At 64.0% G+C, this 54,598-nt stretch carries 58 protein-coding genes and 2 pseudogenes (1 of these 60 cut by a window edge); 32 read left to right on the forward strand and 28 right to left on the reverse strand.

Annotation, left to right across the window (positions count from 1 at the left end):
• Positions 1-132: 132 nt before the first annotated feature.
• Positions 133-420, forward strand: a pseudogene (locus tag ASE85_RS07955) (NADH oxidase); the annotation flags it as partial.
• A gap of 244 nt (positions 421-664) precedes the next feature.
• On the opposite strand, the gene infC reads toward ASE85_RS07955, so the two are convergent.
• The 3 genes from infC to thrS form a co-directional block, all read right to left on the reverse strand.
• On the reverse strand, positions 665-1,198 hold the full coding sequence (infC, locus tag ASE85_RS07960; protein ID WP_056686292.1) for a translation initiation factor IF-3: 534 nt from the start codon (positions 1,196-1,198) through the stop codon (positions 665-667).
• 154 nt (positions 1,199-1,352) lie between these two features.
• Complete coding sequence (locus tag ASE85_RS07965) at positions 1,353-1,631, reverse strand: hypothetical protein (RefSeq protein ID WP_056686295.1); 279 nt, start codon at positions 1,629-1,631, stop codon at positions 1,353-1,355.
• Entirely contained in the window at positions 1,621-3,609 is a 1,989-nt protein-coding gene (gene thrS, locus ASE85_RS07970) for a threonine--tRNA ligase (RefSeq protein ID WP_056686297.1), read from the reverse strand. Before thrS ends, ASE85_RS07965 begins: the two co-directional genes overlap by 11 nt.
• Before the next feature lie 176 nt (positions 3,610-3,785).
• Here thrS and ASE85_RS07975 point away from each other — a divergent pair, with 176 nt between their 5' ends.
• Both ASE85_RS07975 and ASE85_RS22925 read left to right on the forward strand, forming a co-directional pair.
• Positions 3,786-4,220, forward strand: coding sequence for an ExbD/TolR family protein (locus ASE85_RS07975; RefSeq protein WP_056686299.1), 435 nt, complete (start codon positions 3,786-3,788; stop codon positions 4,218-4,220).
• Positions 4,221-4,289: 69 nt separating this feature from the next.
• Entirely contained in the window at positions 4,290-4,466 is a 177-nt protein-coding gene (locus ASE85_RS22925; protein ID WP_156358258.1) for a hypothetical protein, read from the forward strand.
• Between the two features lies 1 nt (position 4,467).
• Here the strand turns inward: ASE85_RS22925 and ASE85_RS07980 are convergent, their stop codons facing one another.
• Genes ASE85_RS07980 through ASE85_RS08010 form a run of 7 tightly spaced genes read right to left on the reverse strand, consistent with a single transcriptional unit; the run spans position 4,468 to position 9,981 of the window.
• On the reverse strand, positions 4,468-4,833 hold the full coding sequence (locus ASE85_RS07980) for a DsrE family protein (RefSeq protein ID WP_056686302.1): 366 nt from the start codon (positions 4,831-4,833) through the stop codon (positions 4,468-4,470).
• Complete coding sequence (locus tag ASE85_RS07985; RefSeq protein WP_056686497.1) at positions 4,821-5,588, reverse strand: HesA/MoeB/ThiF family protein; 768 nt, start codon at positions 5,586-5,588, stop codon at positions 4,821-4,823. Before ASE85_RS07985 ends, ASE85_RS07980 begins: the two co-directional genes overlap by 13 nt.
• Positions 5,585-5,992 carry a hypothetical protein gene (locus ASE85_RS07990; RefSeq protein ID WP_056686305.1) on the reverse strand — a complete coding sequence of 136 codons (408 nt, stop codon included), beginning with the start codon at positions 5,990-5,992 and terminating at the stop codon, positions 5,585-5,587. Before ASE85_RS07990 ends, ASE85_RS07985 begins: the two co-directional genes overlap by 4 nt.
• 4 nt (positions 5,993-5,996) lie before the next feature.
• On the reverse strand, positions 5,997-6,452 hold the full coding sequence (gene dut, locus ASE85_RS07995) for a dUTP diphosphatase (RefSeq protein ID WP_056686308.1): 456 nt from the start codon (positions 6,450-6,452) through the stop codon (positions 5,997-5,999).
• Positions 6,427-7,701 (reverse strand): bifunctional phosphopantothenoylcysteine decarboxylase/phosphopantothenate synthase, encoded by a 1,275-nt coding sequence (locus ASE85_RS08000; RefSeq protein WP_056686500.1) that lies wholly within the window; start codon positions 7,699-7,701, stop codon positions 6,427-6,429. The genes dut and ASE85_RS08000 overlap by 26 nt, the downstream gene beginning before the upstream one ends.
• The gene (ubiB, locus tag ASE85_RS08005) at positions 7,701-9,242 is read right to left on the reverse strand and encodes a 2-polyprenylphenol 6-hydroxylase (protein WP_056686312.1); all 1,542 of its coding nucleotides are present in this window, start codon (positions 9,240-9,242) and stop codon (positions 7,701-7,703) included. Before ubiB ends, ASE85_RS08000 begins: the two co-directional genes overlap by 1 nt.
• 7 nt (positions 9,243-9,249) lie before the next feature.
• Positions 9,250-9,981: a class I SAM-dependent methyltransferase gene (locus ASE85_RS08010; protein WP_056686316.1), complete on the reverse strand. Its 732-nt coding sequence runs from the start codon at positions 9,979-9,981 to the stop codon at positions 9,250-9,252.
• Positions 9,982-10,103: 122 nt separating this feature from the next.
• Here ASE85_RS08010 and mutM point away from each other — a divergent pair, with 122 nt between their 5' ends.
• The 4 genes from mutM to ASE85_RS08030 all read left to right on the forward strand — a co-directional run bounded on the left by mutM (position 10,104) and on the right by ASE85_RS08030 (position 13,792).
• The gene (mutM, locus tag ASE85_RS08015) at positions 10,104-10,931 is read left to right on the forward strand and encodes a bifunctional DNA-formamidopyrimidine glycosylase/DNA-(apurinic or apyrimidinic site) lyase (protein WP_056686319.1); all 828 of its coding nucleotides are present in this window, start codon (positions 10,104-10,106) and stop codon (positions 10,929-10,931) included.
• A 116-nt stretch (positions 10,932-11,047) separates the two neighbouring features.
• A complete protein-coding gene (rpsT, locus tag ASE85_RS08020) occupies positions 11,048-11,311 on the forward strand; it encodes a 30S ribosomal protein S20 (protein WP_056686323.1) in 264 nt (87 codons plus the stop codon).
• 423 nt (positions 11,312-11,734) lie between these two features.
• A complete protein-coding gene (gene dnaA / locus ASE85_RS08025; RefSeq protein WP_056686327.1) occupies positions 11,735-13,147 on the forward strand; it encodes a chromosomal replication initiator protein DnaA in 1,413 nt (470 codons plus the stop codon).
• Positions 13,148-13,171: 24 nt separating this feature from the next.
• Positions 13,172-13,792 carry a peptidylprolyl isomerase gene (locus ASE85_RS08030; protein ID WP_056686330.1) on the forward strand — a complete coding sequence of 207 codons (621 nt, stop codon included), beginning with the start codon at positions 13,172-13,174 and terminating at the stop codon, positions 13,790-13,792.
• Here ASE85_RS08030 and ASE85_RS08035 read toward each other — a convergent pair.
• Positions 13,770-15,011 carry a dicarboxylate/amino acid:cation symporter gene (locus tag ASE85_RS08035; RefSeq protein WP_056686334.1) on the reverse strand — a complete coding sequence of 414 codons (1,242 nt, stop codon included), beginning with the start codon at positions 15,009-15,011 and terminating at the stop codon, positions 13,770-13,772. The two genes, ASE85_RS08030 and ASE85_RS08035, sit on opposite strands and share 23 nt — an antisense overlap.
• Before the next feature lie 176 nt (positions 15,012-15,187).
• Here ASE85_RS08035 and ASE85_RS08040 point away from each other — a divergent pair, with 176 nt between their 5' ends.
• Positions 15,188-16,510, forward strand: a complete 1,323-nt coding sequence (locus ASE85_RS08040; RefSeq protein ID WP_056686337.1) for a family 1 glycosylhydrolase — start codon at positions 15,188-15,190, stop codon at positions 16,508-16,510.
• 76 nt (positions 16,511-16,586) lie between these two features.
• Here the strand turns inward: ASE85_RS08040 and ASE85_RS08045 are convergent, their stop codons facing one another.
• On the reverse strand, positions 16,587-17,240 hold the full coding sequence (locus tag ASE85_RS08045) for a DUF4136 domain-containing protein (RefSeq protein WP_056686343.1): 654 nt from the start codon (positions 17,238-17,240) through the stop codon (positions 16,587-16,589).
• Positions 17,241-17,530: 290 nt separating this feature from the next.
• On the opposite strand from ASE85_RS08045, the gene ASE85_RS08050 reads away from it, so the two are divergent.
• Positions 17,531-18,130, forward strand: a complete 600-nt coding sequence (locus ASE85_RS08050) for an energy transducer TonB (protein WP_056686345.1) — start codon at positions 17,531-17,533, stop codon at positions 18,128-18,130.
• Between the two features lie 53 nt (positions 18,131-18,183).
• On the opposite strand, the gene trpS is transcribed toward ASE85_RS08050, so the two are convergent.
• The 3 genes from trpS to secB form a co-directional block, all read right to left on the reverse strand.
• Positions 18,184-19,188, reverse strand: a complete 1,005-nt coding sequence (gene trpS, locus ASE85_RS08055; RefSeq protein ID WP_056686348.1) for a tryptophan--tRNA ligase — start codon at positions 19,186-19,188, stop codon at positions 18,184-18,186.
• An 18-nt stretch (positions 19,189-19,206) separates the two neighbouring features.
• Entirely contained in the window at positions 19,207-20,781 is a 1,575-nt protein-coding gene (gene murJ, locus ASE85_RS08060; protein ID WP_056686351.1) for a murein biosynthesis integral membrane protein MurJ, read from the reverse strand.
• Positions 20,782-20,900: 119 nt separating this feature from the next.
• A complete protein-coding gene (gene secB / locus ASE85_RS08065; protein ID WP_056686352.1) occupies positions 20,901-21,401 on the reverse strand; it encodes a protein-export chaperone SecB in 501 nt (166 codons plus the stop codon).
• 203 nt (positions 21,402-21,604) lie between these two features.
• On the opposite strand from secB, the gene ASE85_RS08070 reads away from it, so the two are divergent.
• The 4 genes from ASE85_RS08070 (at position 21,605) to ASE85_RS08085 (ending at position 25,866) form a co-directional block, all read left to right on the forward strand.
• Positions 21,605-22,261, forward strand: coding sequence for a Tim44/TimA family putative adaptor protein (locus tag ASE85_RS08070; RefSeq protein ID WP_056686355.1), 657 nt, complete (start codon positions 21,605-21,607; stop codon positions 22,259-22,261).
• On the forward strand, positions 22,258-23,520 hold the full coding sequence (locus ASE85_RS08075) for a murein transglycosylase A (RefSeq protein WP_056686360.1): 1,263 nt from the start codon (positions 22,258-22,260) through the stop codon (positions 23,518-23,520). The genes ASE85_RS08070 and ASE85_RS08075 overlap by 4 nt, the downstream gene beginning before the upstream one ends.
• Positions 23,521-23,523: 3 nt before the next feature.
• Positions 23,524-24,087, forward strand: coding sequence for a Smr/MutS family protein (locus tag ASE85_RS08080; RefSeq protein WP_056686365.1), 564 nt, complete (start codon positions 23,524-23,526; stop codon positions 24,085-24,087).
• Positions 24,088-24,183: 96 nt separating this feature from the next.
• Positions 24,184-25,866 carry a putative bifunctional diguanylate cyclase/phosphodiesterase gene (locus tag ASE85_RS08085; RefSeq protein ID WP_056686368.1) on the forward strand — a complete coding sequence of 561 codons (1,683 nt, stop codon included), beginning with the start codon at positions 24,184-24,186 and terminating at the stop codon, positions 25,864-25,866.
• 52 nt (positions 25,867-25,918) lie between these two features.
• Here the strand turns inward: ASE85_RS08085 and dapE are convergent, their stop codons facing one another.
• Positions 25,919-27,058, reverse strand: a complete 1,140-nt coding sequence (dapE, locus tag ASE85_RS08090; protein ID WP_056686371.1) for a succinyl-diaminopimelate desuccinylase — start codon at positions 27,056-27,058, stop codon at positions 25,919-25,921.
• 67 nt (positions 27,059-27,125) lie between these two features.
• Here dapE and ASE85_RS08095 point away from each other — a divergent pair, with 67 nt between their 5' ends.
• From ASE85_RS08095 to ASE85_RS08105, 3 genes are all read left to right on the forward strand, one after another.
• Positions 27,126-27,569: a cupin domain-containing protein gene (locus ASE85_RS08095; RefSeq protein WP_056686374.1), complete on the forward strand. Its 444-nt coding sequence runs from the start codon at positions 27,126-27,128 to the stop codon at positions 27,567-27,569.
• Positions 27,570-27,571: 2 nt separating this feature from the next.
• Positions 27,572-28,612: a S66 peptidase family protein gene (locus tag ASE85_RS08100; protein WP_056686379.1), complete on the forward strand. Its 1,041-nt coding sequence runs from the start codon at positions 27,572-27,574 to the stop codon at positions 28,610-28,612.
• A 162-nt stretch (positions 28,613-28,774) separates the two neighbouring features.
• A complete protein-coding gene (locus tag ASE85_RS08105) occupies positions 28,775-29,449 on the forward strand; it encodes a formylglycine-generating enzyme family protein (protein ID WP_235523410.1) in 675 nt (224 codons plus the stop codon).
• A gap of 64 nt (positions 29,450-29,513) precedes the next feature.
• Here the strand turns inward: ASE85_RS08105 and ASE85_RS08110 are convergent, their stop codons facing one another.
• Complete coding sequence (locus tag ASE85_RS08110; RefSeq protein WP_056686383.1) at positions 29,514-30,794, reverse strand: dipeptidase; 1,281 nt, start codon at positions 30,792-30,794, stop codon at positions 29,514-29,516.
• A 33-nt stretch (positions 30,795-30,827) separates the two neighbouring features.
• Complete coding sequence (locus ASE85_RS08115) at positions 30,828-31,184, reverse strand: hypothetical protein (RefSeq protein ID WP_056686385.1); 357 nt, start codon at positions 31,182-31,184, stop codon at positions 30,828-30,830.
• A 75-nt stretch (positions 31,185-31,259) separates the two neighbouring features.
• Here ASE85_RS08115 and aat point away from each other — a divergent pair, with 75 nt between their 5' ends.
• A complete protein-coding gene (gene aat / locus ASE85_RS08120; protein ID WP_056686387.1) occupies positions 31,260-32,000 on the forward strand; it encodes a leucyl/phenylalanyl-tRNA--protein transferase in 741 nt (246 codons plus the stop codon).
• Between the two features lie 35 nt (positions 32,001-32,035).
• On the opposite strand, the pseudogene ASE85_RS24300 reads toward aat, so the two are convergent.
• Positions 32,036-32,455, reverse strand: a pseudogene (locus tag ASE85_RS24300) (DUF2155 domain-containing protein); the annotation flags it as partial.
• Entirely contained in the window at positions 32,452-32,850 is a 399-nt protein-coding gene (locus ASE85_RS08130; protein ID WP_056686394.1) for an NADH:ubiquinone oxidoreductase subunit NDUFA12, read from the reverse strand. The pseudogene ASE85_RS24300 and the gene ASE85_RS08130, both read right to left, overlap by 4 nt.
• Between ASE85_RS08130 and ASE85_RS22930 the strand changes: the two genes are divergently transcribed.
• Entirely contained in the window at positions 32,849-33,019 is a 171-nt protein-coding gene (locus ASE85_RS22930) for a hypothetical protein (RefSeq protein WP_156358259.1), read from the forward strand. The genes ASE85_RS08130 and ASE85_RS22930 overlap by 2 nt on opposite strands.
• Positions 33,020-33,208: 189 nt before the next feature.
• Here the strand turns inward: ASE85_RS22930 and ASE85_RS08135 are convergent, their stop codons facing one another.
• A complete protein-coding gene (locus ASE85_RS08135; RefSeq protein ID WP_056686396.1) occupies positions 33,209-33,751 on the reverse strand; it encodes a DUF192 domain-containing protein in 543 nt (180 codons plus the stop codon).
• Positions 33,752-33,942: 191 nt separating this feature from the next.
• Here ASE85_RS08135 and ASE85_RS08140 point away from each other — a divergent pair, with 191 nt between their 5' ends.
• Both ASE85_RS08140 and ASE85_RS08145 read left to right on the forward strand, forming a co-directional pair.
• Entirely contained in the window at positions 33,943-34,359 is a 417-nt protein-coding gene (locus ASE85_RS08140) for a hypothetical protein (RefSeq protein ID WP_056686398.1), read from the forward strand.
• An 87-nt stretch (positions 34,360-34,446) separates the two neighbouring features.
• Positions 34,447-34,761 (forward strand): hypothetical protein, encoded by a 315-nt coding sequence (locus ASE85_RS08145; RefSeq protein ID WP_056686401.1) that lies wholly within the window; start codon positions 34,447-34,449, stop codon positions 34,759-34,761.
• Positions 34,762-34,964: 203 nt separating this feature from the next.
• On the opposite strand, the gene ASE85_RS08155 is transcribed toward ASE85_RS08145, so the two are convergent.
• A complete protein-coding gene (locus ASE85_RS08155) occupies positions 34,965-35,486 on the reverse strand; it encodes a regulatory protein RecX (protein ID WP_056686407.1) in 522 nt (173 codons plus the stop codon).
• Between the two features lie 187 nt (positions 35,487-35,673).
• Between ASE85_RS08155 and ASE85_RS08160 the strand changes: the two genes are divergently transcribed.
• Both ASE85_RS08160 and ASE85_RS08165 read left to right on the forward strand, forming a co-directional pair.
• Positions 35,674-37,410 carry a fatty acyl-AMP ligase gene (locus tag ASE85_RS08160; protein WP_056686410.1) on the forward strand — a complete coding sequence of 579 codons (1,737 nt, stop codon included), beginning with the start codon at positions 35,674-35,676 and terminating at the stop codon, positions 37,408-37,410.
• 113 nt (positions 37,411-37,523) lie between these two features.
• A complete protein-coding gene (locus ASE85_RS08165) occupies positions 37,524-39,821 on the forward strand; it encodes a putative bifunctional diguanylate cyclase/phosphodiesterase (RefSeq protein ID WP_200928328.1) in 2,298 nt (765 codons plus the stop codon).
• 2 nt (positions 39,822-39,823) lie between these two features.
• Here ASE85_RS08165 and ASE85_RS08170 read toward each other — a convergent pair whose 3' ends face one another.
• The 5 genes from ASE85_RS08170 to aroQ all read right to left on the reverse strand — a co-directional run bounded on the left by ASE85_RS08170 (position 39,824) and on the right by aroQ (position 43,386).
• Entirely contained in the window at positions 39,824-40,573 is a 750-nt protein-coding gene (locus ASE85_RS08170; RefSeq protein WP_056686416.1) for a ParA family protein, read from the reverse strand.
• Between the two features lie 84 nt (positions 40,574-40,657).
• Entirely contained in the window at positions 40,658-41,002 is a 345-nt protein-coding gene (locus ASE85_RS08175) for an arsenate reductase family protein (protein WP_056686419.1), read from the reverse strand.
• On the reverse strand, positions 40,999-42,351 hold the full coding sequence (accC, locus tag ASE85_RS08180; RefSeq protein ID WP_056686421.1) for an acetyl-CoA carboxylase biotin carboxylase subunit: 1,353 nt from the start codon (positions 42,349-42,351) through the stop codon (positions 40,999-41,001). Before accC ends, ASE85_RS08175 begins: the two co-directional genes overlap by 4 nt.
• Before the next feature lie 15 nt (positions 42,352-42,366).
• Positions 42,367-42,852 (reverse strand): acetyl-CoA carboxylase biotin carboxyl carrier protein, encoded by a 486-nt coding sequence (gene accB, locus ASE85_RS08185; protein ID WP_056686426.1) that lies wholly within the window; start codon positions 42,850-42,852, stop codon positions 42,367-42,369.
• A 93-nt stretch (positions 42,853-42,945) separates the two neighbouring features.
• A complete protein-coding gene (aroQ, locus tag ASE85_RS08190) occupies positions 42,946-43,386 on the reverse strand; it encodes a type II 3-dehydroquinate dehydratase (protein WP_056686429.1) in 441 nt (146 codons plus the stop codon).
• Positions 43,387-43,496: 110 nt separating this feature from the next.
• Here aroQ and thiS point away from each other — a divergent pair, with 110 nt between their 5' ends.
• From thiS to ASE85_RS08240, 10 genes are all read left to right on the forward strand, one after another.
• The gene (thiS, locus tag ASE85_RS08195; protein ID WP_082462731.1) at positions 43,497-44,498 is read left to right on the forward strand and encodes a sulfur carrier protein ThiS; all 1,002 of its coding nucleotides are present in this window, start codon (positions 43,497-43,499) and stop codon (positions 44,496-44,498) included.
• 582 nt (positions 44,499-45,080) lie between these two features.
• On the forward strand, positions 45,081-46,553 hold the full coding sequence (ffh, locus tag ASE85_RS08200) for a signal recognition particle protein (RefSeq protein WP_056686432.1): 1,473 nt from the start codon (positions 45,081-45,083) through the stop codon (positions 46,551-46,553).
• A gap of 118 nt (positions 46,554-46,671) precedes the next feature.
• A complete protein-coding gene (gene rpsP, locus ASE85_RS08205; RefSeq protein WP_056686435.1) occupies positions 46,672-47,130 on the forward strand; it encodes a 30S ribosomal protein S16 in 459 nt (152 codons plus the stop codon).
• Between the two features lie 5 nt (positions 47,131-47,135).
• Entirely contained in the window at positions 47,136-47,630 is a 495-nt protein-coding gene (gene rimM, locus ASE85_RS08210; RefSeq protein ID WP_056686438.1) for a ribosome maturation factor RimM, read from the forward strand.
• Between the two features lie 68 nt (positions 47,631-47,698).
• Complete coding sequence (locus tag ASE85_RS08215) at positions 47,699-49,195, forward strand: serine hydrolase domain-containing protein (protein WP_056686442.1); 1,497 nt, start codon at positions 47,699-47,701, stop codon at positions 49,193-49,195.
• 37 nt (positions 49,196-49,232) lie between these two features.
• Positions 49,233-49,514 (forward strand): hypothetical protein, encoded by a 282-nt coding sequence (locus ASE85_RS08220; RefSeq protein ID WP_056686444.1) that lies wholly within the window; start codon positions 49,233-49,235, stop codon positions 49,512-49,514.
• Positions 49,511-50,248: a tRNA (guanosine(37)-N1)-methyltransferase TrmD gene (trmD, locus tag ASE85_RS08225; RefSeq protein ID WP_056686449.1), complete on the forward strand. Its 738-nt coding sequence runs from the start codon at positions 49,511-49,513 to the stop codon at positions 50,246-50,248. Before ASE85_RS08220 ends, trmD begins: the two co-directional genes overlap by 4 nt.
• A 6-nt stretch (positions 50,249-50,254) precedes the next feature.
• Positions 50,255-50,620, forward strand: a complete 366-nt coding sequence (gene rplS / locus ASE85_RS08230) for a 50S ribosomal protein L19 (RefSeq protein WP_056686454.1) — start codon at positions 50,255-50,257, stop codon at positions 50,618-50,620.
• A 357-nt stretch (positions 50,621-50,977) separates the two neighbouring features.
• On the forward strand, positions 50,978-53,716 hold the full coding sequence (locus tag ASE85_RS08235) for a TonB-dependent receptor plug domain-containing protein (RefSeq protein WP_056686457.1): 2,739 nt from the start codon (positions 50,978-50,980) through the stop codon (positions 53,714-53,716).
• Between the two features lie 71 nt (positions 53,717-53,787).
• Entirely contained in the window at positions 53,788-54,303 is a 516-nt protein-coding gene (locus ASE85_RS08240; RefSeq protein ID WP_056686461.1) for a GNAT family N-acetyltransferase, read from the forward strand.
• Here the strand turns inward: ASE85_RS08240 and ASE85_RS08245 are convergent.
• Positions 54,296-54,598 carry the end of an MFS transporter gene (locus ASE85_RS08245; RefSeq protein WP_056686463.1) on the reverse strand. The gene runs 981 nt beyond the window's last position, so 303 of the gene's 1,284 nt are visible here — the last part of the coding sequence; the start codon falls outside the window, past its right edge; its stop codon occupies positions 54,296-54,298. The genes ASE85_RS08240 and ASE85_RS08245 overlap by 8 nt on opposite strands.

The following is a 54,598-nucleotide window of genomic DNA, read 5'->3' on the forward strand; positions in this document are numbered from 1 at the left end:
GATCGCACTGCCACCGCCCCGCGCCACCTATCCAGTCCTGCGTAGATCGACATGGTCACCCTCCTGCATTGAAGCGTTCATGCGACTTCGTACCATACAGGAGGGTGGCTACATCAATTACGCGGTGTCCCAAAGCAAGCCTATATCTATGGTGCGCTCGACACCGGGCCGACCATCCTCGACCGCAGCTTCGGATTTAGCTGGAATGTTGGCGGCTGGTTGCTCTTCCCTTTCCTGCAAAGCGCCGCGCCGGAGGTGACGGCGCGGATGCGCGCGCGGGTGCGCGACAAGCTGACCACGACCTTCGCCAGCCAGTATAAGGCGCGGATCTCCTTGAAAGACGCGCTGACCCGCGACGCGGTGATGACCTATAATGCGCGGCGCACGGGCGAAAAATATCTGCTGGTGCCCAACGGGTAGGACTGCTGTGCGATTGCCCTGTCCTGGCGCGATTGCTGCCCCCGGCGCAGGCCGGGGTCCAGTTCCACGGTCCCAACTGGACCCCGGCCTGCGCCTGGGAACGCAATGGGTGGCGTTGCAGCCCATAGCCTGATGTTGCCGACTGCGGCAGTTCTGATGGGCCTGCAAAGTACCCCTGAAAACCAAAAAGGGCGGGGTCTGAATCCAGACCCCGCCCTTTTTGCGGTTCGTGCGATCGAACGGCTTATTTCGGTGCCAGCACCATCAGCATCTGGCGGCCTTCCATGCGGGGATAGGCTTCCACCTTCGCGATTTCCTGCACATTTTCGGCCACGCGCTGCAACAGGGCCATGCCGAGCTGCTGGTGGCTGAGTTCGCGGCCACGGAAACGCAGGGTGATCTTCACCTTGTCGCCGTCGCCGATGAAATCATGGACCTTCTTCATCTTCGTATCATAGTCATGATCGTCGATGTTCGGACGCATCTTGATCTCTTTGAGTTCCTGCGTCTTCTGGGTCTTGCGGGCGATATTCGCCTTTTTCTGGGCTTCGTACTTGAACTTGCCGATGTCCAGGAACTTGCAGACCGGCGGGTCGGCATTCGGAGACACTTCGACCAGGTCCAGGCCCACATCGGCCGCCTGTTCGATCGCTTCCTGCGTAAACATCACACCCAGATTTTCGCCTTCATCATCAATCACGCGCACCTTTGGCACGGTGATGAATTCATTATAGCGAGGGCCGGACTTCGGCGGCGGCGCCAGCGGGCGGCGCATCATCGGGGGACGTATAGCAGTATCTCCTTCGGTCGTTTCAGAAACGAGTGGCTCTTAGCGGCTTTTAGGCAAAGCCGAAAGGGGTCCGTGCTGCCGCCGTAACGGAATCACGAACCCTTGTGGCATTGCTGCCTCACCGCATGTCGGGTTTGCAGGTTCAGATGTCAAGGAAGAGGGAGATCATAAACAGCAGAAAAGGGGCTGCGGCGATCGTTGCCGTAATGGTGAGCGCTGTTCTGGGCCATTTCCGGCGTAACAGAGCAAGTACGACCATCAGCACGATGCCGCCGAAGAAAACGTAGAATGTCGGCGGCGGGCCGGAAAGATGGTGATGAAAGAGGGTGGCGGCGATAGACCATAGAACGGTTTCGGCGCCGATCAGGAACAGCGCGGCGGAAAAGGCCGCGCTGCCCGGCTGATCTTCGTTATACGCCATGCAAATCCGGGGCACGGGCCTCAATTGCAAGACGTGAAATCACATCGTCCAGCGAAAGGAGGCTTTGCCCCTCCTTGCCCAGTTCGCGCAGCGCCACCGTGCCTTCGTCCGCTTCGCGCCGGCCGACGACCAGCAGATTGGGCACCTTGGCCAGCGAATGTTCGCGCACCTTGTAATTGATCTTCTCGTTGCGGACGTCGATTTCCGCGCGGATTCCGGCGGCCCGCAGCTTCTCGACGGCCTGCCTGGCATAGTCGTCCGCGTCCGACACGATGGTCGCGACGACGGCCTGCACCGGTGCCAGCCAGAGCGGGAACTTCCCGGCATAATGCTCGATCAATATGCCGACGAAACGCTCATAGCTGCCAAAAATGGCGCGGTGCAGCATGACTGGGCGGTGCCGTTCGCCATCTTCGCCGACATAGCTGGCGTCGAGTCGTTCGGGCAGCACGCGGTCCGACTGAATCGTGCCGACCTGCCAGGTGCGCCCGATCGCGTCGGTCAGATGCCATTCCAGCTTGGGCGCGTAGAAGGCGCCTTCGCCCGGCAATTCTTCCCAGCCGAACTCCGGAGTGTTCAGGCCGGCGGCGGCAACCGCAGTGCGCAGTTCCTCTTCCGCCTTGTCCCACATCTCTTCGCTGCCGAAGCGCTTTTCGGGGCGCAGCGCCAGCTTGATCGAGTAGGTGAAGCCGAAATCCTTGTAGATGCGGTCGGCCAGCGCGCAGAAGGCGCGGACTTCCTCGACGATCTGGTCTTCGCGGCAGAAGATATGCGCGTCATCCTGCGTGAACTGGCGCACGCGCATCAACCCGTGCAGCGCGCCATGCGGTTCGTTGCGATGGCAGCAGCCATTTTCGTAGAAACGCAGCGGCAGGTCGCGATAGCTTTTGATGCCCTGCTTGAAGATCAGGATATGCGCCGGGCAGTTCATCGGCTTCAACGCCATCCAGTTGGCGTCGTCCGACACCAGCGGGCCTTCGTCCGCGACGTTGGGCACTTCGTCGGGGATCACGAACATATTTTCGCGATATTTGCCCCAATGGCCGGATTGCTCCCACTGGCGCGCGTCCATCACCTGCGGCGTCTTGACCTCGCGATAGCCCGCCGCGTCGATGGCGCGGCGCATATAGGCTTCCAGCTCGCGCCAGATCAGATAGCCCTTGGGGTGCCAGAAGACAGACCCATGCGCTTCCTGCTGAAGATGGAACAGGTCCATCTCCGCGCCCAGCTTCCGATGGTCGCGCTTGCCCGCTTCCTCCAGCCGCGTCAGATGCTCGCCCAGTTGCTTCTTGTTCAGCCAGCCGGTGCCGTAGATGCGGCTGAGCATCGCGTTCTTCTGATCGCCGCGCCAGTAAGCGCCCGACACGCGCGTCAGCTTGAACGCGGCCGGGTCCAGCTTGCCGGTGGAAGCGAGGTGCGGGCCGCGGCACATGTCGTACCAGCCATCCCCCGAATGATAGACGGTCAGTTCCTCGCCCTGCGGCAGTTCGGCGGCCCATTGCGCCTTGAACGTCTCGCCAGCAGCCTCCCATTGCGCGATCAGCGTATCGCGGGCGATGACTTCGCGGATCAGCGGCTTGTTGGCGGCGATGATCCTGCGCATCTCCGCCTCGATTCCGGGAAGGTCTTCCTCGGTAAAGGGGCGGTCCTTGGGCGCGAAATCATAATAGAAACCATCGTCCGTCGCCGGGCCGAAGGTGATTTGCGTGCCGGGGAACAAAGCCTGCACCGCTTCGGCCAGCACATGGGCGAAATCGTGCCGCGCCAGTTCCAGCGCATCGGCCTCGTCCTTGCTCGTCACCAGTGCGAGGTTCGCGTCCTGCTCCAGCGGGCGACCGATATCGCGCAGTTCGCCATCGACGCGCGCGGCGATCGCGGCTTTCGCCAGACCCGGCCCGATCGCCGCTGCAATATCCGCCGGGGTAGTGCCGGGCGCGACTTCACGCACGGAACCGTCGGGCAGGGTGATCTTGAGCATGGCGGACAAGGGACAAGTCTTTCTGTGAAAAGGCGTGATTGCGCGGCCTGAAATAGCCGCGCCTTCCCCATAAATGGGCGGTCGGTCCTGTCAATAGAACCCCTCTTGCCAAGATGCCACAGGCGGCGCATCATTGATGTGCTGATATATCATATTTTCAGCTTATGGAGGGACGTATGGCTTTGAGCTTTGCAACACCCCAGTCGGGCGATCAGGGGACGCCCATTTCCGATCTGAACACTACGCCGCTGATCGACGTGATGCTGGTGCTGCTGATCATGTTCATCATCACCATCCCGATCCAGACGCATAGTATCGGCATCGACCTGCCGGGTCAGGCAACCGAACAGCCGATCGCCATGAACCCGGTGAAGAACAAGGTGACGATCGACGCGGGCGGCGTGATCCGCTGGAATGGGGCCGCGATCGACCGGCTGACATTGCGCCGTTATCTGGCCACCTCGCTACGCCTGCCGGTCGAACCGGAATTGCAGTTCCAGCCGGACGCGGACGCCCGCTACCTGACCGTCGATGAAGTGCTGGCCGATATCAAACGGTCCGGCGTCACCAACCTCGGCTTTGTCGGCAACGAACGCTACCAGGACTTCTGACAGCCTCTGTGCCTTGTTCCCCGCCTGTGCAGCCTGTAGGCAGGGCCGCATGGAAAGGGGGCAGGGCGCATGAAATCCGTTCGATATGGTCTGATCGCGTTCTTCTGCCTCGGCGCCGTCTGGGGCGTGACGCATATGGCGACCCTGCCGGCATCGAATGGTGCCGGCATCCCCGGCTTCGCCGCCGCGCCCTCCGCCCGGCACCATGGTCAGGGCAATTGGCGTTACCTGCCGGTTCTTCGATAAGTCACGCCATCAACAGGCGGACATCGTCGTCCATCTGTTGCAGAAAGCCGATCGGTCCGCCGACGCCGACGCCTTTGGGCAATTCCGCCGCCGACATGCCGCAGAGCGCCAGTCCGCTCTGGCAGGCGGAGATCGTTACGCCCAGATCCAGCGAATCGGCCAGCAGCGCGGCCAGATCGGGCAGGCCCGCCGCCCGATGATCGCCATCGCGCGGGGCAACTACCGGCGGTCGCAGCAACGCCACGGCATCGAGTTGCAGGAAGATCGCCGCCGCGCCGCCCAGCGCCGCCTGCGCCGCCGCCAGTAGCAGAGCGCCGCGCAGCCGCTCCGCATCGGCGGTCGTGACGACAATGGTCAGTCCGCGCATAGTTCGGCGGCGCAGCCGGAGCAGGCCGGGTCTTTGGGGACGTCCACCGTGCGGAACCGCATGGAGAGCAGGTCGGCGATCAGCAACCGCCCCGCCATGTCGGTCCCGAACGGCACCAGCGCCCTGATCGCCTCCAGCGCGGCCAGGCTGCCCATCGCGCCGGTCAGCGCCCCGATCACGCCGGTTTCGGCGCAGTTGCGTTCCGGCGCATCCTGTGGCGCGCCGACCAGGCAGCGATAGCAGGGCTTGTTCGATTCCCAGCCGCGATAGGTGGCGATCTGCCCCTCGAACGGGCCGACCGCTGCCGACACCAGCGGTATGCGCAGCCGCTGGGTCGCGTCCGCCACCGCCAGCCGCGTGTCGAAATTGTCGCAGCCGTCCAGCACGACGTCCGCTTCCCGCAGGACCAGGTCGGCATTGGCCGCATCGATCCGCGCGTTGATGGGAACCAGCTTCACATCGGGATTAAGCCGGGCGACGGCCGCCATCGCGGCCTCGGCCTTGGGCGCACCGACATCGGTGGTGCCGAACAGTATCTGGCGCTGAAGGTTGGACAGCGCGACCGAATCATCGTCGATCACGCGGATGGTGCCGACGCCCGCCGCCGCCAGATAGAGGATCGCCGGACTGCCGATGCCGCCCGCGCCGATCACCGCCACATCGGCGGACAGCAGCCGGGCCTGACCCGCGCCGCCTATTTCCTTGAGGATGATGTGCCGGGCATAACGCTCCAGTTGCGCATCGCTCAGCGTCACGGCGCGTCGGACCACAGGAAACGGACCTGCGAGCGCATCCAGTGCGGTTCCGCCGCGCCATCCTTGGGGAAGGAGCCACGCAACGTGCCCAATATGCGGCTGCTCACGAACTTTTCCACTTCGGGGCAGCGGGCGTTGACCGGTGCGATCTTCAACGGCTTGCCGTCGCCCGACAGCAGGAACAGCATGTCGATCTCCAGCAGTTGCGATCCTTCATGGTTGACCGCACCGCTGCATTCGCCCCGTCGATAAAGGCGGGCGATATCGTCCGACCATCGCGGTGAAATCTTGCGCCCCAGCCAGCCGTCGATCACGGGGACGCTACCCAGATCCTGCGGCATCGGCGGCGTGGCGTCCGGCACGGGAGTCGCGGCGGCCAGCATCAGCGAAAGCAGCATCGTCATCGCATCACACTCCTGTCGAACCGAACCCGCCCTCTCCGCGAACGGTATCGTCCAGACTATCGACTTCGGCGAAGCTGGCAAGCTGGACCGGCGCCACCACCAGTTGCGCGATCCGGTCGCCGCGCGCGATCAGGAAGGGTGCGTCGCCCAGATTGATGAGGATGACCTTCAATTCGCCGCGATAATCGGCGTCGATCGTGCCCGGCGTGTTGGGCAGGCTGATGCCATGTTTCAGCGCCAGGCCAGAGCGCGGGCGCACCTGCACCTCATAGCCTTCGGGGATCGCCATGGCAAAGCCGGTCGCCACCGCATGGCGGCCGCCCGGTTGCAGTATCAACTCCTCCGCCGACACCACATCCATGCCCGCCGCATGGGCGGTGGCATAGGCCGGCACCGGCAATCCCTCTCCATGGGGCAGGCGCTTGAGCTGGATTTCAATGGGGGCGAGCGGAGAGGGCATGGGCAACCTTTTCGATGAGTTTTTCGGCCACCTCCCCCTTGGGCAGGACGGGCCATGTTTCGATACCGGCGGCGCTGACGATCTGCACGGCGTTGGAATCGCCACCCATCACGTCACCCGACACGTCATTGGCGACGATCCAGTCCGCGCCTTTTTTTGCGAGCTTGGCCCGCGCATGGTCCGCGATCTTCTGCGTTTCGGCGGCGAAACCGACAAGCAGGGCGGGGCGCTGCGCATGATGGCCAAGCGTCGCGAGGATGTCGGGATTCTCGACCAGCGCCAGCGGGGCGGGCTGGCCCGATCCATCCTTCTTCAGCTTCTGGTCGGCGGCGTCAGCGGTGCGCCAGTCGGCCACGGCGGCGACCATGATCGCCGCGTCGGCGGGCAGGGCGGCTTCGACGGCGGCCAGCATCTGCCGCGCCGTCTCCACATCGACCCGATCGACCCCGGCCGGCGTCGGCAGATGGACGGGGCCGGCGACCAGCGTGACCCGTGCGCCGGCCTTTGCGGCGGCGGCGGCGATGGCGAAGCCCTGCTTGCCCGAAGAGCGATTGGCGATGTAGCGCACCGGATCGATCGGCTCATGCGTCGGCCCGGCGGTGATCAGGATATGCCGGCCTTTCAAGGCACCGTTTGTATCGAGCGACGTCACGATATGCGGCGCATCCGCCGCGAAATCGGGCTGGTCCGCCAGAAGGTCGGAAGGCAGGGGCTGGGCGAGCAACCGCGCAATGTCCGTCGCAATCGCTTCGGGTTCGGGCAACCGCCCCTTGCCAAATTCGCCGCAGGCCATCGCGCCGTCATCCGGCTCCATCACATGCACGCCATCGGCCCTCAGCCGGCTCAGGTTCCGCTGGGTCGCCTTGTGATGCCACATCCGAACATTCATCGCTGGCACGACCAGCACCGGCTTGTCGGTGGCGAGCAGCAGCGTCGTCGCCAGATCGTCGGCGATGCCGTTGGCCATCTTGGCCAGGATATTGGCGGTCGCGGGCGCCACCACGACCAGATCGGCCTGCCGGCTAAGCTGGATATGCCCGATCTCGCGCTCGGCCTTCAGGTCGAACAGATCGTCATAGACCTGATCCTCGGTCAGCACCCCAAGTGACAGCGGCGTCACGAACTGCTTTGCGCTCTCCGTCAGCACCGCCCGCACCGCGATCCCCCGCTTGCGCAGCGCCCGCACCAGTTCGAGCGACTTGTAGGCGGCTATACCGCCCGATACGATGAGGAGGACGCGCTGCTGGATCATAGATGCAGATGTAGGAGCGCGGAACCCAGCACGCCAGCCGCCGCCGCGATCAGCGCCACCGCCGCATAACGCCAGCCGCCGCTCACGCGGATCAGCTTTACCTCGCTCAAGGGCGGAGGGGGCGGTGCGCCGCCCTTTTCGGGGAAGGCGTCCTCGATCCGCTTGACCAGACCCGGCAACCGCTGGAGCGTGCGCCAATTCTCGATCAGCGTGTCGGCGGCCTTGGCCTCCGGCCCCAGTTCGTCGCGCAGCCAGCCCTTTACATAGGGGCCGCTCGTTTCCCACATATTGATGTCGGGATCGAGGCTGTGGGCGACGCCCTCCACCATCACCATCGTCTTTTGCAGCAGCAGCAGGTGCGGCTGGGTCTGCATGTCGAAGTCGCGGGTGATGGCGAACAGCCCGTCCAGCATCCCGCCGACCGACAATTCGCTGGCTGCCTTGCCGCGCATCGGCTCGCCCACGGCGCGCAATGCGGTGGCGAATTCCGCGACATTATGATGGCCGGGCACATATTGCGCCTCGAAGTGGATCTCCGCCACACGCTTGTAATTGCCGGTGATCAGGCCGTAGAGAATTTCCGCCAACCACATGCGCGCACGCCGGTCGATCCGGCCCATGATGCCGAAATCGATCGCGACGATATCGCCATCGGCCCGCACGAACAAATTGCCCTGGTGCATGTCTGCGTGGAAGAAACCCTCCGCAATCGCCTGCCGCAGGAAGGCGTTGACGAGCCGGGCGGCGAGATCCTTTACATCATGACCCGCCGCGATCAGCGCATCGCGATCGGAAATCTTGATCCCGTCGATCCACTCCATCGTCATGACCTTGCCGGTCGTGCGGTCCCAGTCGATGGCGGGGATGCTGTATCCGGGCATCGCCTCCATCGCTTCGGCCAGTTCGGAGGCGGAGGCGGCTTCGCGCCGCAGGTCCAGTTCGCGCGCGGTCCAGCGTTTGAGGTTCGCGATGACGAGGCGGGGGCGCAGGCGCGCGATTTCGCCGCCCAGTTGCTCGACATGGGCTGCGGCCCATTCATAGGTCTGGATGTCGCGGTTGAACTGGTCGATCACGCCGGGCCGGATTACCTTGACCGCGACGTCGCGGCCGTCGGTGGTCAGCGCGCGATGCACCTGCGCGATCGAGGCCGCACCGACCGGCACCTCGTCGAACCGACTATACAGGGCCTCCAGCGGGCGGCCGAAGCTCGTCTCGATCTGCGCCCGGATCGTGTCGAACGGCACGGGGGGCAGGGCATCCTGCAAGCGCAGCAGATCGTTGGCGGCATGATCGCCGACCAGATCGGGCCGGGTCGCAAGCGTCTGGCCCAGCTTGATCGCGGCCGGACCGATCGACTGGAAAGCATCGGCATAGCGCGGCTGCTTGGGCACGCGCGCGCCGAAACGGGCGATGCGGACGAGGCGACGGACCGGGCCGGGCGTCAGGGGATCGCGTTCGATCCCCGTCAATGCGCCATGCCGCGCCAGCGTGCGGCCCCATTTTACGAGGCGCCAGAGATGCGTGATATGTGCGGTCATGCGGGCTTCAGATCTTCCAGCCCGAATGAATGGCGACCAACCCGCCCAGGATCGGCTCGACCTTCGTGTTCACGAAACCGGCCTCGCGGATCATGCTCTCGAACTTGGGCATGGGCGGGAAGCGGCGGATCGATTCGATCAGATAGCGATAGCTGTCGGCATCATTGGCGAACAGCTTGCCCAGATGCGGCACCAGCTTGTGCGAATAGACGTCATAGACGTCCGAAAAGCCCGGCCATGTCGTGGTGGAAAATTCCAGACAGAAGAAGCGCCCGCCAAATTTCAGCACCCGGTTCGCCTCGCGCAGCGCCTGGTCGATATGAGTCACGTTGCGGATGCCGAAGGCGATCGTATAGGCGTCAAATTCCCGGTCGCCGAAGGTCAGTTGCTCGGCATTCTGCTCCGACCAGATCAGGCCGTCATAGCCCTTCTTCTGCGCCCGCTCGACGCCCACGGCCAGCATTTGCGGATTGATGTCCGACACCGTCACCTGTGCGCCATGCTTGCGCATGCGGAACGCGATGTCGCCGGTGCCGCCTGCCATGTCCAGAATCTGCTCGCCGGCGCGGGGCTTTACCCGGCGCACGAACTGATCCTTCCACAGCCGATGCGCGCCGCCCGACATGGCGTCGTTCATCAGGTCATATTTGGCCGCGACGTTGGAGAAGACTTCGCGGACCATGCCCTGTTTTTCGGTGGCATCGACGTCGCGATAGCCGAAGGATGCTGTTTCGCTCATGCACTTCGCTCTAGCCGCAGTTCCAACGCCATGCCAGCGCGAACGCGAAGGCTGGACGCTTTGGCTGCATGCCCCGTCGCAGGCCCTGTCGCAGCACGGCTTTAGTCCCTACATGACACCGCATGCCTGAGCTTCCTGAAGTCGAAACCACCGTCGCTGGCCTGCGCTCCGTGCTGGAGGGCAGCGTGCTTACCCGCGTGGAACCGCGCCGTGCCGACCTGCGCTGGCCGATCCCGGTCGACCTGCGCCAGCGGCTGACGGGCGCAACGGTGACGGGCCTGTCGCGCCGCGCCAAATATGGTCTGATCGAAACCGATCGCGGCGACATGATGATCTTTCATCTCGGCATGTCGGGCCGCTGGCGAATCGACCCGGCGGAGATCGGCACGCACGATCATCTGCTGCTGGAAACCGGGCCAAAAGACACAGGGAAGGGCCATGTGCTGGCGCTCAACGATGCGCGCCGATTCGGATCGCTCGATCTGGTGCGATCGGATGCGTGGCAAAGCTATACACCCTTCACGCGCATGGGGCCGGAGCCGCTGGGACCGGATTTCGATACCGCTTATATGGTCGGGGCGCTCAGCGGCAAGGCAACCTCGATCAAGGCGGCGCTGCTGGATCAGCGGATCGTGGCGGGCCTTGGCAATATCTATGTGTGCGAGGCGCTGAATATGGCCGGCATCGCCCCGACTCGGGCGGCAGGCAAGATCAGCCGGGCGCGGCTTGCTGTTCTGGTTGAAGCGATTCGCGATGTCCTGGCCGCCGCCATCGTCGCAGGCGGTTCCACCCTGCGCGATTATGCGCGGCCGGATGGCGAACTGGGCTATTTCTCCAAACAATGGCGCGTCTATGGGCGGGAGGGCGAATCCTGCCTGTGCGGCGGCACGGTCCAGCGCCGGGTGGATGGTGGTCGATCGACCTTCTTCTGCCCCAAATGCCAGAAATAGCGTTGGCCGAATCCGTTGACGCCTGCCCCGAACCTCTGTAAGGGGCGCACCTTCACGAGGCATGTCGGTTGTTCGGCGGGCCTCTTCCCGAGATTTGATGAGAACCGAGGAATAGAATGGCCAATACGCCGCAAGCCAAGAAGCGCATCCGTCGCAACGAGCGTCGCGCCGCAATCAATGGCGCCCGCATCAGCCGGATCCGCACCCTGGTGAAGAAGGTGGAAGCCGCCGTCACCGCCGGTGACAAGGATGTCGCTGCAACCGCCCTTCAGGCCGTCCAGCCCGAACTGGCCCGCGGCGTCGCTCGCGGCGTGCTGCACAAGAACACCGCGTCGCGCAAGTTCGGCCGCCTGACCAAGGCTGTCAGCGCGCTCGCCTAAAAGCCTCCGGCTTTTCTGACGCATTAAAGGCCCGCCCCGGCTATCGGGGCGGGCCTTTCGTCGTTTCTTCACAATAACGTCATTTTCACGATCGACCTATTTCCCGCGATTCGACGCACTGCCGCATAAGTGATCGGCAATAAATCTTTGAAAATACGCCATAATTTTATTGTCGGCGGATTCCCGCCGCTTTACCGAGTCAACGGCTTTATTTCACTTTTTTGAACCACGCTGCCCTTGATCCCGCGAAGCAGGCCCGTCTATTTTTGAAATCCGGCTGCTGTCGAATCACCTTGAAGCGGCCGTCATGTGAGATCGATCATCGTGGAGAATCCGGAAACGGGGGCGTTTCCGGATTGGGCTTCTTGCGTCTTTTTTCCTGCCCGAAGTCGGGGGGCACAGTTGGTAGGGTCGTTTACGTCTATGAAGGATATTGTGCGCGTGGTTGGTTGGCAGGACGGACAGGTGGACAAGGCCGATGCCGGTCTGGAATCCGCCTGGATCGCCATCCGCACCGGCCTGCGCCGCGATGTCGGCGCGCGGATGTTCGACCAGTGGCTCAAGCCCGTGCGGCTGGGCGACTATTGCGCCGAATCGCAGACGCTCGACCTGCTGGTGGCCAGCGATTTCAGCGCCAATTTCGTGTCCGGCCAGTTTGGCGACCGCTTGCGCATGGCCTGGCGCAGCGCCGGTGTGAGCGTGCGCGAAGTGCGCCTGCGCCACGCCCCTGACGTGGCCGGCCCGCGCCTGCTCGAAATCGTGTCTGTCGAAGCGGCAGCCGCCGCGCCGGCCGAAGCCGCGATCATCCCCATCGCCTCCAACTTCCTGCCGCGCCACGGTTTCGAGGAATTCGTGACCGGCGACACGAACCACCTGGCTTTCTCGGCGGCGCAGGCGATGGCGGGCGAAGCCACGCCGCGTTTCAGCCCGCTCTTCATCCATGGCGGGACCGGCCAGGGAAAGACGCACCTGCTCCATTCGATTGCACGCGCCTTTTCCGCCCACAGCCCGTCGCAGGCCGTGCTCTACATGTCGGCCGAGCGCTTCATGGTCGAATTCGTGAACGCGATGCGCGCCAACGAAACCATGGCGTTCAAGGGCCGGCTGCGCGCCGCGCGCCTGCTGCTGATCGACGATATCCAGTTCATCGCTGGCAAGGGATCGACGCAGGAGGAATTTCTCCACACGATCAACGACCTGATCGACACCGGCGCGCGCATCGTCGTCACCGCCGACCGGGCGCCGCAACTCCTCGAATCGATCGACCCGCGCATCCTGTCGCGTCTGGCTGGCGGCCTTGTCGCCGACATCCAGCCGGCTGGACTCGACCTGCGCCTTGCGATTCTTGAAGCCAAGCGCGCGGTAGCGGGCGATCCGCCGGTGCCCGACGCCGTCATCGACTTCCTCGCTCGCTCGATCCGGTCGAACGTGCGCGAACTGGAAGGCGCCTTCAACAAGCTGGTCGCCTATGGCCAGTTGACCGGGCGCTCGATCGACCTCGACTTCGCGCAGCAGATGCTGGCCGATACCGTGCGCGCCAATGCCCGCCGTATCACCGTGGACGAGATCCAGAAGGCGTGCGCTGCGCATTTCAAGATCGACCCGTCGGAGATGCGTTCCAAGCGCCGCGCCCGCGCCGTCGCCCGCCCGCGTCAGGTGGCCATGTACCTCGCCAAGAAGATGACGCCGCGCTCGCTGCCCGAAATCGGCCGCATCTTCGGTGGCCGCGATCATAGCACCGTGATCCATGCCGTGCGCACGATCGAGGCGCTGCGCGAAAGCAACCCGGACATGGATGCCGACGTCCGCGCGTTGCAGCGCCTGCTGGAAGGCTGAAGCGCATCAGGTTAGGCTGGCGGCATGATTCGCCAACTAGCCCTGCTGCTTGCCACCCTGCTCACCCTCTCGCCCGTCGCGGCGCAGACGGAGCCAGCCGCGCCGCCTGTGCCAGCATCCCATGACGTGCGGGTCGCGCTCGATACCAGCGCCGGCCCGATCATCGTTTCCGTCCATGTGGACAAGGCGCCGGTCACCGCCGCCAATTTCCTGAAATATGTCGACCAGAAGCGGTTCGACGGCACCGCCTTCTACCGTGGTGTGGGCGCGGCCGATTATGGCTTCGTGCAGGGCGGGGCGCAAAATGATCCGAAACGGATACTGCCGCCGATCAAGCATGAGCCAACGACGCAGACCGGCCTCACCCATGATGACGGCGCGCTGTCCATGGCCCGCTATGCGCCGGGCAGCGCGACCGGCGACTTCTTCATCGTGCTGGGCAAGATGCCGGGCATGGACGCCCAACCGCAGCAGGCCGGCGGCGACAATCAGGGTTTCGCCGTCTTCGCCCATGTGGTGGAGGGGCTGGATGTGGTGAAGGCGATCCTTGCCGCGCCCAAGTCCGCAACAGCCGGGGAAGGCGTGATGAAGGGCCAGATGCTCGAAGCGCCCATCCGTATCGTCACGGCGCGGCGGGTGCCCTGATCGCCGCCTGATCCACGATGCGTCCCGCCGCCATGTCTGCGGTGACATTGCCCACCGTGCGGAAGATGTCGGGCACCGTCTCCACCGCCAGCAGGAGGGGCAGCGCCTCCACCGGCACGCCCATGGCCAGGCAAATGGGGCCGGTGGTGGTGAAGAAGGTGATCTGGCTGGGCAGGCCGACCGCCGCCAGACTGACGATCGCAGCGACCAGCACCCCCATCGCCAGTTGCCCCGGACCCAGCACCACGCCGTTCATCGCCGCCACATAGAGGGCGACGCCCAGATTGGCCGGTGGGCTGGTAATGCGGAACAGCGATATGGCGAGCGGCAGGACGATGCTGCGCGTCGTTTCCCGCACATCGAGAGGCCCGTCGCTCGCCTGAATCATCGCGGGTAGGGACGCAATCGAGCTTTGCGTCGAAAAAGCGATGGCTTGCGCGGGCAGGGCGGCGCGGACGAAGCGGCCCAGCCCGATACGCCCGGCGATCATCACCAGCGGATAGACGAGCAGCGTCACGACGATGCAGATCAGCACGATGAAGCCGATATAATGGAGCAGCGCCCCCGCCGTCGCGAGGCCCGACCGTGCGCCCGCGACCAGCGCCAATGCAAAGACGCCGACCGGCGCCAGCCACAGCACCCAGCCGACCACGACCAGCAGCGCATCGGCCAGCGCCTGAAAAAAGCCGGTCAGCAGCACGCGCCGCGCTTCGGCAATGCGGGTGACGGCAAAGCCGAAGATCAGCGCGAACAGCACAACCGCCACCACCTGCCCCTCACTGGCGGACTTCAATGGATTGACCGGGATGAAACCCAGCAGCCATTCGGCCGACGGGCGCACATCCGGGACTTCGGCGATGCTTTCCGCGCCCGCCAGCGCGCCGACGGCGCCGGCCGGCACTGGCCAGAGATGCAGCATCAACGGTCCCACCAGCGCCGCGACCGCTGCCGATCCGACCAGCAGGATCGCGAAAAGCGCGATCGCGCGCCCGGCCATGCCGTTGATCCGCGCGCTGGTCGCCGCCTGGGTGATGCCCGTCACCAGCAGCGCGAAGATCAGCGGAATGAGCGGCATCTGCAATCCACCCAGCCAGGCCTTGCCGATCGGCTGGGCCAGCGCCACGATATCGTCGCCCCATGCCCCACCGCCCTCCGCCAGCGCGATCCCGCAGGCCAGGCCCAGCACAAGCGCGATCAGGATGCGGACGGTCAGGGACATGGGCGTGATTTTCCTTGGGCAGGCTGCCCCCATGGCAACGGCCCGACACAGGCTATCCGCTATGCCCGCGCTGCACAGCGAAAAAATAAGGGAGCGCCTCTTGCTCAATCATATTAAGAATAATAGTTCTAAATTAGAAGGCGGTTGCAGATGCCGCCCCATGACGGGAGAGGGACATGCTGAACCGCCGAACCTTGCTGGCCGCCGCTGCGGCCACCGCCGCCGCCACGCCGGCCCTTGCCAGAAAGGCTGCGGCCTTCAACCCGGCCTTCCCGCAAGACTTCCTGTGGGGTGCCGCCACCGCCGCACATCAGGTGGAGGGCAATAATAGCAATAGCGACATCTGGGTGATGGAGCATAGCAAGCCCAGCGTCTATGTGGAGCCATCGGGCGATGCCGCGAACAGCTTCGCGCTCTGGCCGACCGATCTCGACATCGTAAAGGCCATGGGCCTCAACGCCTATCGCTTCAGCCTCGAATGGGCGCGGATCGAACCGGCGGACGGCGAATTTTCGGTCGCGATGCTCGATCATTACAAGGCGATGATCGCCGGTTGCCGGGCGCGGGGGCTGCATCCGGTCGTCACCTTCAACCATTTTTCGACGCCGGCCTGGTTCGCAGCGCGGGGCGGCTGGGCCAATCCGCAGTCGCCGCAGCTCTTCGCCCGCTATTGCGACCGGGCGGCCCGCCATCTGGCGGGCGAGATCGGCCATGCGCTGACGCTGAACGAACCGAACCTGACCGGCCTGCTCGGCATCGTGCTGCCACCCGGCATCGGCGACAGGCTGATGGACGCGGACCGCGCGATGCAGGAAGCGGCGGCGAAGGCCCATGGTGTCGCGAAGTTCCAGGCAGGCAACGCCCTCTGGATCGAGGATGTGCCGACCACCACCGCGAACATGCTGAAAGCGCACAAGGCCGGGCGGGACGCGATCAAGGCGGTGCGGCCCGGCCTGCCGGTGGGCGTTAGCCTTGCCATCATCGACGACCAGCCGGTCGGCCGGAACAGCATCCGTGACGCGATGCGCGCCAAGCTCTACGAACCCTGGCTGAAGGCTGCGCGAGGCGACGATTTCGTCGGCGTGCAGAATTACGAACGCTCGCTATGGGACGACAAGGGCCGCCTGCCGCCGCCCAGGGGATCGGTGGTGAATGACGCAGGATCGGAAGTCTATCCCGCCTCGCTCGCCGGCGCGGTGCGCTATGCCCATCAGGTCAGCGGCGTGCCGGTGATCGTCACCGAACATGGCGTCAACGCCTCCGACGATGCGATTCGCGCGCGCCTGATTCCGGCCGCGCTGACCGAACTGAAAAAGGCGATGGACGATGGCGTGCCGGTGCACGGCTATCTCCACTGGTCGCTGGTCGACAATTTCGAGTGGGTGTTCGGCTATGGCCCGAAATTCGGCCTGCACAGTCTGGACCGCACGACCTTCGCCCGGACGGCCAAGCCCAGCGCGGCGGTGCTGGGCGCCATCGCCCGGCGCAATGCAATCTGAATTGATCGCACCAACAAAAAGGCCCGGCGCTTCCGATGAAGCGCCGGGCCTTTTTGTGTCTCGTCCGAGCCTGCGCTCAGCCCTTCTTTTCGGGCGGCAGCGTGACCCGCACATCTTCGCCGCTCTGACCGGGGAAGTTGGTGAACATCACGTCGATCAGGTTCGGCACCAGATAGGTCAGCTTGTTCGACAGCGACTGGGCGCTCGCCTTGCCCTCGAACAGGCGGCGATTGTCCGCCGCGCGGTCGATCTTCAGGCTGAGGTCGCTGGTATAGACGGTGTAGCTGGACACGTCGTTATAGCCGGCGCCGCCGAACAGCCAGGGATCATAGAAGCCATAGCCCCACGGACGACCCCAACGACCGCCGAAGCCGCCGCCCCATGGGCCACCACCCCAGCCGCCACCACCAAAGCCAGTGGAGCGCACCTTCTCGCGGCCATTGTCGACATCATAGGCGACGCGCACGATCAGGTCGGCGCGGGCCGGATCGCTGGCGGCGACATAGCCGGTCTGGGCCAGACGCTGGCCGACCAGATCGGCATAATGGGCGAACTCCAGGCCGCCGGCCAGACGCGGATCGTCCGCGACGACGGTGTAGCTCTGCCCGGCGGGGGCAGGGAGTTGCTGGAAACGGGCGACATTGGCCTTGAAACCCGTGGCGCAACCGGACAGCGCCACCAGCGCCAGAGCGGGCGCTGCGATCAGGCCGAACTTCTTGAAACGAGCCATGTTTTTACGTCCTATTTCAGGCGAACCCGCCTGCGACCATCTTAGCGCCCTGTCATAGCAAAACGCAACTGAACATCGTTTGAACGCGCGAACCCATCGAACGGGCGCAAAACCATGTCCTGCCATCTACGACGCTGCGGAAATGGCTATTCCGTCCCCCAAAGAAAAGGGGCCATCCCTTCGGACGACGTCTGTGGCTTTGGTGCATCAGTCCAGGCGGCTCACCCCGGCTGTCTGCGAAAGCCTTTATAGGACTGGAAAATAATCGCCCGATCGAACAGACATGCCGGATGATCCGATCCTGCCGCATCCTTCTCGTCCTGCCCCTCCTGCTCGCCGCCGCTTCGCCCGAACCGGCGGAGCGGGCGAAGCCACGGTCCAGTCCGGGCGCGTGGCTGACCGATGCGGACTATCCCGCTGATGCCCAGCGCCAGCAACAGGATGGCATGGCGGGGTTCCGGCTGGATATCGACCCGACGGGCACGCCAACCCACTGCACGATCACTTCAAGCACCGGCGTAGCCAGTCTGGACGATGCGACCTGTGCCCGCATGATGGAGCGGGCGCGCTTCACCCCTGCAAAGGATGCCAATGGGCGAGGGGTGGCCGATATCTATAATGGCCGGATCACATGGCGACTGCCCGATCGTGACGACGGCATACGGCCGCTGCCGCCCATGCCCTACCGCCAGCAGGTGACGTTCACCGTAGATTCCGACGGGATCGCGTTCGACTGTAGCATCACGCTGAATGGAGCGACGACCGCGAATTCGGCCCAGTGCGCGGATATCATGTCGCATCGCTATGTCCCGCAGCAGGATGCCGCAGGCAAGCCGGTGGCCCAGCGCGTTCGCATGACGACGACCTTCGACAAGGTCGATACGCCGTGACGCTGTGACGACCCGCGGCGGGCATCGCCGCCAGTCGTCACGATATCAGCGCGTCAGCGCATAAGCCCCATCGCGTCATAAGCCGCGCGCAACGTCGGCTCCGCCGCGGCCGCCGCCTTGGCCGCGCCCTTGTCCAGGATCGCGTCGAGCGCGGCGTCTTCGGTGCGCAATTCCATGAACCGTTCGCGGATAGGACGCAGCGTTTCCACCAGCACCTCGCCCAACGCCGGCTTGAACGCGCCAAAGCCCTTGCCCGCAAATTCGGCGCACACTTCGTCCGTCGTCCGCCCGGTCAGGGTCGCCAAGATGCCGACCAGATTACCGGCTTCGGGACGACCCGCCAGCCCTTCGGCCGTTTCGGGCAACGGTTCGGGATCGGTCTTGGCCTTCTTCACCTTGGTCATGATCGCATCATCATCGTCGGTCAGGTTGATGCGGCTCATGTCGCTGGGGTCGGACTTGGACATTTTCGCGGTGCCGTCGCGCAACGACATGATGCGCGCCGATTCCCTGGGGATGATCGGCGCGGGCAGGGTGAACAGCTCGACGCCGAAGTCGGTGTTGAACTTGGTCGCGATGTCGCGGCACAGCTCCAGATGCTGCTTCTGGTCCTCACCCACGGGCACATGGGTCGCGTTATAGATCAGGATATCGGCGGCTTGCAGCACCGGATAGACGAACAGGCCGACCGAAGCCCCCTCGCGATCCTTGCCCGCCTTGTCCTTGAACTGGGTCATGCGGTTGAGCCAGCCGATCCGCGCCGTGCCGTTGAGCAACCAGCAGAGTTCCGCATGGGCCGGCACCCGCGCCTGATTGAACAGCACGGAACGATCCGGGTCGATCCCTGCGGCGACCAGCGCGGCGGCCATGTCGCGGACATTGCGGATACGCTGCTCGCGCCCTTCATGCACGGTGATCGAATGCATGTCGGCAAGGAAGAAGAAACACTGGCTGTCGGCGTCCATCTCATCCTGCATCCGCACCCAGTTGCGGATCGCGCCCAGGTAATTGCCAAGGTGCAGATTGCCGGTGGGCTGGATGCCGGAAAGGACGCGCATGGGTAGATCCGTTCTTCTTCAGGTTGCACTTTTGCGGCGCATCAGCGCCTTGATATCGGACAGCCGATAGGCCCCCGTGACGACCGACGCCAGCCCGTAAAGCGCCACGCCCGCGCCGACCAGCAGGCTGAGCGCGACATAGCGCTGCACCATCGCCCCGGTCAGCCAGGGATCGAGCAGGCCCTTGCCGGCCCACAGCGCCACGCCCATGACGATCGCGGCGATCGCCAGCCGGGGCAGGCGACGGCGCAGCCCGGCATCGGCCGCGAAATGGCCGCGCTTCACCAGCGTTGTATAGAGCATGGCGACATTGACGGTGGAGGACAGAGCGGTCGCCAGCGGCGGGCCGATATGACCCAGCGTCGGGATCATGGCGAGATTGCCGACGATGTTGATGACGATCGACAGCATGGCATACCGCACCGGGGTCTTCGTATCGCCGCGCGCATAATAGCCCGGCGTCAGCACCTTCACGAGCACATAGCTGGGCAGGCCGATCGAGAAGGCCGACAGCGCCCAGCCGCACCGCATCGCATCCTCGGCCGTGAAGCGGCCATATTGGAACAGGCCGCGCACGATCGGTTCAGCGACGACCAGAAAGGCGACAGTCGCCGGCAGGGTCAGGAACAGGGCGAGTTCGATGCCCCGGTTCTGCGTCTCCATCGCCTCGGCCTCCTGCCCTTTGGACAGCATGCGCGAAATGGTGGGCAGCAATATCGTGCCAAGCCCGATGCCGATCAGACCCAGCGGCAACTGGTTCAGCCGGTCGGCGTAATAAATATAGGTGATCGACCCCGACGCCAGCAGCCAGCCGGACAACGCCGTGGAAATCAGCAAATTGATCTGTGACGCGCCCGCCCCTGCGGCGGCAGGCAATATCTTGCGCAGCAATTCGCGCACATCGCCGTCGAGGCGCGGGCGTTTCAGCGTCATCGACACGCCCGACCGCTTGCACGCCCAGATCAGCCAGAGCAGTTGCAGGGCGCCGCCGATCGTCACCGACATGGCCTGCACCCGCGCCGTTTCATATTCGTCGGCGCCATGGAAAAACCACAGTCCTGCGATCATCGCGACGTTGAGCAGAATGGGCGCGGCGGCATTGACCCAGAATTTGTCGAGCGAATTGAGGATGCCGCCCAGCAGCGAGGCCAGGGAGATCAATGCCAGATAGGGAATGGTGATGCGCGACAGGGTGACGGCGAAGGCGAACTGCTCCGCGCTCGGATTTTGTCGTGAAAAGCCACCCGACAGCGCCCAGGTGATCGGCCAGGCAGCCGCGATCAGGACGATCGTGAACAGGATCAGCACCGGCAGCAGTACCGCCAGCGCCCGCTCGGCAAAATCATAGCCGGCCGGCAATCCGCCTTCGCCCGCCGCCTTCTTGTTGAACAGCGGGATGAAAGCTGCGGAAAACGCGCCCTCGGCAAACAGCGCGCGGAACATGTTGGGCAGGCGAAACGCCACGCCATTGAAAGCGTCCGACGCAAAGCCCGCGCCGACATAGCGCGCCGCCAGCGAATCGCGCACCAGCGCAAGGACGCGGCTGGCGAGGGTAAGGCCCCCGACGGAGCCAAGGGCGCGAACGAGTTTCATGCGCTTAACCCCTGATCCGTTCGCCCTGAGCCTGTCGAAGGGCTCCCTTGTTCTTTCGCAGAGCAGGAGCGGGTTTCGACAGGCTCAGCCCGAACGGCGTTGGGGGTCATCGCAAATTATCAGGCGTGGCCGGCCGGCTCGCCAGCGGTCACTTCCATCTGCTCGGCTTGCTGGAGGTACAGCGAACCGAAATCGATCGGGTCGAGCAGCAGCGGCGGGAAGCCGCCGTCGCGGATCGCATCGGCCAGCACGCGGCGGGCGAAGGGGAAGATGAGGCGCGGCGCTTCGGCCAGCATGAAGGGCTGGACCTGGTCTTCGGGCACGTTGCGCATGCCGAACAAAGCGGCATAAAGCAGTTCCACGGCAAAGGCGGTGCCCTGCGGCGCGACTGCCTTCACTTCGATCTTCAGCGCGATTTCCAGCACGTCATCAGCGACGCGCTCGGCGCCGATATTGAACTGCACGTCGATCTGCGGCTGGTCCTGCCACTGATATACGGCCGGTGCGTTCGGGTTCTCGAACGACAGATCCTTCACATATTGGCTGATCAGCGCGATCTGCGGCGCGGTGTCGGCGCCATTGCCCAGGTTCGTGGTGATGTGATCCGTTGCGTCGGCCATGCTCTTCCCTTGACTTTCCTCTGGTCCGGCGGCGGGAAGCCCCCGAATATCTCGACCCGCGCGCTTAGCAGGGGCTTTGGGGCAGGGCAATGGCGCGACTGAGGGCGGCGAAGCGCAATCGGCACAAGCCCCTATTTGAAACTGCGCGCAAACATGCCTATGTTGGCCGGAACATTATCCCACACAAAAGGGTATAGCCTTCCGTGTATGTGATCGTCATCCTCGCCATGATCGCCGGTTTTCTGGCGCTGCGGCTCTATTCCGTGCTGGGCAAGCGCACTGGCCACGAGCAGGAGCCTGCGCCGCGTCCCGCCGATGAGCGTGCCAAGATGACGGTGCTGCAACCGGGCCTCCCCACGCAGAATAGCGGCGACTCGGTCCGCCTCGCCGATGGCCTGATCGGTCCCGGCGCGGAAAATGGCGTGCGCGCGTTGATCGCCAGCGACCGCAATTTCGACGTTCCGCAATTCGTGGACGGCGCCAAGAGCGCCTACAAGATGGTGCTGGAGGCCTTCTGGCGCGGCGACCGTGATGAACTGGCCTGGCTGTGCGACGATGACGTCCGCGCCTCGTTCGAGGAAGCGATCGCCGCCCGCGAAGCTGACGGCCATGTCCTCGACAACCGGCTGGTCCGCATCGAAAAGGCGCAGATCGTCGAAGCGTCGGTCGATGGCCGCATTGCCGAAATCGCCCTGCGGTTCGAGGCGGATATCGCCGCCGTCACGCGCGACAAGGACGGCAATGTCGTTGCCGGTTCGCTCACCGACGCGGTCGGCACCAAGGATATCTGGACCTTCACCCGCGACATCCGCAGCGCCGATCCCAACTGGAAGCTCAGCGAAACCGACGAAGCGGCATGATCGCGCGCCAGTCGGGGGCAGCGCTGCTTGCGGCGCTGATGCTGTCTGCCTGCACGGGCGGCATGATCCCACCTTCTGCCGGCGGTCCCGCGCCGGCCCGCCCGGTGACGTCGGGTGGTTCGAGCGGACAGGCAACCCCTCCCGTGCCCGCCACGCCGCGCCCGACCCTTCCGATCGATCTGCCGGCCGAGCCGGCGCTCGACAAGGCGACGGCCGCCGGCCTTGGTGTCACGCGCGGTCCCGACATTGCCAGCCTCATCCCCTCGGGCGAACGCTCGCGCCTCGCGCTTGCGGCCTTCCGCATCAGTTGTCCTACGCTGATGCGCCGCGCCGACGCCAGCGGCCTGACGCGCGGATCGGACTGGAACAGCGCCTGCGCCGCCGCCTCTAGCTGGCCCGAAGCCACGGCCAGCGAATTTTTCTCCCGCTATTTCGAAGCGGTGCAGGTGGGCGACGGCACCGCGTTCGTCACCGGCTATTATGAACCGGAAATCAGTGGATCGCGCACCCGCCAGCCGGGCTATGACGTGCCCATCTACCGTCGCCCGACCGACCTGATCGACGTCGATCTCGGCCAGTTCAGCGACAGCCTCAAGGGCCGCACCATTCGCGGCAAGGTGAATGGCACGAAGTTCGTTCCCTATGACGACCGCAGCCAGATCGTGTCCGGCACGCTCGCCGGGCGTGGCCTTGAACTCGCCTATGCCGCCGATCCGGTCGAATTCTTTTTCCTTCAGGTACAGGGCAGCGGACGGCTGAACCTGCCCGACGGCGGCGTCATGCGTATCGGCTATGACGGGCAGAATGGCCGCGACTATACCGGCATCGGCAAGCTGATGAAGGATCGTGGCCTGATCCAGGCCGGGTCGATGCAGGACATCATGCAATATCTGCGCGCCCATCCGGCCGAAGGCGCGGCAATCATGAACGAGAATAGAAGCTTCGTGTTCTTCCGCGAACTGACCGGCGCCGGGCCACTCGGCGCGCTCGGCGTACCCGTCACGCCCGAAGCGACCGTCGCGGCCGATCCCAAATTCATCCCGCTCGGCGCGCCGGTGCTGCTCTCGCTCGACCGGGCCGAACCCAATGGCATCTGGATCGCGCAGGATACCGGCGGCGCGATCAAGGGCGCCAACCGTTTCGACAGTTTCTGGGGCGCGGGCGCCCGCGCGCGCGGAATCGCCGGCGGCATGTCCGGGCGCGGCAGCGCGCTCATCCTGTTGCCGATCGGATCGACGGCCCGCCTCGCCAGGCCCTGATCCATGGCCCGGCGGCGGCTGTCCAAGGATGAAGCGGCGCTCTGGACAGCGCTCGCCCGGACGGTAAGGCCGCTCCGCCCGACCGCGCGCGCGGTCAGCGTGCCTGTCACGCCTTCCATGGACCAGTTGATCGACGCGCCGGTCATGGCAGGATCCGGCAAAACAGGGTTAACGGCCGCCCCGTCCCGGACGATTGTCGCGCCGCCCGCGCGCACCCCTGCCGCGGTGCTCGACAGTGGCTGGGAACGGCGTATCCGTAGCGGCACGATCAGCCCGGACATGAGCATCGACCTGCACGGCCACACCCTGTCGATGGCCCATGCGCGTCTTAACCAGGCGATCGCCCAGGCCCTGACACGCGACGTCCGCGTGCTGCTGGTCGTCACCGGCAAACCGCCGAAAAGCGCGGGCGCAGACGGCGCGTCGCGGCGTGGCGCGATCCGGGGGGAGATCGGCCACTGGCTGGAAACCAGCCCCTATGCCGATCGGATCGCCAGCGTCCGCGTCGCCCATCCGCGCCATGGCGGCGACGGCGCGATCTACTTGATATTGCGCCGCAAAAAATGACCCATTTTTGTAAGACTCAATGATCATTTCTTAACCACTGTCCTTCATATCCCAATGATCGGAGGTTCTGCGGAACGGTATCGGGGCGGGAGGCACATGCAGGGCGTGACGTTGAAAAGCCGCGCTGCTGCCTTCGCCTGTGCCGCAGGGGCGCTGGTGTTCATCCTGTCGCTCGTGCTGGGCTACACACCGGGGCAGGAGGATGACCTGCTCCAGGTCGGCCGTGCCCTCATCATCGCCATCCTCTGCGGTACGATGAGCTGGGCTTCGGCCCGCCGCACCATCGCCACCACCGCCACCGCCATCGATGCAGCCACCGACCGCCTGCTGTCCGCGGCCCATGGCGACCTGCAATCGCGCGTCCCGACGGAAATCGGCCAGGAACTGCCCGACCTGTCGGTCGCGATGGAAAGCCTGTTCAGTCAGGTCCGCACCAATCTCGATCATGTGCAGACGCTCGCCCTGTTCGACCAGATCACCGGCCTCGCCAACCGCACCAGTTTTTGTCGCCAGGTCGAACGGCTGCTCGCCGAGCGCGACGATAATGGCACCGCGACCCTGTTCTTCATCGACCTGGACGGGTTCAAGGGCGTCAACGACACGCTGGGCCATGCGGCGGGCGACCAGTTGCTCGCCCGCGTCGCAGGTCGCCTGCGCGAAGTGGTGATGGCCCAGGTCAGCACCGGGGGCGGCGATGCCGTCATCGGGCGTCTGGCGGGCGATGAATTCACCATGTTCTTCCCCCATCTGTCCGGCCCGGCGGCGGCACAGCGCATCGCCCGCGCCATCCAGTTCGCGCTGGGCGAACGGTTCGATCTTGGCAGCCAGCATGTCGAACTCGGCGCCTCGATCGGCATCGCCTGCCATCCCGACCATGGCGCTACGCTGGCCGACCTGCTGCGCGCGGCGGACGTCGCCATGTATCATGCCAAGCGTCAGGGCCGTGGCCGCGCCGAAATCTATACCGATGCGCTGGCGCTGGAGGCGGAGGATCGCGCCGAACTGGAACGCGACCTGCTGCGCGGGCTGGAGCGGGACGAATTTCTGCTGGAGTTCCAGCCGCAGATCGACGTGGCGACCGGCCGCGCCGTCACCGCCGAAGCGCTGGTCCGCTGGGCGCATCCCGAACGCGAACTGGTCATGCCCGGCGCGTTCGTCCCGATCGCGGAGGAAAGCGGCTCGATCGTCGCGCTGGGCGACTGGGTGATGGGCCGCGTGTGCCAGACGGCGGCACGCTGGATGCAGGCCGGCATCGACCAGCGCATCGCCATCAACATCTCCACCCGCGAACTGGCGCAGGCGGACTTTTTCCTGCGCCTGCGCCATGCCATCGCCACCCATGGCGCGCCACCGTCCATGCTGGAACTGGAGATCACCGAATCGCTGGCGATGGAGATGGAAACGCGGGTGCTGGAACAGCTCCGTGCGCTGCGCCGCGACGGCGTGCGCATCGCCATCGACGATTTCGGCACCGGCTATTCCAACCTGTCGCGGCTGAAGGAACTGCCCGTCGACCGGGTCAAGATCGACCGCAGCCTGGTCCGCGACATCGCCACTTCGGCCGAAGCGCGCACCATCTGCTCCGCCGTCGTCGGCCTGATCCAGGGTCTCGGCATGGAAGTGGTGGTCGAAGGCATCGAGAGCGAAGCGCAGATGGACGTCCTGCGCGTCATCGGCTGCACCCTGTTCCAGGGCTATCATCTGGCCCGGCCCACGGCGGAAGAGGCCTATCTGGCGCAGTTCGCCCCGCTGCGGCCTGTCGTCCGGGATGTGGGGTAGGGGATTTTCTTGTTCCCCCTCCCGAGCGCGGGAGGGGCGTGTTACGCGCTATTCACCCCAGCGCCCGCTCCACCACCAGCGCATAAATTCGCGTCAGATCGTGTAAATCCTGCACCGCGACCGCCTCGTCCAGCTTGTGCATGGTCGCATTGTTCAGCCCGAATTCCACCACCGGGCAAATCCGCGACAGGAAGCGCGCGTCCGACGTGCCGCCTGTGGTCGAAAGCTCGGTTTCCACCCCCGTCACATCGCGGATCGCCCCGCTCATCAGATCGCTGAACGCGCCCGGCGCAGTCAGGAAGGATTCGCCGCTGATCCGCGCGTCCACCGTGCCGCCCTCGGTCGCGGCAATCGCCTTGATCCGCTCGATCAGCGACGCGCCGCTATGCTGGTCGTTGAAGCGGATCGAAATGCGCGCCGTCGCCGCGCCGGGGATCACATTATGCGCGACATTGCCGACTTCCAGATCGGTAATCTCGATATTGCTGGGCTGGAACCAGTCGGTCCCTTCGTCCAGCACCTCCGCCTCGATCAGCGTCAGGATGCGCACCAGCTTGGGAATCGGATTGTCGGCCAGATGCGGATAAGCGACATGGCCCTGCGACCCCGCTACCCTGATCCACATATTCACCGACCCGCGCCGGCCGATCTTCACCACATCGCCCAGCCGCGCCGACGATGTCGGTTCGCCCACCAGGCACAGGTCCGGGCGCAGGTCGCGCGCCTTCATCCGGTCCATCAGCGCCAGCGTGCCATGGACCGCCGGGCCTTCCTCGTCCCCGGTGATGATCAGGCTGATCGTGCCCGGCAGATCGTCGGGCAGCGCGTCCAGCGCCGCGACGAAGGCCGCGATCGATCCCTTCATGTCCACCGCGCCCCGCCCGTAGAGCAGGTCGCCGCGAATCTCCGGCACGAAAGGATCGCTGGTCCATCCCGGACCCGGCGGCACCACATCCAGATGCCCGGCAAAGGCGAAATGCGGCCCCGCGCCCGTCGTGCGCCACGCCAGCAGATTTTCGACCGGCCCGTCGGGCGCTTCCCCCGCCACGAACCGGTCGACGGTAAAGCCGCGCGGCGCGAGCATTGCCTCTAAGGCCGTAAAGACTTCGCCGGTCGCAGGGGTTATGGATGGACAGGCGAGCAGGCGCTGGGCCAGTGCCACTACATCGTCATTGGTGCTGGTCATGGTCATCGCCCCGCGTTAGCGAAAGCCATGCGGGTTGGCCAGCTTTTGGGCGCCAGCCACAGGAGAATGGGCCATGCCACGGATCGACCTCGACCGCATCGAACAGACCAATCGCACCGGCTATCCCGCCCCCTATGCGGCCATCGTTGCGGGGCGCTGGGTCCGGCGGCTGGGTCCGGCCCATGGCCTCGGCGATTTCGGCGTCAGCCATGTCGTGCTGAAACCCGGTGCGGCCTCCTCCCAACGGCACTGGCATGAGGATGAGGACGAATTTCTGGTCCTGCTGGCTGGCGAAGCGGTGCTGGTGGAGGAAGGGCAACGCACGCCGATGGCGGCGGGCGACATGGCGGCTTTCCCCAAGGGCGAGCCGAACGGCCATCATCTGGTGAATGAAAGCGCCGCCGATTGCGTCTTCGTCGCTTTCGGCCGTGTGCCGACCGGCGACTGCCATTATCCCGATATCGACATGCGATGGTCGGGCGGTGCCTATCGCCACAGGGACGGGAGCGACTTTTGACGATGCGGATCGACCGACGGGACATGGTGGGCAGCATGCTGGCGGGCATGGGCGCGATGCTGGCCGGGCCGCAGGCGCTGGCCGCGCCGGCCCCATGGGTGAAGCCGCCCCGCCTGCGCGCGGGTGATACGGTCGGCCTGATCGAGCCGGCGGGCTTCACCGACGACGGTTTCGACCTCGATCTCGTCAAGGACACGATCACCGCCATGGGCCTGAAGCCCAAGGCCGCGCCGCATCTGGCGGGCCGCTACGGCTATCTCGCCGGCACGGACAAGGACCGGGCAGCCGACGTCAATGCGATGTTCGCCGACCCGGATGTGCGCGCCGTCTTCGCGGTGCGCGGCGGCTGGGGCTGCGCGCGCATCCTGCCGCTGCTGGATTTCGCCACCATCCGCAAGAACCCCAAGCTGCTGGTCGGCTTTTCGGACATCACCGCGCTGCATCTGGCCTTCGCGGCGAAGGCCGGCTTCACCACCATCCATGGTCCCAATGCGGCGAGCAGTTGGGGCCAATATAGCTGGGACGCCTTCCGCGCCGTCGCCTTAGATGGCGCCACGCCCACCTTCGCCAACCCGGTTTCGCATGAGGACCGGCTGGTGCAGCGCACGGGCCGTATCCGCACCTTCCGCCCCGGCGTGGCGCGCGGGCGATTGCTGGGCGGCAACCTCACCGTGCTGGCCGCGCTGATTGGCACGAACTGGCTGCCCGATTTCGACGGCGCGCTGCTCTTTATCGAGGATGTGAGCGAACAGCCCTACCGCATCGACCGCATGCTGACCCAGCTATCGCTCGCCGGTGTGCTGGGCAAGGTCAAGGGCGTGATCTTCGGCCAATGCACCGATTGCGGGCCGGGCGGCCCCAGCTATGGCGGCTTCACCTTGTCGCAAGTGCTGCAACAGCATCTGGAGCCACTCGGCATCCCCGCCTTCCAGGGCGCGCAATTCGGCCATGTCGCCAACCAATATAGCCTGCCGCTCGGCATAGAGGCGGAAATGGACGCGGCCGCGGGGACGGTAAGATTGCTGGAAAGCGCGGTGCGTTAGGGGTGAGATGGGTGGGTAGCGGGACGTCCGCTTTATAGATACGGCTTCGCTAAGTGGCGTAATCGCATCTGAATCGAGTTTTGCAACTCACCGGGAGCGGGACAGCAAATGCGAAAATCTTTTCTAAACTCGGCTCGGATAATGTTATCTGCTTTGGTTCTGATGCTCTGTGAAGGAGCACAGGCTGATAGCTTTGAAATCAATGAACCGAAAATGGTGTTGTTGGATACTGATGGAACGGTGAAGAAATCGTTTTATCTCGGCATATACGAGGTCACTTGGAAGGATTATTTGCCTGCCGTCACCGAAGCAAAATGCCCAATGCCAGCCAATCAATACAATGATCGGTTGAAATTTTCGAAAACACTTGCTGACCAATATCCGGTAACAGGCATAACCCGCCCTGATTTCCAGTGCTATTTGGACTGGCTCAATAAGAAATTTGGCAAAAAATACCGGCTGCCTACTACTGCTGAATGGCGAATTGCTGGGAAGAGCGCATCATATCAAAATCCTATTGTCAAAGCGTCCCCTGCTGATCCGAGATGGGCGGTCGAGCGTGGGTTGGTACGCCCTGTTGGCCAACTGAAGCCAAGCAAGAATGGCATCTTCGATCTTGAAGGCAATGCGATGGAAATTCTGGCAGATACCCGACGCATTACCGACGATTTAGGGTGTAAAAAGCTGGGCGGCCTCTTCTGCCAGCAGTCTGCCGTGATCGGGATGTGGTATCATGGGATGGGCGACAAAAAACCTAGTGGATTCTTAGACGCCCTTTGGACCTATGACGGAGGGCCTGAGAGGGGGATGGGCTTTCGCCTTGCTCATGATAAGTGACAGCTTATAGCTGCGAACTTGCCGAACCCTTATGATTGGTTATGGTCGATACCAAACCAGCAACCTACCGCTTCACTCCATCCAGCGCCGCCACGGTCCCGCTGCCCGCCGGCTCGCCCGCCATCCCCGCCGCGATCTTTTCCGCCGCCGCCATCACGCGCAGCACATTGTCGCCGGCCAGTTTGGCGATGTCCGCGTCGCTCCAGCCCCGGCGCATTAACTCCGCCAGCAAAGCCGGATAGGTCTGCACCCCTTCCAGCCCCTGCGGCAATGACCCCACGCCATCGAAATCGCTGCCGATGCCGACATGATCGACGCCGGCGACTTTGGCGATATGGTCGATGTGATCGGCCACCTGCGACAGGGTCACCACCGGTTCGGGATTCGCCTTCTCCCAATCCGCCAGCGCCTGCTTCGCGCCCTCGGGGTCGCCGATATAGAGGCCACCAAAGGGCGGCGCATTATAGCGCGCGACTTCCGCGCTGCGGGCCGCGCTCCAGATGCGACGGGCTTCCGACACATATTGCGGCGCATAATTGACCATCACCACGCCGCCATTGGCCGCGACCTGTTTCAGCACGGCGTCCGACACGTTGCGCGGCGTGTTGCAGATCGCCCGCGCGCTGGAGTGGGAGAAGATCACCGGCGCCTTGGTCACGCGCAACGCGTCCAGCATCGTGGCCTCACTCACATGGCTCAGGTCCACCAGCATCCCCAGCCGATTGAGTTCATGCACCACCGCCTCGCCGAACGGGGTCAGCCCGTCATGCTGCGGATTGTCGGTGGCGCTGTCGGCCCAGGCGATGGTGCGCGCATGCGTCAGCGTCAGATAGGAAGCGCCCAGCGCCCGATAGCTGCGCAGCACCGCCAGGCTGCCGTCGATCTGGCCGCCGCCTTCAACGCCCAATAGGGACGCAACCCGCCCGGCCTTGTGCGCCGCGCGCAATTCCGCCGCCGTGTTCACGAAGGTGAAGTCCCTGGGGTAACGGCGCGCGAAACTATGCGCCAGGTCGATCTGCTCCAGCGTATCCTTCACCTGTTGCAGTTCGGGCAGGTCGGCCGACACCCAGACCGACCAGAATTGCCCGCCCACGCCACCGGCGCGCAGCCGTTCGATGTCGGTGTGGAACGTCGCCGGGTCCAGCCGGTCGAGCGGGATCGTCCAGCGCTGCTCCTTGACCTTGTCGGTCAGCGCTTCGGGCCAGTCATTATGCCCGTCGATCAGCGGCGTGGCCTTCAGTATCTTCGCCACCCGCGCGGCATAAGGGCCAGAGGCAGGATCGGGAGCGGCGTGGGCAGCGGTGGCGAGGAGGAGGGGCAGCAGGGCCAAGGGAAGAGTCTTCATGGAATCGGGACGTTAGGGGCCGTCCCGCCCAAGTCAATCGTGCGCCGCATCCGGCAGGCGATAGGCGCCATGTCCGTCCGGCGGGATCAGGTCCGCGCCGCGCACGGTCAGCCGCAGCGTCTCAAATCCCGGCTCGGGCACCTGCGCGCTCTTTTCCGCCGTCAGCAGCACTGCGCCCTCCGCCTCGACCCAGCGCCCTTCCGCAAACAGGTCCAGCGCACCGACCGACAGATACCATTGGAACCGCCCGTCGGGCCGCAGCAGCAGCTCCGATCCCGTCTCCATCACCCCTTGCAGATAATAATGGCGGGCTTCATCCGGCGCGGCGATCGCGGGCACAGGCGCGGACAAGGCTGCCAGCAGCAACAGAGCGGGGATCAGGCGGCGCATGGTCCATCCTAACCCGCCCGAAAGGACCATGAAAGCCTTTCCCCAGCCGCCCGGTCTGCTACCCTTGCGATCAGAATGATGATCGACCCGCTCGTCCTGTTGCAGGCCTATTCCATCGGCGTCTTCCCCATGGCGGACGATCGCGACGCGCAGGACGTCTATTGGGTCGAACCCAAAAGGCGCGCGATCATGCCGCTGGACGGCTTCCACCTGTCGCACTCGCTGTCCAAAACCATCCGCCGTGACCGCTTCACCGTCACCGCCAACCGCGCCTTCCCCCAGATATTGGCGCTCTGCGCGCAATCCGCGCCGGACCGCCCCTCGACCTGGATCAACCACCAGATCGAAAGCGCCTATCGCCATCTGCACGAATCCGGCTTCGCCCATTCGGTCGAAGTGTGGGAGGGGGATGAACTGGTCGGCGGCCTGTATGGCGTGGCGCTGGGCCAAGCCTTTTTCGGCGAATCCATGGTGTCGCGCCGCACCGATGCGTCGAAGGTGGCGCTGGCCTGGCTGGTGGCGCGGCTGCGGGTCGGCGGCTTCACCCTGCTCGACTGCCAGTTCATGACCGATCATCTGCGCAGCATGGGCGCGATCGAAATCAGCCAGCGCGACTATCTTCAGTTGTTGGCGGGCGCGACCGGCGGCGTGGCGCTGGGGACGGCGGCCGGCGCGTCCGTGCTGGCGTCCGGATCGGGCGTGGCGGCGGAACGGGCCTTCGCGCCGTTGGCCGGCTTGCCCTCGGCGCCCAGCTTGACCGTCTCCGGCCCGGTTTCGGGCCATTCCATCGTGCAGCTTCTGACCCAGACGTCATAGATCGGGTGCTGCACGACATTACGGTCGGGCCGTTCGCGGAACAGCCAGCCGGAAAAATTGCGCCGCCACTTGCCATCGGCGCTGCTGCGCACGTCCAACTGCACGAAGGCGCCGGTTTCCTGCACATTTTCCCATGGCGCGCTGGTTTCGCACGCCTGCAACCGGACGATCGCATCGCCCACGCGCAGCGCTTCGCCCGGCTTCATCGTCAGATCGCGGGTCAGGCCGTTGCGCTTGTTCAACAGGCCGATGACGGCGCTCCGCTCGGCCATCGGGGTACCCGACGCCGCGCCGTTCGCCACGGCGCGGATCGGCGCGCTCTGCACCTTGACCGGCCCGCTCTGGTTGGCGGCGGGCACGTCCGTCTTGCCACAGGCGGCCAGCGCCAGCGCGCAGGACAGGAAAGGCAGCGCAGACAGGATCGGCGGGACGCTTCCCGCCGCATGCCGGGTCATGCCGCGTCGGGGCTCCACGCCTCATAATCGCCGGTCGCCTTCTGGCGCTGGCCGCCCTTTTCGAGCGCGCCGGACGGGCGATAGGCGTTGGCGGTGCCGGTCGCGTTGGGGGTGGATTCCTTTTCCCAGATGCGCGGCGGCGGCAGGAAGCTTTCGGGCGCACCCTCTATCGAATGATGCAGCCAGCCATGCCATTCGGCCGGCACGCGGCTGGCGTCGTTGGCGCCATTATACATCACCCAGCGGCGCGTCAGGCCATTGGGGTCGGTGCCGCCTTCATAATAGATATTGCCCTGATGATCCTCGCCCACTTTCGTGCCCTTGCGAGCCGTAAAGAGCCAGGTGCCGAAGGTGGCGCCATTCCACCAGGTGAAGACGTTAGCCAGGATTCCCATGCGCCAGCGCTTAGCCGCTGCGACGGGCGCGGGCAAGGCGTTTTGGGAATGGGTCATCGTAGAATTGGTGCGCTTTGAATGCTTTGATATGGGAGAGGTTCTATCGCAGAAGATTGCGACCAGCCTGTGCCGCCAGAAGCAGGAAAACGGCAGAGCTAAAGAGCGCTGAAATTATTATTAGAGACTCATCTCCATGCCGCATGCCGAGCTTATTGAGAACAGACTGCGGCCAGCCAAATACTACGATGTTCAGAAGCTGAATGATCAGAATGGGAAAGGTGATAACGGCCACAATAAGCGTGAACAGAATGACCCGTTTCAATGCGCGATCGGCGCTTTGATGGCTTGGCAGCATGGCTCAGTGACTCGCAACGGGACAGAAGTTCAGGGTGGTCGTACGCTTTTCGCCCGGCACGGCGCAGCCACCCCAACTGACCCGGTCGCCCTCCGCTATGCCCAGTTCCGCCGCCCGTCCGCCGCGCAGTTCCAGCACGGCCGCCACCGGCACGCCCGCCGACACCGGTTCGCGCGCATAGGGCTGCGCCTCGCTTTTCAGGAAAGCGATCGTCCCGTCGGTGTGGACGAACAGCATGTCGAGCGGGATCAGCGTGTCCTTCATCCAGAAACTGGCCGTGCGTGGCGGGTCCATGGGAAAGAGCATGCCGCCGTCGGCATCCAGTGCCTTGCGGAACATCAGGCCCTTTTCCTGCTCCTGCGGCGTGGCGGCGACCTCCACATCGAAACGATGCGTGCCTTTGGCGCTGCGGATGACGACGGGCAGCAGCGCACTCGTCGCCTGCACCTGCGCGCTGTTGTCGGCGACCGGCTGCGAACTGGAGCAGGCGGCCAGCAGGCTGACGGCGAAGAGGGCGGAAGCCAGCAGGGGGGACGGGCGGATCATAGGAGTGATGCCTAATGCGATTCGGCGCGCAAGGGGAGGGGGTAATGCGTCAGGACAGGGCACGGAAGCGGTCCGATCAGGGGAAAGGCTGGTCCCGACCATTTTTTGCCGCTCCCACTGCCTAATAGACTTACCGATTGCGGACATGCTTTTACGCTGGCACGACAGAAACCGTTGGGATGTCCTGAGATATGAACAAGCGCGCTTTCGCCATTGCTAGTTTGATGTTTTTTCTGGCGGGCTGTGATGCTTGGCCAACTGTGATCGACAATCGCAGCGGCCAGAATATCAAGCTGCGCTATCATGACAGCAGTTACGAGGAATGGTCGGCTCCTTTATTGATCCGATCAGACAAGGCGCAACGGCTAGCTTTAGAGCATTGGGTGCAGGATATGGTGGGGCTAAGGATAAACGAAGGGCGTTCCGTCTACAGCTTCTCGTATGCATCCCTCGCTCCCATCAGAAAGGCATGCGCAAGCAATTTGGTTGCCCGACGTTTGAAAATCACGCCTGATTGCTACATCACCTATCTGGGTAAAGGGCAGCTAAGTAGTTCATTCGCCAAGCCAGAGAACCTGTCAATCGAGGATGCCGTAATCGTCCGCTAACCGACCATAAATGCTAAAAAGCTGACAGTCCGCTCACCACCCAAATCCCCCTTCCAAAATAGGATTTCGTCTGTTCTATCCTTGTCGATGGAACAGCCTCTCTCCCCCAATCCGCCCGCGCCCGGCGCGATCCCTTCTGCCACGGCGCCCGTTCCCGCCAAACGCGCCCTCTGGACGCCGGATCGGCAGCGCCGCTTCCTCACGCACCTGCTTGCCAGCGCCAATGTCACGCAGGCGGCCCGTGCCGTGGGCATGTCGCCGGCCAGCGCCCACCGACTGCGCCGGCGCCTTGCGGGCACGGTGTTCGACCGGACGTGGAGCCATGCGCTGGCGCTGCATGCGCAAAGTCTGGCGGACCCATTCACCGATCCCGTCCGCCCGCGCGGCGCGACCCATGTATGACCTGACAGGCGCGTCCCTGTCGCGGGGGCGTCGCGCAGGCATGACCCAACCGGCGCGCAGCCGTGATCCCGATGGCGCGTCGGCCTCGCGTCATGGGTGCATCGGCGGCGCATGGCTGTCGCATTTGCCCGTATTTGCGAAGAAAGAACGGTGTGAACTTTGCCCCCATGCCCGGCCCGTGACCCAATCGTGACCCTCGCGGCCTATTCCTCCGCCAATATTTCGCCCGGCGCGGCATCCACCCAGCGCCGTGCCGTCGCATAATCATGGCCCGCGCGCAGGAAGGCGGCGATCGCCTTGTCCCGTTGCTTGGGGTCGAGCGCGGTGGTCGCAAAAGGCCCCACCCGCTTGCGCCGCGCAAAGTGCTCCGCCGCGTTCCACGCTTCCGACGCGGTCTGCGCGTCCGCCTGTGCCCGGTCGCTCTCCGCTATGCCTGCCGCGCGCAGTTCCTCGTTGATCCGCCGCGCGCCATAGCCCCGCCGACCAAGCGCCCCGCTCTTCATCACGGCAAAGCCCGCATCGTCGATATAGCCAAGCTCCACGAAGCGATCGGCCAGTTCATCGGGATCGGCCGGTTCTTCGCCGCCCCAGCCGCGCTCCTTGATCTTGCGCTTCAGATAGGCCAGCAACTTCCCCCGGCTGGTTGCAAAACGGGCGACATGGCGCAGCGCCATATCGCGCAGCGCGGCTTCGTCCAGCGGTGGGGGGAGGCGTTTGCCGGTCATGATGACACTTAATGACCGATGCGCCATGTTTATGCCACAGTCGGGCCGGAATTTCACCGCGCCTTGTCGGCTAATAAGCGAGATTGGCATGGAATAGGCGGTGCATATGGCGGCCAAAGCTGCTAGCGGCCCCGCTTTCATGAGTTTTAAGACATTGGGTGAAACCAATATGACGGGTTCGCAAGAGATGATGGCACCAACGCCGACCATAGATGATCTGCCGCGCCGCTTCTCCGATTTCGGGACGCTGGGCGAAGCGCTGGACTATGCGGCGCAGGGCAAACGCGGTCTGAATTTCCACGATGCCCGTGGCAATCTGGCGCGGCCTTATCCGTTCAGCGAACTGCGCGCCGATGCCATCGCCTGCGCCCATCGCCTGATCGCGCATGGCGTCAAGCCGCAGGATCGCATCGCGCTGGTCGCCGAAACCGGCCCGGATTTCGCGACGCTCTTCTTCGGCATCGTCTATGCCGGCGCCTGGCCGGTCCCGCTGCCGCTGCCGACCAGCTTCGGCGGCAAGGAAAGCTATATCGACCAGCTCAATGTCCAGTTGTCGAGCTGCGACCCGATGCTGTTCCTCTTCCCCAAGGAACTGGAAGAGATGGCGGGCGAGTCCGGCCGGCAGAAATCGGTCGAGAGCATCGCGTTCGAGGATTTTCTGGCGCGTGAGGTGGTCCCCGTCGCCCTGCCGCAGGCGCAGCCGCAGGAAATCGCCTATCTGCAATATAGCAGCGGTTCGACCCGCTTCCCGCATGGCGTCGCGGTCACGCACCATGCGCTGCTCAGCAATCTGTCGGCGCACAGCCATGGCATGGAAGTGGTCGAAAGCGACCGCTGCATCAGTTGGCTGCCCTGGTATCATGACATGGGGCTGGTCGGCTGCTTCCTGTCCCCGGTCGCCAATCAGGTGTCGGCCGATTATATGAAGACGGAGGATTTCGCCCGTCGTCCGCTGGCGTGGCTCGACCTCATCAGCCGCAACAGCGGCACCTCGATCAGCTATTCGCCCACCTTCGGCTACGACATCTGCGCCCGCCGCATGTCCAGCCAGACCAAGGCGCAGGACCGGTTCGACCTGTCGCGCTGGCGCCTCGCCGGCAACGGCGCCGACATGATCCGCCCCGACGTGATGCAGAGCTTCGTCGACGCTTTCGCCGACGCGGGCTTCAGCCCCAAGGCGTTTCTGCCCAGCTACGGCCTGGCCGAAGCGACGCTGGCCGTCACCATCATGCCGCCGGGCGAGGGCATCATCGTGGAACTGGTCGAGGAAACCGACCTGTCGGGCGGCGATGCGCCCGAAGGCCGTCCGCAGCGTTTCCGCTCCATCGTCAATTGCGGCAAGCCGGCCAAGGACATGGTCGTGGAAATCCGCGACGAGGATGGCGGCCTGATGAACGAGCGTCAGATCGGCAAGGTCTGGACCACCGGGCCGAGCCTGATGGTCGGCTATTTCCGCGACGACGCCGCGACCAAGGCCTGCATGGCCGCCGATGTATCTGGCCGCATCTGGCTCGACACCGGCGACATGGGCTATCTGTCCGATGGCTATCTCTACATCGTCGGCCGCGCCAAGGACATGATCATCATCAACGGCAAGAATCACTGGCCGCAGGATATCGAATGGGCGGTGGAGCAGCTCCCCGGCTTCAAGCAGGGCGATATCGCCGCCTTCGCCATCACCACGCCGGGTGGTGAGGAAGCGCCCGCCGTGCTGGTCCATTGCCGCACCTCCGATAATGAGGAGCGTTCGCGCCTGCGCGACCAGATTCGCGAACGGGTCCGCGCCATTACCGGCATGAACTGCGTCGTGGAACTGGTGCCGCCCCGCACCCTGCCGCGCACCTCTTCGGGCAAGCTCAGCCGGTCGAAGGCGCGCAACCTTTATCTGACCGGCGAAATCCGGCCCTACGACATCGCCGCCTGACGGCTCGCCAAGGTTACCGATTGCTAACGCATGGCTGTTAACGCAGGCATGTGGGTAGCAAGACAGATCAGAGCGAAGAGCCGGATCGACAGGAACGTGTATCGCTTCGGGCGATGATGGGACTGTCGTCGGTGACGGACGCAGCCGCCATGCGCGTGCTGGAGGCGCAGTTGCGCTCCGCCGACGGCATCGCCATTCTGCGCCTTGGCATGAACATCTGTGGCCTGCTGTTCCTTTGGCAGGTCTTTTCGCATTGCTGCCCGCCCATGCTGCTTGCCGGCTGGAGCGCAGCCCTGATCGCCGCCACGGCCGTCGCCATCGGTCTGGACAGCCGTCGCCGTCGTGCCGATAATGCCGGTGTCGGCCCGTCCGACCTGCGCCGCCATGCTTTGGGCGCGCTGTTGCAGGGGGTGGTGTGGGCCAGTTGCATGGCCCTGATCGCCCGGTCCGGGCAGACAGAAGAGCTGGTGGCGCTCTGGACGCTGGTCAGCTGCATCATGGTCTGCGGCGCGATCAGCTATGCAGCGACTCCGCTCTCCGCCAGCGCCTATCTCCTGCCTTGCATCATCGGCCTGTTCTTCATGTTCGACGATCATGGCCAACTGCCGCTCCGGGCATTGGCCACCAGCTATGCCCTCTCCCTGCTCGCTGGCTGCTGCATCTACGCCCGCACCTTCGCCCGCCAACACAGCACGACCGCCCAGCTCGCAGAAAAGAGCGAAGTGGTGAGCCTCTTGCTGCGTGAATATGAGGCAGGCGGGTCCGACTGGTTGTGGCAGACCGACACGCTGCGGCGGATCAGCGGCGTATCCAACCGTTTTGCCGAAACGCTCGGCATGGAGCCTGCCGATCTGGAGGGCGCGTCGCTGGTGCAGATATTGGCCGGCAGCGGCTGGGACAATGGGCGCTTCGCCGCCGGGCTGCACAGTCTGGCCGATCATCTCAAGCGGCGCGAGAGTTTCAGCAATCTCGTCCTCCCGGTCGAAATCAAGGGACAATGGCGCTGGTGGGAACTGTCCGCCTCGCCCCGTTACGATGAAAACGGCGCGTTTCAGGGTTTTCGCGGTGTCGGCTCGGACGTCACGGCGCAACGTGAATCGGCAGACAAGATCGCCCAGTTGGCGCGGTTCGATCCGTTGACCGGCCTGCCCAATCGCAGCCATCTGCGCGAAGTGCTGGATCAGGCGATGGATACGGCGCGGGGGCGCTCGCCCGGATGCGGCTTCATGATGATAGACCTCGACCGGTTCAAGGCGATCAATGATACGCTGGGCCACCAGACCGGCGACAAGCTGCTGAGCCAGGTGGCGCGCCGATTGCGGCAGGTTTGCGATGCCGGCCAATTTTGCGGTCGGATCGGCGGAGACGAATTTGCCGTGGTCTTGCCCCATGTCGCGGACGGCGCGGTCATTCCGCGGCTGGCCTCGGCGATCATCGGCGCGCTGTCAGTGCCCTATCAGGTCGACCAGCATATGTTGCATGTCGGTGCCTCGGTCGGGTCGGCGCTGTCGCCGATGGACGGCCGAGAATCCGAAGCCCTGATCCGCAGCGCAGACCTTGCATTGTATCGGGCCAAGGACGACGGCGGCGGCGTGCATCGCGCTTATGAGCCGCAGCTACATGCCCAGGCGGAAGAGCGACGGCAGCTAGAACTGGCGCTGCGTGAGGCGCTGGAAAAGGACGAGTTGCACGTCCTCTATCAGCCGGTGGTCGACGCCAATCAGGGCGTGGTGCTGGGCTTCGAGGCGCTGGTGCGCTGGATCCATCCACAATTGGGGGCGATCTCGCCGGCCAAGTTCATTCCAGTAGCGGAGGAGGCGCGGCTGATCGCGCCGATCGGCGAATGGGTGTTGCGTATGGCCTGCATGGAAGCGACGAACTGGCCGGAGGATGTCCGCATCGCGGTCAATGTCTCTGCCGAACAATTGGCCCATCCCAGTTTCGTCACAGCCGTCATATCCGCCTTGGCGCAGAGCGGGCTGGAAGCGCGGCGGCTGGAACTGGAAGTCACTGAAAGTGTCTTTATGGGCGAGGATACGGGTGCACTGAAAGTGCTGGATCAACTGCTTGGCCTAGGAATCCAGCTATCGCTCGACGATTTCGGCACGGGTTATAGCTCGCTTGGCTATCTCAGCCGGACCCGTTTCAACACGATCAAGATCGACCGCAGCTTCGTTGTCGGGGCGTCGAAGAACACGGCGGAAAGCCTGGCGATCATCCGCGCCGTTGTGACGCTGGCGGACAGCCTGGGCATGACGACTACCGCTGAAGGGGTTGAGACGGAGGCTGAACTGGAGATGGTCCGCCGTCTGGGCTGCAAGAAGGTGCAGGGCTATTATTTCGGACGGCCGATGCAGCCCCAGGATGCAGCCAGACTATTTCCAGTGCCGCAGCGGGCCGCCATCGGCTGACTCTATTTCGTCAGCAATTGGCGCTCTACCTGCGTCCATAGTGCTGCAAAGGCCTGCGCTGGTGGCGATGTCGGGGCGAAGGCGCCCAGAGGCTTGCGGCGCACCGTCATCTGCTCGATCGTGCTGGCCATCGGGATGGCGTGCCAGCCCGGCTGGCTTTCCAGCGCCGTGCGATGCAGGCTGCGGCGACGATCGACCATCGAATAGACGGGCAAGATCGGGGCATGGTTGCCGCCGCGCTGCACCAGATAGCGGGCGACTTCCCCCATGGCGCGCTGCGACAGGGGGGACGGGATGACCGGGATCACGATCAGGTCTGCGGCGCGCAGCACCTGCTCGCTGGTTTCGGTCAGGCCCGGCGGGCAGTCGAGGATGATCCGGTCATAGTCGTGGCCCAGGCTCTCGATTAGCTTGGCCAGCCGCTTCTTCTTGTCCATTTCGCGGAACAGATGGTCGAGACTGCGCAGCGACGTGTCGGCGGCGATCAGGTCGAGGCCGGGCACGGTGGAGGGCTGGATCAGCTTGCGGACATCCACATTCTTGCTGAAGATCGCCTGCGCTGCGTCGCGGCTTTCCGTGTCTGTGGACAGGAGCCAACTGGATGCCGCCTGCGGGTCCAGATCCCAGAGCAGCGTGCGCCGCTTCGATATAGAGGCCGATGCCCAGGCTAGATTAATCGCGAAGGTCGTCTTACCCACGCCGCCCTTGAGGCTGTAGACGGCGATGGTCGCCAATGCCGGTTCCTTTGCCATGGGGAAGAAGCTACGGCTTCCTCCCGTCAAAGCAAGGGTTCAAATCAGCCCCTTGTTACGTTTGCGTGACAAAAGGCTGATTAATCATAGAATTTCCAAAACCTTGTCCTGCGGGCGACAGAAGCGGACGCCCTTTTCGGTCTCGACGAAGGGGCGGTTCACATAGGAGGGATTGGCGGCCATTTCGTCCAGGATCACGTCGTCATCCATATCCGGCAAGCCGCGTTCATCGGCGTCGGTGCCCATCTTGCGGATCGCTTCGGCCGGGGTCATCCCAGCGTCGGCGAACAACTGGACCAGCTTGTCGCGGATGAAGGGGGTCTTGAGATACTCGACCACCTCCACCTCGACGCCCGGCATGTCTTCAAGGATCGCCAGCGTCTTGCGCGACGTGCCGCATTTGGGATTATGCCAGATGGTGGCTTTCACTGGCCATCCTCGCGGGCGAGCCATTCTTCCAGCCACTTGATCGTGTAATCGCCGTCCAGAAATTCCGGATCGCGCAGCAGGGCCTGATGCAGCGGGATGGTGGTCTTCATCCCTTCGATCACATATTCCTCCAGCGCGCGGCGCAGGCGCATGATCGCGCCCTCGCGGGTGCGGCCATAGACGATCAGCTTGCCGATCATGGAGTCATAATAAGGCGGCACCTTATAGCCCTGATACAGGCCGCTATCGACGCGGACGTGCATACCGCCCGGAACATGATAGCTGGTGACGGTGCCCGGCGACGGCGCGAAGGTCTTGGGATCTTCGGCGTTGATGCGGCATTCGATCGCGTGGCCGGTGAAGCGGATGTCTTCCTGATTCACGGAAAGCGGCTTGCCTTCGGCGACGCGGATCTGTTCGCGGACCAAGTCGAGGCCGGTGATCATCTCCGTCACCGGATGCTCCACCTGAAGGCGGGTGTTCATCTCGATGAAGTAGAATTCGCCATTTTCCCACAGGAATTCGATCGTACCCGCGCCGCGATAGCTCATGTCTGCCATCGCCTTGGCGCAGATGCCGCCGATCCGCTCGCGTTCGGCCTGAGACAAAACGGGCGACGGGGCTTCTTCCAGCACCTTCTGGTGACGGCGCTGGAGCGAGCAGTCGCGCTCGCCGAGGTGAATGGCGTTGCCATTGCCGTCGCCGAACACCTGGATTTCGATATGACGCGGATTGCCCAGATATTTTTCGATATAGACGGTCGCGTCGCCGAAGGCCGCCTTCGCTTCCGAACCGGCCTGCTGCATCAGTGTTTCGAGCTGGTCGGGCGAGGTGCAGACCTTCATGCCGCGACCGCCGCCGCCCGATGCTGCCTTGATGATCACCGGATAGCCAGCGGCTTCCGCGATGATCTTGGCTTCCTCGACATCGCTGACCGCGCCGTCCGAACCGGGGACGAGCGGCAGGCCGAGCGCGCCGGCGGTGCGCTTGGCCTCGATCTTGTCGCCCATGGTGCGGATATGTTCGGGCTTTGGGCCAACGAAGGCCAGCCCGTGCGCTTCCACGATTTCAGCGAATTTGGCGTTTTCCGACAGGAAGCCATAGCCGGGATGGATTGCATCCGCGCCACTGATTTCCGCCGCCGAAATGATCGCGGCGATGTTCAGATAGCTATCCTTGGCCGCAGGCGGCCCTATGCAGATCGCTTCGTCGGCGAGGCGCACATGCATGGCGTCGGCGTCGGCCGTGCTATGCACTGCGACGGTCTTGATGCCCATTTCATGGCAGGCGCGGTGGATGCGAAGTGCGATCTCGCCGCGATTGGCGATCAGCAGTTTTTCGATGGCCATAAGCTTATGCGGGCCTTATTCGATGACGATCAGCGGCTGGTCATATTCGACCGGCTGGCCGTTATCGACCAGCACAGCCTTGACCGTGCCGGCTACGGGCGCGGTGATCGCGTTCATGACTTTCATCGCTTCGACGATCAGGATGGTTTCGCCGGCACTGACCTGCGATCCGATGCGTGCAAAAGGCGCGGAACCCGGTTCGGCCGAAAGATAGGCGGTACCGACGATCGGCGACTTGACCACGGTGCCCGAAGGCAGGGCGGCTTCGGCAGCGGGCGCCGCCACGGGGGCTGCGACAGGCGCAGCAGCAACAGGTGCGGCAGCCGGCGCGGCGGCATAGACCGGCGCAGCGGCGGATGCGGCTTTCCGGGCGACGCGAATTTTGCGATCGCCATCCTCGACCTCGATTTCGGTGAGGTTGGTGTCGTCCAGCAGCGCAGCGAGATCGCGCACCAGTTGTACGTCCACCTGCATTGCGCCCTTTTCTTGTTTGTCGGTCATGTGAAGTCCCTGGCCGGTGAATATCGTTTCTGGTGCCCGCGCCTATGCGCATTTACGGCAAAGCGCAACTTTCGTGCGCCAAAACGCAAGGCGTTACAACTCCAGCGCGGCTTCCAGCGCCAGCATGTAGGACATGGGGCCGAAGCCTGCGATCGTTCCCTTTGCCGCCATGCCGACATAGCTTTTATGACGGAAAGCCTCGCGCTTGTGCGGGTTGGATAAGTGAATTTCGATGACCGGCACGGTTATGCTCTTGATCGCGTCATGCAGCGCGATCGAGGTGTGGGTATAGGCGCCGGGATTGATGATGACGGCATGCGCACCCTCCGCATGCGCTTCCTGCAACCAGTCGACCAGATAGCCTTCATGGTTCGACTGTCGGAAAACGATCTCCACATGGGCGCGGCCTGCGACGTCTTCCATCCGTTCGGCAATGTCGTCCAGCGTGTCATAGCCGTAAATCTCCGGCTCGCGGGTGCCCAGCATGTTGAGGTTGGGGCCGTTGAGGACATAGATTTTGCGCGTGTCGGCCATGGCGAACCCTTCTGATGTTGCTTGGCGGGCAAGGCCGCCCCTATATGCGCACGATCCTTAGCCCTTCCCGTCTCGTTCAGTCGAGACTCCTTCTTGTCCGGGACAGCGCAGTGAGCATAGACGGCACCATCTCCATCCACATCAATGGCGAGCATCGCCGTATTCGCGACGGGCTGACGCTGGCCGAACTGGCGAGCGAACTGGGCTTCGTGCCGGAGAAGGTGGCGGTGGAGCGCAATCTGGAGGTCGTGCCGCGATCGACGCTGGCGCAGATCAAGGTGGAAGATGGCGACGAACTGGAGATCGTCCATTTTGTTGGCGGGGGCGATGTGTCTGCGGTCGATGATGATAGCTGGAGCGTGGCGGGGAAGACCTTCCGGTCGCGCCTGATCGTGGGCACCGGCAAATATAAGAGTTTCGAGCAGAATGCGGCGGCGGTCGCGGCGTCGGGTGCGGAGATCGTGACCGTGGCGGTGCGCCGGGTCAATGTGAGCGACCCCAACGCGCCGATGCTGACCGACTTTATCGATCCGAAAAAGATCACCTATCTGCCCAACACGGCGGGCTGCTTCACCGGGGAGGACGCGATCCGCACGTTGCGGCTGGCGCGCGAAGCGGGGGGCTGGGATCTGGTCAAGCTGGAAGTGCTGGGCGAGGCGCGGACGCTCTACCCGGATATGGTGGAAACGCTCCGTGCGACCGAGGTCCTGGCCAAGGAAGGCTTCAAGCCGATGGTCTATTGCGTCGACGATCCGATCGCGGCCAAGCGGTTGGAGGATGTGGGCGCGGTGGCGATCATGCCGCTGGGCGCGCCGATCGGGTCGGGCCTGGGTATCCAGAACAAGGTGACGATCCGCCTGATCGTGGAGGGCACCAAGTTGCCCGTGCTGGTCGATGCGGGTGTGGGTACTGCGTCGGAAGCGACCGTGGCGATGGAATTGGGCTGCGCCGGCGTCCTGATGAACACCGCCATCGCCGAAGCGAAAGATCCGATCCTGATGGCCGCCGCGATGAAGGCGGGCGTGGAGGCGGGGCGCATGGCCTATCGCGCTGGGCGCATGGGCAAGCGCCTTTATGCCGATCCGTCCAGCCCGTTGGCCGGGTTGATCTGAGCCGGAGCGAAGCGATAGCGACGCGACAGGGCAAAGTTCACAGTGTCGTCGGCCAATTTGGTCCGTAAGCGCTCGCGAAGCTCTCGCGACGCGCCTCTGAAGCGGCACGCGCGCGACGGATAGGGCGCATGTGCGCGTCATTGGCGCGCCATTGGGGTGACGCAGATACGCCCGTAAGGCGGCGTGTGCGGGACCATTGCTCGATAGGCGCGCTTTGAAGTGCGTTGGCTGGCCGGGATTATGAGGCAGGGCGGCGGGTTGCGGTTCCATTTCGCAGGATAGATCAAAGGCCGGCCGTGTAGGAAAGGTTTGTGGTCGAGGCCGTTGGCGGTCGGCCGTGTATGGCCGCTTGCCCCTCGATCCGCCTGCAATTGGCTGCGCCGCAAGGGGCGCTTGCGCTTTGATCGGCTTTCCCGTAGAGGCGCCCCTGCAATCGGTCGGTCCGCCGTCCGTACTCTGACGACTCCAGGGCGCCCGCATGGGGCATCGGATGGACGCTGGCCGGCGAGGTTTCGCCCGCCGGCGATTTTGTCGTTTGATGGGTAAGCATGGTTTTCCGGGCCTTTCGGCCCAAATGAGGTGATGATGTTCGATTCGCTAAGCGATCGTCTCAGTGGGGTATTCGACAAACTGCGTGGGCGCGGTGCGCTTACGGAGGACGATGTCCGCGCCGCGATGCGCGAGGTGCGAATCGCGCTTCTGGAAGCCGACGTGGCGCTGCCCGTCGTGCGCCAGTTCGTCGATCAGGCGACCGAAAAGGCTGTCGGCAGCGATGTGCTGCGGTCGGTCACGCCCGGCCAGATGGTCGTCAAGATCGTTTCCGACACGCTGACCGAGACGCTGGGATCGGAAACCAGCGACCTGATGATCGACGTGGCGCCGCCCGCCGTCATCATGATGGTCGGTCTTCAGGGGTCGGGCAAGACGACCAGCACGGCGAAGATCGCCAAGCGGCTGAAGGAAAAAGAGCGCAAGAAGGTGCTGATGGCGTCGCTCGACGTCCAGCGTCCGGCCGCGCAGGAACAGTTGGCGGTGCTGGGTACGCAGACCGACGTCGCGACCCTGCCGATCATCGCCGGGCAGCAGCCGGTCGATATCGCCAAGCGCGCGTTGCAGGCCGCGAAGCTTCAGGGCTTCGACGTCGTCATGCTCGACACCGCGGGTCGTCTGCATGTCGATCAGGCGCTGATGGATGAGATGAAGGCGGTCGCCGATGTCGCCAATCCCGCCGAAATCCTGCTGGTGGTCGACGCGCTGACCGGGCAGGACGCCGTGAACGTCGCGACCAGCTTTACAGCACAGGTGCCGCTGACCGGCGTGGTGCTGACCCGGATGGACGGCGATGCGCGTGGTGGCGCCGCGCTGTCGATGCGAGCTGTTACTGGCCGTCCGATCAAGTTCGCGGGTACGGGTGAAAAGCTCGATGCGCTGGAGCCGTTCCATCCGCAGCGGGTAGCGCAGCGCATATTGGGCATGGGCGATGTTGTGTCGCTGGTCGAGCGCGCCGCCGAGACGATCGACGCGGAAGAAGCCGACAAGCTGGCCAAGAAAATGGCAAAGGGTCAGTTCGACATGAACGACCTGCGCAGCCAGTTGAACCAGATGCGTCGCATGGGCGGCCTTGGTGCGCTGGCGGGCATGTTGCCGGGGCTGAAAAAAGCGCAGGCGGCGATGGCCAATAGCGGCGCGAACGACAAGACGCTGATCCATCTGGACGCGATGATCGGCTCCATGACGCCCAAGGAGCGGGAGAAGCCCGCGCTGATCAACGCCAAGCGCAAGATCCGCATCGCCAAGGGTGCCGGCCGCACCGTGCAGGACGTCAACCGTCTCCTGAAAATGCATCAGGAAATGGAAGGCGCGATGAAGAAGATCCGCAAGATGGGCGGCCTCAAAGGGCTGGCCAAGATGTTCACTGGCGGCGGCATGGGTGGCCTTGGCGGCCCCGATGGCGCGGGTGGCGCGCCCGACCTGTCGGGTCTGGGTGGCCTGGGCGGATTGGGCGGCAATATGCCCAAGCTGCCGCCCGGCTTTCAGAATTTCATGAAGAAGTGAAGCAACCCGTCATCCCAGCGAAAGCTGGGGCGTCACTTTCCCACCGGGAAAGAGAGACGCCAGCTATCGCTGGGATGACGACCCTAAATAAGCAGTTGAGTTAGAAAGGTTTAGTTCCATGGCAACCTCCATCCGTCTGTCGCGCGGCGGCTCCAAGAAGCGCCCCTATTACCGCATCGTCGTGGCCGACAGCCGCGCCCCGCGTGACGGCAAGTTCATCGAGCGCATCGGCAGCTACAACCCCGTCCTGCCCAAGGGCGACGAAAAGCGCGTCGTTCTGGACATCGACCGTGCCAGGCACTGGGTCGAAGCCGGCGCGCAGCCGACCGACCGCGTCGCCCGCTTCCTGGATGCCGCTGGCGTGAAGGAGCGCAAGGTGCGCAACAACCCGAACAAGGCCGAGCCGGGTCAGAAGGCCAAGGATCGCGCCGAAGATCGCGCGACCAAGGCTGCCGAAGCCGCTGAAGCAGCCGAAGCCGCCAAGGCCGCCGCCGCTGAGGCCGCTGCCGCCCCTGCTCCGGCTGCTGCTGAAGAAGCACCGGCTGAAGAAGCCGCTGCCGAACAGGCTGAAGGCTGAGCATAATGACAGACAAGCCCGTCACTCTGGCCGCGATCATCGGTGCGCATGGGGTGGCGGGCGATGTCCGTCTGAAGCTCTTTGGCGAAGGGGCGGAAAGCCTCAAGAGCTTCAAGAGCTTCGATGCGGCGGGGCGCACGCTGACGTTGAAGTCGGTGCGCCCTGGCCCCAATGGCGCGGTGGCCCGCTTTGCCGAGGTGGAGACACGCGGTGCGGCCGAAGCCTTGCGCGGTACGGCGCTGACCGTGCCCCGTTCTGCCCTGCCGCCGCTGGCCGAGGGCGAATATTATCATGCCGACCTGATCGGCCTGCCCTGCACCGCAAGCACCGGCGAAGCGCTGGGCACGATCGTAGCGGTCGAGAATTTCGGCGCGGGCGACATCATCGAGGTGGAGCGTCCCGCGATCGAGGGCCAGAAGCCCAAGCGCTTCATGGCGCCGATCCATGCGGTCACGCTGAGCGACGATGGCGCGGTGATCGAGGCGGCCTTTACCGAATAATCCGTCCGGCCGCCCTTGCGGTCGTGATGCAAGTCGGCATGCTGGCGGTTCTATAGGGGAACTTGCCAATGCGTCTTGCTGCCTGCCTGCTGTTCGCGATGATGGTGCTGCGTCCGGCACAAGCCGCCGACCCGGCCAGGATCGCGCAGGCGATACCGGAGATCGACCGGCTCTTCGCCGATTTTCAGGTGGACAGCCGTGCGCCGGGGCTGGTCTATGGCATCGTCGCGGACGGGCGGCTGGTCCATGTGAAGGGGCTGGGCGTGCAGGACTTGGTCATCAAGCGGCCGGTGACGCCCGACAGCCTGTTCCGCATCGCGTCCATGACCAAGGCATTTACGGCGCTGTCGATCCTGAAACTGCGCGAGCAGGGCCGATTGTCGCTTGACGATCTGGCCGAAACCTATGTGCCGGAAATGCGCGGCTGGATCTATCCGACTAGGGACAGCCCGCATATCCGCATTCGTGACCTGCTGACCCATAGTGCGGGGCTGGTCGACGACAACCCGTGGGGCGACCGGCAGACGCCTTTGTCGGAGGCGGACTTCACGCGCATGCTGCAACAGGGCGTGCCGTTCAGCAGCGCACCGGGCAGCCGCTATGAATATAGCAATTTCGGCTTCGCGCTGCTGGGACGCATTATCGCCAATGTCTCGGGCCAGCCCTATCGCCGCTATGTCGAACATACGCTGCTCACGCCGCTGGGCATGACGTCGAGCGGCTACGAGATTGGTGAATGGCCGGTCGAGCGGCGGGCGATCGGCTATCGTTGGGAAGAGGGGCGCTGGAGGGGAGAGCCCGATATGCGCGATGGAGCCTTTGGCGCGATGGGTGGGTTGCAGACCAGCGCGAATGATTATGCGCGCTGGGTCGCTTTCCTGCTGTCGGCCTGGCCGGCGCGCAATGACGTCGATAATGGGCCAGTTTCGCGCGCGTCGGTGCGGATGCTGGCGGAGGGCAGTAATTTCGCCGTCATCGCCCAGCGCAATGGGGCGAGCGGGCCATCCGCCTGCCGCCAGGCTGCGGCCTATGGCTTTGGCATGCGGATCGCCCAGGATTGCGATCTCGGCCTGACGCTGGCCCATGGTGGCGGCTATCCCGGCTATGGCAGCCATGTGATGCTGATGCCCGATTATGGCGTGGGTATCTTCGTCTTCACCAACCGCACCTATAATGGCGGTGCCGGACCAGCCTGGGACGCGGCGATCGCCTTGCAGAAGGCCGGTGCGCTGATCGAGCGGACGTTGGCCGTGTCGCCGCTGCTGGCGGAGGGCTATGCGGCGGCGGGGCGGATTTATGCCGCTGGCGATGTGGGCGTGGTGCGGGATCGGCTGGCGATGAATTTCCTGATGGACAGCGAGTTGGACAGTTGGCGGCGGAAGCTGGCCGGGTTGAAAGTGGAGGTTGGCGCGTGCCGGACCGATGCGCCGGTCAAGGCGAGCGGCGGCCTGTCCGGCAGTTTTACCTGGACCTGCGAAAAAGGCAGGGTGGCTGGTACGATTCTGCTCGCGCCGACGCCCGATGCGCAGATTCAGGAATTGAAGATCGCGATCAAGGCCCCCTGATCTGGACGCTGGGCACCGCATCGCCTAAGCGCGCTGCATGCCCATCGGTCCGCAACTTGCGCTAGGCGCTTATCTGCTGTTCCTGCTGGCGTCGGGGTGGCGGCTCTGGGCCGTTGGCTGGACGCTGCGCATCAAGATGCTGGCGGGGTTGGCGCTGGTCCTGCCGATGCCGCTGCTCTTCATCATTCCGGGATTGAGGCGGCAGGATGACTGGTCGGGAATGCTGATCCAGTTGGGCCTGACTTTGCTGCTGTGCGGCCTGCTCTGCCTGGTGGGTGGCTTTTCCGCAGCGCGGCTGCGGTCGCGGCGGCGCAAATGAGTTTCGCGGCGCAGATATTGACGCTTTACCCCGACATGTTTCCGGGGCCGCTGGGCGCGTCATTGGCCGGGCGGGCGCTGGCGGACGGCAAATGGACCTGCGATCCCATCCATATCCGCGATTTCGCCGCCGATCGCCACCGCACCGTGGACGATACCCCTGCGGGCGGTGGCGCGGGCATGGTGTTGCGCGCGGACATAGTCGCGCAGGCGGTCGATCATGCGCTGGACAAGCGGCCCGACCTGCCGGTGCTGGCCATGACGCCGCGTGGGAAGCCCATCACGCAAGCGCGGGTGCGGGCGCTGGCGCAGGGGCCGGGCGCGACGATCCTGTGCGGCCGGTTCGAGGGGTTTGACGAGCGTATCTTCGACGCCCGGCCGATCGAGCAGGTCAGCATGGGCGATATCATATTATCAGGCGGAGAAATGGCGGCCTTGCTGCTGCTCGATGCTTGTGTTCGGCTGCTTCCCGGTGTAATGGGCGCGGCTTCCAGCGGAGTCGAGGAGTCCTTTGAAACGGGGTTGCTCGAATATCCGCACTATACCCGCCCGGTAGAATGGGAGGGGCGCACGATCCCGCAAGTGTTGCGATCGGGGGATCATGCGAAGATCGCCGCCTGGCGGAAACAACAGGCGGAGGATGATACACGGCTAAGGCGGCCGGACCTTTGGGAACGTCACATCGGCGTTCGGGTCCAGTCGCCCTCTGGTGCGCAACGAACGACCAAGGACTGAGTTGACATGAACATCATCCAGCAGATCGAGGCGGAAAACATCGCCGCCCTCGGCAAGGACATCCCCGAATTCCGCCCCGGCGACACGCTGCGCGTCGGCGTGAAGGTCATCGAAGGCGAGCGTAGCCGCGTTCAGAACTATGAAGGCGTATGCATCGCCCGTTCGAACAAGGGCATGGGTTCCAACTTCACCGTGCGCAAGATCAGCTTCGGCGAAGGCGTGGAGCGCGTATTCCCGCTCTATTCGCCCAACCTCGATTCGATCACCGTGGTCCGCCGTGGCGTCGTGCGTCGTGCGAAGCTTTACTATCTGCGCGGCCGCACCGGCAAGCGCGCTCGCATCGCCGAGCGTCGGGATAACCGCGAGGGTTGATAGTGCGACGGTTAACTGCACAAAAGTGAACAGTTAACGACGCTTCTTGACAGTTGTAAAAAAGATACAGGCGGTGACCCCCAGGGTCGCCGCCTTTTTCTTTGTGTTACAAGGATTTGACAAAGCTGGACACTCGTCCTGATTTTGCCTGTGCGCAACGATTTTGCAGCGCAGCGAAAAGGGCCATTTTGTTGATGGTGGATTTATGCCAGCCTTCCGTTTCCAATTGTTACTGATTGTTGTTGCGCTGAAACTTTCAGTTTTGGCTGGGGGATTTTGCGACTTCATGACGTTGAAAATAACATAGGGCGGGGATGACGAAAAAGGCCTCTTAAAAAGAGAAAAAGGGGGCTTTTGATGAAGTATAAGGGTCTGATTTCGCGCAGCGCTATTGCTGTATATCTCTGCTATTCGATACCTGTTCTTGCGCAGGACGCGCCGCCGCAGGCGGCAGCTGCCGAACCGGGCCAGACCATCATCGTGACCGGCACCCGCCGGACCGACCGCACCGTGGCGGAATCGCCCACGCCGATCGACGTCTATTCGGGCGTCGAACTGCAAAAGCAGGGCACGGCGGATATGAACCAGGTGATCCAGAACCTCGTTCCCTCCTTCTCGGTCGCGCGCTACGCCATTGGTGACGGCTCCTCCTTCGTCCGTCCGCCCAACCTGCGCGGCCTGGCGCCCGACCAGACGCTCGTCCTGATCAACGGCAAGCGGATGCACCGTTCCGCGCTGGTCCAGATCGGCGCAAACGCACAGTCCGCCGGCGCCCATTCCGCCGATCTGGCGCAAGTGCCCGCGATCGCGGTCCGCGCGGTCGAAGTGCTGCGCGACGGCGCATCGGCGCAATATGGATCGGACGCGATCGCCGGGGTCATCAACATGACGCTGCGTGACGATACGGACGGCATTTCAGGCTATGCGCGCTACGGCCAATATTATCGCGGCGATGGCGAAGATTATCAGCTTGCCCTGAACGGCGGCTTCAAGCTGGGCGACAGCGGCTTCATCAACATCAGCGGCGAATATGTGAATGCGGGCAAGACCAGCCGTGGCGTGACCCGTGCCGGTGCCGATCTGCTGGCGCAGGAGCAGCCGACCATCGGCGTGCCCAAGCTGGCGCAGCGCTACGGCAATCCGAAGATGGAATCCTACCGCTTCTTCGTCAATGGCGGGTTCGATCTGGGCGATGACGCCAGCGTCTATTTCTTCGGCAATTATGGCCACAGCTTTCAGGAGGAAAGCTTCAACTATCGCCAGTCGCTCGATACGGCGGGGGTCGATATCGAAGGCAACAGCTTCGGCAGGAATGGTATCTTCAACGATTATTTCACCGACTTCGACAATACGCGGCCGGGCATCCAGACCGGCGCTGCGGGCGGCAATGTCTATGCGCCCAATTCGTTTGAAGTGAATGGCGCTTTCGCACGAGAAGGGTCCGTGGTTCGGGACTATACCAAGGTTTCAAACTGCTCCGACCCGCTGGTCCAGAATTGGAGCTGCGTCTATCCCGGCGGCTTCACGCCGATCTTCTTCGGCAAGATCGACGATGTGTCCGGCACGGTGGGCTATAAGGGCAAATTGGGTTTTGGCCTGAACTACGACATTTCAGGCAGCTATGGCCAGTCGACGCTGCGTTATACGATGAACGGCACGATGAACCCGTCGCTGGGCATTACGTCGCCGAACGAGTTCTATCTGGGCAAGCTGGAGCAGCGCGAAACGCTGGTCAATGCAGACTTCAGCTATCCGTGGGAAGTCGGTTTCGCCAGCCCGGTCACCATCGCCTTTGGCGGCCAGTATTTCCGGGAATCCTACGAACTGGGGCTGGGCGATCAAGCATCCTACGCCATCGGTTCCTACACCGGCAATCTGGTGTTCCACCAAGACGGCACACCGGTATATTCTGGCTTCGATGAAAATGGCGATCCGGTCCAGCTATCTGTGAACCTGCCCGTCGGCGCCAACGGCTTCCCCGGCTACAGCCCTGCCATTGCAGGCGAAAGCGCGCGCAATTCCAAGGGATTATATATCGATATCGAAGGGGACGTCACCGAACAGCTCTCCTTTGGTATCGCTGGCCGTTACGAGCATCTGTCCGACTTCGGCAACTCCACCACCGGCAAATTCTCGGCCCGTTATGCCGTGGTGCCCGACATCGTCGCCCTGCGCGGCACGGTGGCGACGGGGTTCCGCGCGCCGACGCCGGGTCAGGTCAACAGCAGCAGCATCGCGACCGGCTTCAACCCCGGCAATCCCAACGCGATCGAATCGATGACGTTGCCGGTCACCAGTCCGGTCGCGGCCTTCCTGGGCGCGACGCCATTGAAGCCTGAAGAGTCGGTCAGCTTCTCGCTCGGCACCGTGTTCACGCCCGCACCGGGTTTCACGCTGTCGGTCGACTATTACAACATCAAGGTGAAGGACCGGATCGGGACGTCCGGCACGTTTGAAATCAAGGACAGTGATCGTCCGACGCTCCAGTCGCTGGGGTTGGCCAACTATGCGACGGTCAATGAAGTGCAGTTCCTGACCAATGCCTTCGACACCCGGACGCAGGGTGTCGATGTGGTCGGCAGCTACCGCTTCGCCACCGACAATATGGGCAGTTTCAACACCACGCTGGCGTTCAATTATAACAAGACGAAGGTGACGAAGTGGGACCCCGATATCGTTTCGGCGACCCGTATTCAGCAGTTGGAAAAGACGTTGCCCAAGACGCGCGTCATCCTGACCGAAAACTGGAATAACGGCCCCTTCTCCGTGCTCGCACGCATGAACTGGTATGGCAAATACACCCAGTCGGATGACGGGACCGGTCTGAACAACGCAACCTATGTCCAGCAGACGTTCGGCAGCGAGTTCGTGTTCGACTTTGAAACCAGCTATGAAGTGAACGACAATTTCACGCTCAGCGTCGGGGTGCAGAACCTGTTCAGCAACTATCCCGATAAATATGACAACCGGGCCGGTGGCCTTGGTCCGGTCTATGGCTCGACCGGTGGTCGCTTCACGGGCGATATCTATCCCGACGTGTCGCCCTTCGGCTTCAACGGCGGCTTCTGGTACGGCAAGGTCGGCTTCAAATTCTGATCCCTGCATAACAGCGACGACGAGCGGCCGGTCCCTTGCAGGATCGGCCGTTTTCGTTGCAGGACATAGCCATGCCCCTGACTCATCGCCTTGCCATCCCAGCCGACGAACCGCGGCTGTCCGCGCTGATGACCAGCGCCATCGAACATCTGCAATCCGCCTGGCTGACGCCCGATCAGATCGCCGCCAGCCATGCCTTCATGGGGCTGGACAGCCGGTTGATCGCAGATGGCACCTATTTCGTTATCGAGGATGGCGATGCCATCGCCGGCTGTGGCGGGTGGAGCCGGCGGGCGACGGCCTATGGCGGCAACCATAGCGCGGGGCGGGATGACCGGCTGCTCGACCCCGCCACCGACGCGGCGAAGGTGCGGGCGATGTATACCCACCCCGATCATGTGCGGAAGGGCGTGGGGACGCTGATCCTGTCGCTGTGCGAGGCGGCGGCGAAGGCGGAGGGGTTCGCCGCGCTGGAACTGTCCGGCACGATGGCCGGGGTGCCGCTCTATCGCAGCTTCGGCTTTGAGGGCGTGCGCGAATTTGAGGACAGCGGCGTGCCGATGCTGCTGATGCGCAAGCCTATCTGACCGGGGCGGCGCGGCTGGTGAACCAGAGGCCGCCCAGGCTGATGACCGCCGCCGCCGACATGTAGAGGCCGACCAGCCCGACGCCCTGCATCCCGATCAGCCAGGTGGCGACGATTGGGGCAAGCGCGCCGCCGATGATGCCGCCGAGGTTGAAGGCGAAGGATGCGCCGGTGTAGCGCAACTGTATCGGGAAGAGAGCGGGGAGATAGGCGCCGAGCGGGCCGTAGATGAAGCCCATGACGAACAGGGCAAGGCTGAGCGCGACGAAGATCGGCAGCAGCGCGCCGGTGCCGAT

The sequence above is a fragment of the Sphingobium sp. Leaf26 genome (assembly GCF_001421665.1).
Taxonomy (GTDB): domain Bacteria; phylum Pseudomonadota; class Alphaproteobacteria; order Sphingomonadales; family Sphingomonadaceae; genus Sphingobium.

What these genes read in the sequence shown, in the direction of transcription:
- infC (WP_056686292.1), bottom strand. Translation starts at nt 1,198, where the DNA reads ATGATGCGCCGCCCGCTGGCGCCGCCGCCGAAGTCCGGCCCTCGCTAT.
- ASE85_RS07965 (WP_056686295.1), bottom strand. Translation starts at nt 1,631, where the DNA reads ATGGCGTATAACGAAGATCAGCCGGGCAGCGCGGCCTTTTCCGCCGCG.
- thrS (WP_056686297.1), bottom strand. Translation starts at nt 3,609, where the DNA reads ATGCTCAAGATCACCCTGCCCGACGGTTCCGTGCGTGAAGTCGCGCCC.
- ASE85_RS07975 (WP_056686299.1), top strand. Translation starts at nt 3,786, where the DNA reads ATGGCTTTGAGCTTTGCAACACCCCAGTCGGGCGATCAGGGGACGCCC.
- ASE85_RS22925 (WP_156358258.1), top strand. Translation starts at nt 4,290, where the DNA reads ATGAAATCCGTTCGATATGGTCTGATCGCGTTCTTCTGCCTCGGCGCC.
- ASE85_RS07980 (WP_056686302.1), bottom strand. Translation starts at nt 4,833, where the DNA reads ATGCGCGGACTGACCATTGTCGTCACGACCGCCGATGCGGAGCGGCTG.
- ASE85_RS07990 (WP_056686305.1), bottom strand. Translation starts at nt 5,992, where the DNA reads ATGACGATGCTGCTTTCGCTGATGCTGGCCGCCGCGACTCCCGTGCCG.
- dut (WP_056686308.1), bottom strand. Translation starts at nt 6,452, where the DNA reads ATGCCCTCTCCGCTCGCCCCCATTGAAATCCAGCTCAAGCGCCTGCCC.
- ubiB (WP_056686312.1), bottom strand. Translation starts at nt 9,242, where the DNA reads ATGACCGCACATATCACGCATCTCTGGCGCCTCGTAAAATGGGGCCGC.
- ASE85_RS08010 (WP_056686316.1), bottom strand. Translation starts at nt 9,981, where the DNA reads ATGAGCGAAACAGCATCCTTCGGCTATCGCGACGTCGATGCCACCGAA.
- mutM (WP_056686319.1), top strand. Translation starts at nt 10,104, where the DNA reads ATGCCTGAGCTTCCTGAAGTCGAAACCACCGTCGCTGGCCTGCGCTCC.
- rpsT (WP_056686323.1), top strand. Translation starts at nt 11,048, where the DNA reads ATGGCCAATACGCCGCAAGCCAAGAAGCGCATCCGTCGCAACGAGCGT.
- dnaA (WP_056686327.1), top strand. Translation starts at nt 11,735, where the DNA reads ATGAAGGATATTGTGCGCGTGGTTGGTTGGCAGGACGGACAGGTGGAC.
- ASE85_RS08030 (WP_056686330.1), top strand. Translation starts at nt 13,172, where the DNA reads ATGATTCGCCAACTAGCCCTGCTGCTTGCCACCCTGCTCACCCTCTCG.
- ASE85_RS08035 (WP_056686334.1), bottom strand. Translation starts at nt 15,011, where the DNA reads ATGTCCCTGACCGTCCGCATCCTGATCGCGCTTGTGCTGGGCCTGGCC.
- ASE85_RS08040 (WP_056686337.1), top strand. Translation starts at nt 15,188, where the DNA reads ATGCTGAACCGCCGAACCTTGCTGGCCGCCGCTGCGGCCACCGCCGCC.
- ASE85_RS08045 (WP_056686343.1), bottom strand. Translation starts at nt 17,240, where the DNA reads ATGGCTCGTTTCAAGAAGTTCGGCCTGATCGCAGCGCCCGCTCTGGCG.
- ASE85_RS08050 (WP_056686345.1), top strand. Translation starts at nt 17,531, where the DNA reads ATGATCCGATCCTGCCGCATCCTTCTCGTCCTGCCCCTCCTGCTCGCC.
- trpS (WP_056686348.1), bottom strand. Translation starts at nt 19,188, where the DNA reads ATGCGCGTCCTTTCCGGCATCCAGCCCACCGGCAATCTGCACCTTGGC.
- murJ (WP_056686351.1), bottom strand. Translation starts at nt 20,781, where the DNA reads ATGAAACTCGTTCGCGCCCTTGGCTCCGTCGGGGGCCTTACCCTCGCC.
- secB (WP_056686352.1), bottom strand. Translation starts at nt 21,401, where the DNA reads ATGGCCGACGCAACGGATCACATCACCACGAACCTGGGCAATGGCGCC.
- ASE85_RS08075 (WP_056686360.1), top strand. Translation starts at nt 22,258, where the DNA reads ATGATCGCGCGCCAGTCGGGGGCAGCGCTGCTTGCGGCGCTGATGCTG.
- ASE85_RS08080 (WP_056686365.1), top strand. Translation starts at nt 23,524, where the DNA reads ATGGCCCGGCGGCGGCTGTCCAAGGATGAAGCGGCGCTCTGGACAGCG.
- ASE85_RS08085 (WP_056686368.1), top strand. Translation starts at nt 24,184, where the DNA reads ATGCAGGGCGTGACGTTGAAAAGCCGCGCTGCTGCCTTCGCCTGTGCC.
- dapE (WP_056686371.1), bottom strand. Translation starts at nt 27,058, where the DNA reads ATGACCATGACCAGCACCAATGACGATGTAGTGGCACTGGCCCAGCGC.
- ASE85_RS08095 (WP_056686374.1), top strand. Translation starts at nt 27,126, where the DNA reads ATGCCACGGATCGACCTCGACCGCATCGAACAGACCAATCGCACCGGC.
- ASE85_RS08100 (WP_056686379.1), top strand. Translation starts at nt 27,572, where the DNA reads ATGCGGATCGACCGACGGGACATGGTGGGCAGCATGCTGGCGGGCATG.
- ASE85_RS08105 (WP_235523410.1), top strand. Translation starts at nt 28,775, where the DNA reads ATGCTCTGTGAAGGAGCACAGGCTGATAGCTTTGAAATCAATGAACCG.
- ASE85_RS08110 (WP_056686383.1), bottom strand. Translation starts at nt 30,794, where the DNA reads ATGAAGACTCTTCCCTTGGCCCTGCTGCCCCTCCTCCTCGCCACCGCT.
- ASE85_RS08115 (WP_056686385.1), bottom strand. Translation starts at nt 31,184, where the DNA reads ATGCGCCGCCTGATCCCCGCTCTGTTGCTGCTGGCAGCCTTGTCCGCG.
- aat (WP_056686387.1), top strand. Translation starts at nt 31,260, where the DNA reads ATGATGATCGACCCGCTCGTCCTGTTGCAGGCCTATTCCATCGGCGTC.
- ASE85_RS22930 (WP_156358259.1), top strand. Translation starts at nt 32,849, where the DNA reads ATGCGCCAGCGCTTAGCCGCTGCGACGGGCGCGGGCAAGGCGTTTTGG.
- ASE85_RS08130 (WP_056686394.1), bottom strand. Translation starts at nt 32,850, where the DNA reads ATGGGAATCCTGGCTAACGTCTTCACCTGGTGGAATGGCGCCACCTTC.
- ASE85_RS08135 (WP_056686396.1), bottom strand. Translation starts at nt 33,751, where the DNA reads ATGATCCGCCCGTCCCCCCTGCTGGCTTCCGCCCTCTTCGCCGTCAGC.
- ASE85_RS08140 (WP_056686398.1), top strand. Translation starts at nt 33,943, where the DNA reads ATGAACAAGCGCGCTTTCGCCATTGCTAGTTTGATGTTTTTTCTGGCG.
- ASE85_RS08145 (WP_056686401.1), top strand. Translation starts at nt 34,447, where the DNA reads ATGGAACAGCCTCTCTCCCCCAATCCGCCCGCGCCCGGCGCGATCCCT.
- ASE85_RS08155 (WP_056686407.1), bottom strand. Translation starts at nt 35,486, where the DNA reads ATGACCGGCAAACGCCTCCCCCCACCGCTGGACGAAGCCGCGCTGCGC.
- ASE85_RS08160 (WP_056686410.1), top strand. Translation starts at nt 35,674, where the DNA reads ATGATGGCACCAACGCCGACCATAGATGATCTGCCGCGCCGCTTCTCC.
- ASE85_RS08165 (WP_200928328.1), top strand. Translation starts at nt 37,524, where the DNA reads ATGATGGGACTGTCGTCGGTGACGGACGCAGCCGCCATGCGCGTGCTG.
- ASE85_RS08170 (WP_056686416.1), bottom strand. Translation starts at nt 40,573, where the DNA reads ATGGCAAAGGAACCGGCATTGGCGACCATCGCCGTCTACAGCCTCAAG.
- accC (WP_056686421.1), bottom strand. Translation starts at nt 42,351, where the DNA reads ATGGCCATCGAAAAACTGCTGATCGCCAATCGCGGCGAGATCGCACTT.
- accB (WP_056686426.1), bottom strand. Translation starts at nt 42,852, where the DNA reads ATGACCGACAAACAAGAAAAGGGCGCAATGCAGGTGGACGTACAACTG.
- aroQ (WP_056686429.1), bottom strand. Translation starts at nt 43,386, where the DNA reads ATGGCCGACACGCGCAAAATCTATGTCCTCAACGGCCCCAACCTCAAC.
- ffh (WP_056686432.1), top strand. Translation starts at nt 45,081, where the DNA reads ATGATGTTCGATTCGCTAAGCGATCGTCTCAGTGGGGTATTCGACAAA.
- rpsP (WP_056686435.1), top strand. Translation starts at nt 46,672, where the DNA reads ATGGCAACCTCCATCCGTCTGTCGCGCGGCGGCTCCAAGAAGCGCCCC.
- rimM (WP_056686438.1), top strand. Translation starts at nt 47,136, where the DNA reads ATGACAGACAAGCCCGTCACTCTGGCCGCGATCATCGGTGCGCATGGG.
- ASE85_RS08215 (WP_056686442.1), top strand. Translation starts at nt 47,699, where the DNA reads ATGCGTCTTGCTGCCTGCCTGCTGTTCGCGATGATGGTGCTGCGTCCG.
- ASE85_RS08220 (WP_056686444.1), top strand. Translation starts at nt 49,233, where the DNA reads ATGCCCATCGGTCCGCAACTTGCGCTAGGCGCTTATCTGCTGTTCCTG.
- trmD (WP_056686449.1), top strand. Translation starts at nt 49,511, where the DNA reads ATGAGTTTCGCGGCGCAGATATTGACGCTTTACCCCGACATGTTTCCG.
- rplS (WP_056686454.1), top strand. Translation starts at nt 50,255, where the DNA reads ATGAACATCATCCAGCAGATCGAGGCGGAAAACATCGCCGCCCTCGGC.
- ASE85_RS08235 (WP_056686457.1), top strand. Translation starts at nt 50,978, where the DNA reads ATGAAGTATAAGGGTCTGATTTCGCGCAGCGCTATTGCTGTATATCTC.
- ASE85_RS08240 (WP_056686461.1), top strand. Translation starts at nt 53,788, where the DNA reads ATGCCCCTGACTCATCGCCTTGCCATCCCAGCCGACGAACCGCGGCTG.